Origin of the sequence: Streptomyces sp. AJS327 (assembly GCF_013450295.1) — a bacterium.
Lineage (GTDB): Bacteria > Actinomycetota > Actinomycetes > Streptomycetales > Streptomycetaceae > Streptomyces.
The window spans coordinates 305,343-361,391 of sequence record NZ_SKBR01000001.1 but is presented as its reverse complement, the minus strand read 5'-3'; the positions used below and the strand labels follow the sequence as shown (position 1 = coordinate 361,391).

Genomic DNA, 56,049 nt, shown 5'->3' with positions numbered 1-56,049 from the left:
GTTCGGCGGCTTGGCGACGTCCGGCTGCGGGAACTTCATCGCCTTCCGCTCCGCCCGGTCCAGCCAGCCCTTCTCGACCATGCCGTCCAGCACGTAGTTCCACCGCGCCACGGCACGGTCCCGGTTCTCCGGGTGCGCCCGCACGTCGTACGCGTTGGGCGAGTTCACCAGCGCCGCCAGATAGGCGCCCTCGGCGGTGGTCAGCTTGATGGCGTCCTTGCCGTAGTACGCCTGCGCGGCGGCCTGCACCCCGTAGGCGTTCCGGCCGAAGTAGCTGGTGTTCAGATAGCCCAGCAGAATGTCGTCCTTGCTCACCTCGCGATCCAGTTTGATCGCGATGAAGAACTCCTTGGCCTTCCGGGACAGCGTCTGGTCCTGGTCGAGGTAGTAGTTCTTCACGTACTGCTGGGTGATCGTCGAGCCGGACTGCTTTCCGCCACCGGTCACCGTCTTCCACGCCGCCCGCACCATCGCCTTCGGGTCGACGGCGGACTCGCTGTAGAAGTTCCGGTCCTCGGCCGCGAGCACCGCCCGCTGGGTCGACTTCGGGATCTGCCCGAGGCTCACGTTCTCCCGGTTGATCTCACCGTCCCGGGCGATGGTGGAGCCGTCCGAGTACAGGTAGACGTTGCTCTGCGCCGCCGCGGCGGCGTTCGGCGGAGGGATGCTGACCAGCAGATACCCGGCGACGAGCGCACCGGAGACCAGGAGGACGAACAGCAGCACGCCCCCCAGCACCATGCGCCAGGTGGGAACCAGTCTGCGCAGGCCGGTTCTGCGGCGGGCACCGTCCGGCGCCTCGGACCGGGATCGCTCCCCGGCCTCTCCGTCGTCCGCGGCCTCGCTCTTGGCCTCGTCACTCATATCAGCAGGGACTCCTCGTCCGCCGTCGGGCGGCCGTCTCGTACGGGCCGCCCCGTTCAACACTGTCGCATCATCCGTGCCGTCTCCCGTCGTCGAGCCACCCCCTCCTCGGTCGGTGGGCGGAGCGACCGGATGTGCCACCTCACCTCATCCGGTGAAAAACCCGTGGCCGGTCACCGGCGGCCCCGGCTAGGCTCCCCCGGTTTGTGTCCCCCGGGTTCCGGCACCGGCACCGTACGCACGTGCTATAGAGAAGACGGAGGAGGAGCACAAAAGGATGCGTCCGCTCCAGCTCTATTTCGCCGTCGCCGTCACCGGGTTCCGCCGTTACGCCACCTACCGGGTCGCCACGGTCGCCGGTGTGTTCACCAACACGGTCTTCGGGTTCGTCCTCGCGTACACCTTCATCGCGCTGTGGAGCGAACGCCCCCAGCTCGGCGGATACGACCAGGCCGAGGCGCTGACCTTCGTCTGGACGGGACAGGCGCTCCTCGCCACCGCCTCCCTGATCGGCGGCGGCTTCCAGGAGGAACTCCAGGAGCGCATCCGCTCCGGGGACGTGGTCATCGACCTCTACCGGCCCGTCGACCTCCAGCTCTGGTGGCTCGCCTCCGACCTGGGCCGCGCCCTGTTCCATCTGCTCGGACGGGGCATCGCGCCGATGGCCCTCGGGGCGCTGGCCTTCCGGCTCAGCCTGCCCGTATCCCCGCTGACCTGGCTGTTCTTCCTGGTCTCCGTGACGCTCGGAGTGATCGTCAGCTTCGCCATCCGCTACCTGCTGGCCCTCAGCGCCTTCTGGCTGCTCGACTCGAACGGGCTGACCATGCTCAGCATGCTGCTCAGCACCTTCTTCTCCGGGATGCTGCTGCCGCTCACCGTCTTCCCCGGCGTCTTCGGGGAGATCGTCCGCTGGCTGCCCTGGGCCGCGACCCTCCAGGTGCCGGCGGACGTGCTGCTCGGCCAGCGGCAGGGCGCCGGTCTCGCGGCGGCCCTCGCCTTCCAGTGCTGCTGGGCGGCGGTGCTGCTGGGCGCGGGGCGACTCCTCCAGTCGCTCGCCACCCGCCGGGTGGTGGTCCAGGGTGGCTGAGGGACGCCTCGTCCAGGGCTGGTGGGGGCTGCGTGCCTACGGTCACACCGTGGCCATGTGGGTGCGCTCCACCATGACCTACCGCGCCTCGTTCGCGCTGCTGACCTTCGGCAACCTGGCCACCACCGCGCTGGACTTCGCCGCGATCTTGATCATGTTCTCGCACGTGGACCAGCTCGGCGGGCTCGCCCTCCCCGAGGTCGCCTTCCTCTACGCCACCTCCACCACCGCCTTCGGCCTGGCCGACCTGTTCCTCGGCTCCTTCGACCGCATCGGCTCCCGCATCCGCGACGGCACCTTCGACACCCTGCTGGTGCGGCCCGTGCCGGTCCTCGCGCAGATCGCCGCCGACCGCTTCGCCCTCCGCCGTCTCGGCCGGATCACCCAGGGCGCCGTGGTGCTCGGCTGGTCGGTCACCGCCGTCGACGTGGCGTGGACCCCAGAGAACATCCTGCTCACCGTCCTGATGCCGATCAGCGGGGCGGTGATCTTCGGCTGCTTCTTCGTAGCGGGCGGCGCCTTCCAGCTGTGGGCACAGGACGCCGCCGAGGTGCAGAACGCCTTCACCTACGGCGGCACCACCCTCCTCCAGTACCCCCCGGCCGTCTTCGGCCGGGAGCTGGTACGCGGGGTGACGTTCGTGGTGCCCCTGGCCTTCGTCAACTGGCTGCCCGCCCTCCGGGTCCTCGGCCACGAGGACCCCCTCGGCCTGCCCGGCTGGGTGGACTGGGCCGCCCCCGGCGTCGCGGTCCTGTGCTGCGCGCTGACCGGGCTGCTCTGGCGCGCCGCCCTGCGCGGCTACCGCAGCACCGGCAGCTGACCCCGCGCCGCCACCCGTACGCCCGTGGTCCCGTAGACCCGTACGGGGAGGGCCCCGGAAGCGGGACGGGACGGCGGACGGACAGCCGGGCGGACGGGTGGAGGGCGGGAGCGGGCAGACGGGGGGAACGGGCGGGCGGGGAGGGGCTGTTGGGCGGGGTGCGGCACGGGCGGCGGCGCGTCGGAACGGAACGCGGCAGTCGGCACGGAACGCGGTACGGACGAGGAGAGGGAGAGGGACGGCTGTGGGGACGGACGCGAACCGGGGCGATGACCTCATCGAGGTGACGGAGCTGGAGAAGGTGTTCCCCGTCCGGCGGAGAAACGGCCTGCTCCGCCGGACCCGCACCGAGGTACGCGCCGTGGACGGCATCAGCTTCCGGGTGCCGCGCGGCGAGATGGTGGGCTACATCGGCCCGAACGGCGCCGGGAAGTCCACCACCATCAAGATGCTGACCGGCATCCTCACCCCCAGCGGCGGCCGTCTGCGCGTGGCCGGGATAGACCCCGCGCGGCAACGCACCGCGCTGGCCCGGCGGATCGGAGTGGTCTTCGGCCAACGGACCACCCTCTGGTGGGACCTGCCGCTGCGCGACTCGTACGGACTGGTGCGCCGGATCTACCGCATCCCGCCGTCCCGCTTCCGCGCCAACCTCGACCGCTGCGTCGAACTGCTGGAGCTGGCACCGCTGTTGGACACCCCCGTACGGCAGCTCTCGCTGGGTCAGCGGATGCGTGGCGATATCGCCGCCGCGCTGCTGCACGACCCCGAGGTCCTCTACCTGGACGAGCCGACCATCGGCCTGGACGTGGTCAGCAAGACCCGCGTCCGCGCCTTCCTCCGCGACCTCAACTCCGAGGCGGGGACGACCGTTCTGCTCACCACCCACGACCTGACCGACATCGAGCAGCTCTGCCGCCGGGTGATGGTGATCGACCACGGCAGACTGATGTATGACGGCCCGCTGACCGGACTGCACGAGGCGGGCGAGGGCGAACGCACCCTGATCGTCGACCTGGACCGCGAACTGCCCCCGATCCGGGGGATATCCGGCGCCCGCACGGTGCGCACCGAAGGGGCCCGGCAGTGGCTGGCCTTCCCCGCCTCGGAGAGCGCCGCGCCCCTGGTCGCCCGGGTCGCCGCCGACTACCCGCTGGTCGACCTCTCAGTACGGGAACCCGACATCGAGGACATCGTCGCCCGGATGTACACCCGCCGGGGCCTCGCCTCCACGCCCAACACCCCGGACGGGCAGGGTGGTAACGCCCCGGACGGGCAAGGCGGCAACCCCCCGGACGAACAGGGCGGTTGAGACGGCGGCGCCCGCCCCGCACCCGTCCCGCCCACGCCCGGCGGGTCAGCGTCCCCCGGGCCAGCGGGGGTTGGGCGGGGCCCGGCCCGTACCGTCGCACCGTCCGCGCCCCGCCCGGCGATACCGTCGTACGCGCCTCGCCCACACGCCACCGCCCGCCGAGGAAAGGACCGACCGACGTGTCCACCGCCCCGACGCCCCCGGGCCAGCACGCCACGGCGACCGACGGAGCCCGTATCGGCTTCGACACCGCCGGTACCGGCGAACCCCTCGTGCTGCTCGCCGGTCAGGCCAACTCCCGCCACTGGTGGGACCCCGTGCGCGCGGACTACACGGCGGCTTACACGACCATCACCCTCGACTGTCTCGGCACCGGTAGCAGTGACAGCCCACGGGACGCCGAGTGGAGCACCCGGCGCTTCGCCCGGGACGTGATCGCGGTGCTCGACGCGCTCGGCCTCGCCCGCGCCCACGTGTACGGCACCTCGATGGGCGGCCGGATCGCCCAGTGGGTCGCCGTCGACCACCCCGAACGCGTCGGGGCGCTCGTCCTGGGGTGCACCAGCGGCGGCGGGGCCGGAAGAGTCCCGACCGAACGGGACGTCCTCGCCGCGCTCGGCAAGGACACCACGGGCGAGTTCCTCACCGGCCTGATGGTCGGTGAGCGGTGGCGACGCCAACACCCGGGTCCGCTCCCGGTGTTGGGCGACAGCTCGATGAGCGACCACGCGAGGCTCGCGCACCGCCGGGCCAGCGCCCAGCACGACGCGTGGGCGGGACTGCCGCACGTCAGCGCACCGACCCTGGTGCTGCACGGCACCGACGACCGGATGACCCCACCCGCCAACGGGGAGCGGCTCGCCGCCCGCGTCCCCGGGGCGACCCTGCGCCTGCTCGACGGGGCCCGCCACGCCTACTTCCTGGAGCACCGCCGGGAGGCCACGGACGCCGTCCTGGCCTTCCTGGCCGCTCACCCGATCCCAACACCCCACTGAACCGGACCGGTTGGCGGCACCCCCGGAGCGAGGACCGACCAGCCGGGCCCACAGCGGAGTTGGCCGGACCACCGGGGCGGGAAACGGCCAGGCGGAGCTGGGCGGAGTTGGCGGGGGCTCGGACGCGAACGGGACGGTGCGCACTACAGCTTGGCGGGGGTGGAACCCTTCAACTGCTTGAGTTCCAGGGCCTCGGCCATCGCCCGGTAACCGTTGTCGCTCGGGTGCAGGTGGTCGCCCGAGTCGTAAGCGGGGCGCAGCCGCCGGGGGTTGGCCGGATCGCGCAGGGCCGCGTCGAAGTCGACGACGTGCTCGTAGACCTTGCCGGACCGGATCGCCTCGTTGACCTGCTGCCGGACCGACTCCAGACGGGGGCGGTAGCCACGGTGGCCGCCGAACGGTGTCAGCGTGGAGCCGACCACCCTCAACCCCCGTGCGCGCGCCTCGCGTTCCAGCTTGCGCAGGCCCTCGATGATGCGCTCGGGGTCGCGCTGTCGCGGGATCTTGATGATGTCGTTGAGGCCCATCTCGATGACGACCGCCTTGACGCCGGTGCGTGACAGTACGTCTCGCTCCAGCCGACTGATCCCACTGGGCCCGTTGTTCGGTGAGAACTTGCTGCCGTTGACGAGCACCCGGTTCCCGCTGATGCCTCCGTTGAGCACCGAGTACCGGGGGGCGCCGCGCTCGTTGCGCAGCCGCTCGGCGAGGAAGTCCGTCCACCGACGGTTGGCGCCGGGACTGGAGGTGATGCCGTCGGTGATGGAGTCGCCCATCACCGCGACGGCGCCCTCGGTCTCGGCGCTCCACACATCCACCCCGGTCAGGTAGCGCCAGTACGGGCTCTGCTGGGTGAACGCGGAACCGGCCGCCTCCGAGGCCCGGTCCCCCTCCGCGACGTAGCTGGTCTGCCGCGCGTAGGGGTGGTATGTCACCGGGCCGGAGGGCGTCGGGGAGTACGTGGTGACGAGCAGGTCCGCCGCGTGCGGCACGTTCAGCCGGACCGCGTCGCTGGTGACGGCCTCGCCCGCCGGAATGGTCACCGACCGCTTGTTCCCGAAGCTGAGCCGCCGCATGCTGCCGCTGGCGGCGGTGGGGTTGCTGGGGGCGGCGGCGAGCGCGAGCGTCGCGTGCGTGATGGTCAGGGGGCGGTTGCCGTAGAGGTTGGACAGTTCGATACGGGCGCCGGTACCGCCGACCGAGGTGTGTACGACGTTCCGTATCGAGGTGTCGGCGAAGCCGTCCCTGGTCTTGGGCTCGGCCGCGACGGCCGGTGCCCCCCAGGTGCCGACCCACTTGCCGGAAGAGGCGGGCGCCGCCGGGTTGCGCCCGCTGGGTGACATGGCGTCGAGCGACTCGTCCTTCCCTCCGACCCCGATGAAGATGGCCGTGGAGACCAGGACCACGATCGCCGCGAGTCCGGCGAGCAGGGCATAACCCATATTCCTGGTCATGCGCGGTGATTCCCCTCGGGCTGGCGGAGCCCGAGGCTCCGAAGTGTTCGGCGGTCTCATGATCCCATGAGTCGGTCCCCGTTTTCGCAAGGGCCCGACAATCCGGGCGGTGACGTCGCTCTCCGCACCGCCGCGTTCGGCCACGCGCCACACCGCCGACACAGGTCGGCGGCCCCCTCGCGCGGGCCGTCCGGGCCGTCCGGACAACGACGACCGGACGCCACCCCCGGGCCACCGCGTCATCGAGCGCCCACCCCCCGGCGGACCGCCAACGACCGCCGCACCACGGGTCGTCCACTCGTCATGGCCGAGTCGGCCACCACGTCATCCGCAGAGACAGACGCCAGCTACGCGTGCCACGTTCCGCTCCCCCGAACGTTGCGACAATACGGTGACCTACGGCGCCTCTGGCCCCCGCACGGCCCGCCTCCGGTCACGCCCCGCGCCCACCCGACGCCCCCACAGACGGCTGCCCGGTACCCGGAAACGCGAGGCGGCACCCGCCCGCGCGCGGGTCGCCCGGCCCGGCCCGCCCCCGTTCCCACCCGACCGCCCAACCCGGCCCGGCCCGCCTGGCCGCGCGCCTCGCACCGCCTCGCGTCCGGGCCGTCGCGGGGATCGCGCGGGAGGCCCGTCTCCGGGGATCGCGCGGGCGACGGGCGAGAATGGCTCCCCGGGCCGCACTCGACCGGGCCCGGCCCGCACGGGCGGCCCGCCGTCGGGACGGAGCGCGAACGCCCGTGACAGGACTGGAACGACGCGGAACGGCAAGCCGCCCTCGCGGGCGCGGAACGGTGGAACGGATGGAACGGGACGAGCTGGAGGTCTCCCCGCAGCGGACGACCCCGGGCACGGACGCGGCCACCGGCACGCGCCACACAGCCATCCCCGGCCCTCCCGGCGGGCCCGGCGGCCCCGACGCCCCCGGGGACTCGGGCGGCCCCCGGGGACCGGGCGGTTCGGGTCGTTCCGGAGGTTCCGGAGGCGCGGACGGTCCCGGAGGTCCGGGGGCTCCCCGGGGGCCGGGCGGCTCCGGGGGGTTCTCCCCCGCCGACGCGGAACGGCGGCGCGGCGTACGCCGGATGAAGACCATCGCGACGGGCGCGCTCGGCTTCATGGCCGTGGTCTACGTCTTCGCCACCTGGGCCGAGAACTCCGGGGCGGGGGCCTGGGCCGGGTTCGTCGCGGCAGCGGCGGAGGCCGGGATGGTGGGCGCGCTGGCGGACTGGTTCGCGGTCACCGCGCTCTTCCGGCACCCGATGGGGCTGCCGATCCCGCACACCGCGATCATCCCCACCAAGAAGGACCAACTGGGGCACAGCCTGGGGGAGTTCGTCGGCGAGAACTTCCTCTCCGACGAGGTCGTACGCCAGCGGCTGCGCGCGGTCGGCATCGGTTCCCGGGCGGGCGCCTGGCTCGCCCAGCCCGCGCACGCCGACCGGGTCACCCAGGAGCTGTCGACGGCGCTGCGCGGAGCGCTCACCGTGCTGCGCGACTCCGACGTACAGGCGGTGGTGAGCGAGGCGATCACGCGCCGGGCGCGGGCCCAGGAGGTCGCACCGGGGCTGGGCGCGCTGCTGGAACGGGTCGTCGCGGACGGCGGCCACCGGCGTCTGGTGGACCTGGTGTGCGCCCGCGCGGCGGAGTGGCTGGAGGAGCACGGCGACTCGGTGATGGGCGCGGTGACCGGCGGCGCCCCCGGCTGGACCCCCCGGTTCGTGGACCGGAAGGTCGGTGAGCGGGTCTACCGCGAACTGCTCCGCTTCGTCACCGAGATGCGGGACATGCCGGGGCACCCGGCGCGCGCCGCCGTCGACCGGTTCCTCACCGACTTCGCCCGCGACCTGCGCGAGGACCCGGCGACCCGGGCCCGTGTGGAGCGGCTGAAGAACGAGGTGCTCGCCCGGGACGAGGTGCAGGACCTGATCGCCTCGGCCTGGGGCGCCGTCCGCTCCATGCTCGTGGCGGCGGCGGAGGACGAGCAGAGCGAGTTGCGGCTGCGAGCCCGCACCGCGCTGCTCGCGCTGGGCATGCGACTGGAGCGGGACGGCCGTCTCCAGGGGAAGGTCGACGGCTGGGTGGAGGGGGCGGCCGTCCACCTCGTCACCACCTACCGGAACGAGATCACCTCGCTGATCACCGAGACCGTCGCGAGCTGGGACGCCGAGCACACCTCCAAGAAGATCGAGGCGCACATCGGCCGCGACCTCCAGTTCATCCGGATCAACGGCACGGTGGTCGGCGCGCTGGCCGGGCTCGCTATCCACACCGCCACCCACCTCCTCGGCGTCTGAACCCGGCAGGACCGATCCGCACCGGAACAGCCGGGACGAGACGGAACGGGGCGGGTCTGGGACGGGTCTGGGGCGGGACAGCGGGTCTGGGGCGGTGGGACGGGAGCGGCTCGGGTCCGTGTCCGAACCCGGAGCAGAGCGACCCCGGGGGACGGAACCGTGAACCGCACCGGGAGGAACCCGGGAACGGTGCCGGGAGGGAACCGGAGCGGGCGGACGCTCGCACCGGTCCGGGCCGGGCTTCGCCGCACGGCGGGGGCCGCAGTACGATGCCGGAACGCGCGAGTGCCGGAATTGGTAGACGGGACGGCTTTAGGTGCCGGTGTCTTCGGACGTGGGGGTTCGAGTCCCCCCTCGCGCACCGCGAATCCCCTGTCGGCCCGGGGGCTCCCCTCCTCCGGCAGCCCCCGGGTGCCGGTCAGTTCCGGCTGACCTCGTACCCGGCGTCCTCGACCGCGTCACGCACCTCGTCCGGGTCGAGTTGGCGTTCGCTGGTGACGATGACGGTTCCGCCCCGCACGTCCACCGTGACGTCGCGGACGCCGTTGATCCGCTCGATCTCGTCGGTCAGGAACCCCACGCAGTGCGCGCAGGCCATCCCGTCGACGGCATAGCGGGACGTGATCACCGCGATCCCTCCGTCCGACACCTCTGGCTCCCCTCGTCGCCCGTGTCACCCCGTTCGCCCGCGCCCGTCGGGTCGCCCGCCTCCAGCGCTTCGTCCGCGCCCCTCGGGTTGTCCGCGTACGGCGGGTTGTCCGCGTACGAGGCGGCGCGGTCGTGGCTCTCCAACTGGTCCTCCTCCGCCGGGGGTTCGTCGGGGAGGGCCCTGGTCAGCTGTACGGAGCGACGCATCAGCCCCTCGGGGGTGAACTCGGCGAACAGGTGCACCTGCGTGGCCACGTCCCGTTTGCGCATCCGGGCGTGGATGGTGAGGCGGGCGGCGATCCGCTGGCCGTCCGCCATGGCCTCGTGCACCTCGTACCGGGCCTCGACGAGGTTTCTGCGGACCGGACGGACGTGCGCGACCAGGCGCTCCCAGTCGAGCGGGACACCGTCGGACAACTGGATGATGTCCGGGGTGTAGTAGCGGCGCATCGCCTCCTCGGGCGGCTGGTCGCCGTGGACCACCTCCTCGGTGAAGGAGGCGAAGAACGCGGCGACGAAACGGTCGGGGGGTAGTGACGCGAGGGATCTCACGGGGCTCCCGTCGATCCGGCGGGGCCGTACCCCGCTACGATCATTGACACCTCTGTAAGGTATGCAGCACCAAGAAAATTGACAAGGGTGTATGAACTGATGTCGTCCGAGGTACCCGAGCGCCGCCGCCGGGCCGACGCCGAACGCAGCAGAACCGCCGTACTCGACGCGGCGATCCGGCTGTTCGCCGAGCAGCCCGACGCGGGGATGGCCGCCGTCGCGCGCACGGCGAACGTCACCCGCCAGACCGTCTACGCCCACTACCGCTCCCGCGAGGAGCTGCTGATCGCCGTCATGGACCGGCTGACCGAGGAGGCGGTCACCGCGATGGACGCGGCCGCACTCGACAGCGGCCCGGCCCCCGACGCCCTGCTACGGCTGCTGGACACCAGCTGGCGGCTGAGCGAACGGCACCCGGTCATCCACCAGGCCGCCACGCTGCCCGCCGCCCGCGAGATCGACCGGAGCCGCCACGAACCCGTCACCGACCGGCTGGTCCGGCTGATCGAACGCGGCCAGCACGCCGGGGAGTTCGACGCCTCGCAGACCCCGTCCTGGCTCGCGGCGACCGTGGTGGCGCTGGGGCACGCGGCGGGCGAGGAAGCCGCCTCCGGGCGGATGACCCACGACGCGGCGGCCGCCGCCCTGCGCGTCTCGGTCCTGCGGGTACTCGGCGCCACCGCACACCCCGGCCAACCCCCCACCACATGACACCCGTCGCACCGACCGTTACCCCGACTCGAAGCCCCCCGTCCCGCAACACCAAGCCGGTGAACCCGAGTTCACGAACCGGGTTCACGACGACGAGCCAGGCTCACGGACGGGACACGGCGACGAGCGGAGTCGCGGCCGGGCCCGCGATGGTGAAGTCGGGGTCACGGGTGGGGTGATGGAGACGCAGACGGATACGGGGAGCCAACGCCACGGACCGGAGACCCGCGACCAGGAACGGCAGGGTTCCCCAACCCACCGGACCCCCAACCCACCGGACCCCGACTCACCGGCTCCCGCAACTCTCCGGACACCGAACTCGCCGGCCCTGGAACTCAGGGATTCCAACTCCGGGTACTCCCCCGGTACTTCCGGTGCCACGGGACTCCCAGTACTTCCAGTACTTCCAGTACTTCCAGTACTCCGGGTACTCCGGGGTCAGTTGAGCAGTTCCTTGATGACGGGGGCCAGCGCCCGGAACGCCTCGCCACGGTGACTGATCGCGTTCTTCTCCTCGGCCGGCATCTCGGCGCACGTACGGGTCTCCCCGAGCGGCTGGAGGATCGGGTCGTATCCGAATCCGCCGCTGCCCGCCGGGGCGTGCCGGAGCGTGCCCGTCAGCCGCCCCTCCACCACCCGCTCGGTGCCGTCCGGCAGGGCGAGCGCGGCGGCACAGGCGAAGTGCGCGCCCCGGTGCGGCTCTTCGATGTCGCCCAGCTGGGCGAGGAGCAGTTCGAGGTTGGCCCGGTCATCGCCGTGCGTCCCCGCCCAGCGGGCGGAGAAGATGCCGGGGGCGCCGCCGAGCACGTCGACGCTGAGGCCGGAGTCATCGGCCACGGCGGGCAGTCCCGTGGCACTGGCCAGGGTGTGCGCCTTCAGCAGGGCGTTCTCCGCGAAGGTGACGCCGGTCTCCCGGACGTCCGGGATCTCCGGGTAGGCGTCCGCGCCCACCAGCTCGAAGTCGAGCCCGGCGTCGGCGAGGATCGCCCGCAGCTCGGTGACCTTGTGGGCGTTGCGGGTGGCGAGGATCAGGCGTGCGGTACTCATACGGCGATTATCCCGCCGCACGTACCGGCGGCTCACCGCCCCGTCCCGTCCCCGTCCCGGCCGGAGGCGGTCCCGGGTCACGGGAAGGGGAGAGGAACGCGGCCGCCCGCCAGGGAACTTGGGCAGAACGGCCGAGCCTGCCCGACCTCGTGCGTGGGAGCCCGCGTACGCCAGGGTCGGGCACGGAGAGGTGGCCGCCGCTCCCCGGGTGGAGGCGGCGGCCGGGAGGTGACGGCCCCGGATGACGGCCCGGACACGGCGGCCGCGAAGGAGCAGTCGGGGCGACGTCAGCCGGTCGGCTGGTCAACCCGGTCAAGCCCGATCAGCCCGGTCGAGCCCGATCAGCCGAGTCAGCCCGATCAGCCCGGTTTGCAGACGGCGGTGAGATCGTCGGCCGCGTCGCCGACCGGTCCCGCCTTCGGGGTGTCGCCCTGCTTCAGGTCCTGCCGGACGCTCTGCACGGCGGACTCCAGGCTCTCCACCGCCTTCCCGACGTCCGCGTCGTCCGTCTCGTCGGAGATCTTCTCCAGGTTGCGGTCGATACGGTCCAGCGACTCCCGCGCCTCGGTCGGGTCCTCGGTGGCGTCGGACACCGCCCGCTGGAGGTCATCGGCCGCCTCGGCCACCACCAGGGCGGTCTTTCCGCAGTCCAGCGCCTTCTCCACGGCGCTACAGGCGAGCACCAGGGGTATGGCGGACGCGGTCAGTACCACGCCGACTATCTTCGAACGGCGCACAGCACCCCTCTCGATATGGACGGGCCGCGTGGTTCGACCCACGCGGCCCGCATCTGTACAGACGAGTGAGACGCGTCCGGAGTTGCCGCTGTCCGCGATGACCTCGGCCACGCTCACCGGAAACGCATTATCGCCCGAGCGCCTCGCGCTGGGCAGCGTCGAGTTGGGCGCACCCGGTGGCCGCCAGATCGAGCAGGGTGTCGAGTTCGGAGCGGGAGAAGGGCTCGGCCTCCGCCGTCCCCTGGACCTCGACGAACCTGCCGTCGCCCGTGCAGACCACGTTCATGTCCGTGTCGGCCCGCACGTCCTCCTCGTAACGCAGGTCGAGCAGCGGCTCCCCGTCCACGATGCCGACACTGACCGCCGAGACGGTTCCGGTGAGCGGCTGGAACTTGGCCTTGACGAGCTTCTTCCGCTGGGCCCAGGCCACCGCGTCGGCCAGTGCGACGTAGGCGCCGGTGATCGCCGCCGTCCGGGTACCGCCGTCGGCCTGGAGGACGTCGCAGTCGAGCACCACGGTGTTCTCGCCGAGCGCCTTGAAGTCCACCACCGCGCGGAGCGAACGCCCGATCAGCCGGGAGATCTCGTGCGTGCGCCCGCCGATCTTGCCGCGGACGGACTCGCGGTCGCCCCGGGTGTTGGTCGACCGGGGCAGCATCGCGTACTCGGCGGTGACCCAGCCCTCCCCACTGCCCTTCCGCCACCGTGGGACGCCCTCGGTCAGGCTCGCGGTGCACAGCACCCTGGTGTCCCCGAAGGACACCAGCACCGAGCCTTCGGCGTGCTTGCTCCAGTCCCGTTCAATGCCGATGGGGCGCAGCTGGTCGGCCGTCCGACCGTCGATACGTGACATGGCACGAGCCTAGCCGGGCCAGACGGGCACTCAGCACGGACGAAGCCCCGGGCCCCGGCACCGGCCCGGCACCGGAGCCGAGACCGGAGGCCACGGCTGGGGCGCTGAACGGGGAGCCCGGAAACTGGGAGCTGGCACGGGGAGCGCGGAGCTGGCGGCTGGGGATGGGGGATGGTTTCCGGTGAGCGGCGCTCTTACGGGAGGTCGCCGCACCGGTAGGAGAGCAGCGCCCCCAGAGGAGTGCGGCGCTCTCGCATGAGTGCGTCGCACTCCGACGAGATCGGTGCTCTCAGAGAAGGTCGGCGATCTCTCCGGCGATCGGATCGGCGTCGGTTCCGATGACGACCTGCACGGCGGAACCCATCTTGACGACGCCGTGCGCCCCGGCGGCCTTCAGCGCTGCCTCGTCCACCAGTCCCGGGTTGTCGACCTCGGTCCGTAGCCGGGTGATGCAGCCCTCGACCTCAAGGATGTTCTCCAGTCCACCGAGCCCGGCGACGATCTTCTCAGCCTTGCTGGCCATCTGCTTCTCCTGGTCTCTCGGCCCGGGTCGTCGCGACGCGCGGGGAGCGCGGCGGGTCGGGTCGTTGGGGGTTTCCGGCTCCGCTCCCGCCCAGGTGGGGACGGGGCCCCGGTCGGAGGACGGACGCGGTGGCGGGCGTTTTTCACGGTAGCGCACGCCCATCCGCGCTCCCGGTATCCGGTCTCGTCCCGAGGTGCGGAGCACCGCGTGGTGGTCTACACCACGAGTATGAGCCGTTCCGAGACGTACCCGCTTCCGTGGCGGACCGACCGTGGCGAGCCGCCGGTAGCGGCGTACGCACGGGCGGGCCCGGGCCGCCGGGCGTGGGCGTCGCGAAGGTGCGGACGTCCGCCCTGAGCGGCCGTGCCCCGCCGTCCCGTCGGGGCAGCCCACCCCGTCCGGCCACCCGACCGGCGCACCGGGCACGATCGCCCCGCCCCGGCCCCACCCATCGTCGGCAGCGTCGGCGGCGTCCCACGGACAGGGCCAGGCGAGCGGGCGGCCTCGCCCGTACGGAACGGCGGGGTGTCCCGTCGCAGGCCACATACCCCCTCGTCGCACCCCCCGTCCCCTGCTCCCCCGTCCGCGCTCTCCTGTCCCCGCACCGCGGCCGTCGCACCGACCGCGTCGGGACACCGCTCTCGCCGCCACGCTGTCGCCGTCGCCACTGCACCACCACCGCCCCCATACCGCCGCCGGCGTCACAGCACCGCAGTCGGCATCGCGCCAACGTCGTGGGCACGGCGCAGCGCCGGTGCCCTCACCGCGCCGCTGTCGCCGTCACGCCGCCGTCACCGTCACACCATCTCGTCGTCCCGTCACCCCGTCACCCCGTCGTCTTCGACGTCCTCGACGTTCCCGACGTCCTCGCACCGCGACGCGCTCGGCGGAGCAGTATCCGAGGCGCGCTCGTGGAAGGCCCCCTGGAGGAAGCTGATGTCCACGCCGAGTACCCCGGACGGCGACGAGCGCGGCCGGGCCTCCCGCGCGCTGGCCGTGGCCCAGCGCATCGGCCGGAGCCTGATGCTGCCGATCGCCACCCTCCCGGCGGCGGCGCTGATGGTCCGGCTCGGCCAGGACGACATGCTGGGCCGCCCCAACTTCCCCCAGGCCATCGGCCGGATCGCCCAGTTCCTGGCGGCGGGGGGCGGGGCGCTGCTGGACAATCTGCCGCTGCTGTTCGCGGTCGGCATCGCGGTGGGCTTCGCCCGGCGGTCGGACGGTTCGACCGGGCTGGCGGCCGTGGTCGGCTACCTGGTCTTCCAGAACGTGCTGGAGGCGTTCACGGACGGCAGCGCGCCGAAGGTCGAGGCAGTGCGGGACGGCAAGGTCGTCGAGGTGGCGCCGCCGGTGGACGCCGGGGTGCTCGGCGGTGTCGTCATGGGCATCGTGGTGGCCCTGCTGTACCAGCGCTACCACCGCAAGAAGCTCCCCGACTGGCTGGGGTTCTTCGGCGGGCGCAGGCTGGTGCCGATCCTGTCCTCCTTCGCGGGGCTGCTCATCGGCGTGATCTTCGGCTACGTCTGGCCGGTGGTCGGCACCGGGCTGCACAACTTCGGTGAGTGGCTGGTCGGTTCGGGCTCGATCGGGGCGGGCATCTACGGCGTCGCGAACCGGGCCCTCATCCCCGTCGGGATGCACCACCTACTCAACTCGTTCCCGTGGTTCCAGGCGGGCGCCTGGAAGGACCAGGGCTCGACCTACCACGGGGACATCGCCCGCTTCCTGCACGGCGACCCCACCGCCGGGCAGTTCATGACCGGCTTCTTCCCGATCATGATGTTCGCGCTGCCCGCGGCCTGTCTGGCGATCTACCACTGCGCGCGGCCCGAGCGCCGCAAGGCCGTCGGTGGTCTGATGCTGTCGCTGGCGCTCACCGCGTTCGTCACCGGGGTCACCGAACCCATCGAGTTCAGCTTCATGTTCATCGCCCCGGTGCTGTACGCGATCCACGCGGTGCTGACCGGTGTCTCCCTGGCGGTGGCCTGGGCGCTGGGCGCGAAGGACGGGTTCGGATTCTCGGCGGGCGCCATCGACTTCCTGCTGAATCTCGGCATCGCCACCAAGCCCTGGCTGCTGGTGCTGCTCGGCCTCGGCTTCGCGGTGGTCTACTACGTCATCTTCCGCTTCGCGATCGTCCGGTGGAACCTGCCGACGCCGGGGCGGGAGCCCGAGGAGGAGGCGGAGGAGCAGGAGAAGCAGCAGTACCGGCCGTAAGCCCACCGGCGGGTGCGCGCCGGGGCGCGCCGCCCGCGGCGGGGGGCGTCTCACCGAGGTCGTCTCACCGAGACCCCCGGGCGGACCGCCCCCGTTCGGGGACTCGCCTCGCCGATCGCCCTCGGCCGGGTTCCCAGCAGGGGGCTCAGCCCCACGGGCTCCCGGCGCGTCCGGCGCCTCCCGGTGCGGCCCCGGTGGATACGCGAGTCGCGGCAGGCCCGCGGATCCCACGGGTCCCGGCGGCCACGACGCATCGTCGCGGACCCCCGCGGGCTCCGGCGGTTCCTCGGCGGTCGCGCTGGTGGGGCGGCGGGCTACAGCTCGTACACCGCGTCGGGACGGGCCAGTTCGACCGGGCCGTCGAAGACGGTCTTGGCGTCCCGCAGGTTGATCTGCCCGTCCGTCCACGGCGGCACGTGGGTGAGTACCAGCCGCCCGGCCCCGGCGCGCGCGGCGAGTTCGCCCGCTTCCCGGCCGTTCAGGTGCAGGTCCGGGATGTTCTCCTTGCCGTGCGTGAAGGACGCCTCGCACAGGAACAGGTCGGCGCCGGTGGCCAGCGTCTCCAGCGCCCGGCTCGGCCCGGAGTCGCCGGAGTAGACCAACGTCCGTCCGGTGGCACGGTGTTCGATCCGGAAGGCGTACGCCTCCACGGGGTGCGCCACCCGCTCGGTGCGCACGGTGAACGGGCCCAGCTCGAAGCGGTCGCGCGGGGCGAGCGTCCGGAAGTCGAACACCTCGCTCAGGGCGGTGTCGTGGGGGGTGTCGCCGTAGGCGGTCGCCAGCCGCCGCTCGGTGCCCTCCGGCCCGTACACCGGGATCTGCGGGCAACGGCCGCCGTCGTGCCGGTAGTAGCGGGCGACGAAGTACCCGCACATGTCGATGCAGTGGTCGGCGTGGAGGTGGCTGAGCGCCACCGCGTCCAGGTCGTAGAGGCCGCAGTGGCGCTGGAGGGCGCCGAGGGCGCCGTTGCCCATGTCGAGCAGGAGCCGGTAGCCGTCGGCCTCGACGAGGTAGCTGGAGCACGCCGAGTCGGGAGAGGGGAACGACCCGGAGCAGCCGACGACGATGAGCTTCATGGAGCGGAACCTCCGTTGACGGCAGCGGGAGCGGGGCGGCCCCGGTGTCTCTCTCGGCGGGACTTCCGAGCGTAAGCCGCGCGGGTCGCGCTGGCTCCTCCGTCCGGCTGTGGTGTGGGCGGAATCACCAGCGCGGGGTACCGTCGGAAGCCCGTGGATCTTGTGCGGCCGAGGGCCCCACGGCCGCCTGGCTGGTCGCGCCGGAAGGGACGGATGCCGGTATGGACACCTCCTGGTGGCTGGCGCTGGGCGCGGTCGTGGTGCTGGCCCTGGTTGCGGCGTTGGTGGACGGGGTCGGGCGGCTCAACCGTCCGTCGCGCGGCAGACGCCCACCGCCGGGGGCCCGCCCTCCGGACCCACTGCCCCGGCCGGGTGAGCTGTGGTGGGCGCGGGCCCCCGCCCGCGAGCCGGAGTCTCCTCGGGGCACGACCGAAGCGCCGGACGGTTCCGGGTCCCCCTCCGCCCGGGACACGGGCCGCGAGACGGATCGCGAGACGGGACACGAGACAGGACGCGGGACGGGACACGAGACAGGACGCGGGACGGGACGCGGGACGGGACGCGGGACGGGCCGGGCCGAGCTCGGAGAGCGGGCGCGGGAGCCCGGGGAGCGGCCCTGTCTGGTGCTCGCGGTGGGCGGCGGGGTCGTACGGGTCGCCTGGGTCAGTGCCGCGGAATCCGGCGCGGAGTCGCGAGTGGACCGCCCCGGGACGGTGCCGCTGCCGCCGGGGGCGCTCACCGGACGCCACGGGCCGTGCCCGGGCCGGGTGGAGACGGAACGGCTCGGCGAACTGCCGCTGTGGGACCTACGTCACCGCGAGGGCGAACTGCCGCCGGAGGTCTGGGAACAGGTCGAGCACCTCGCGGACTGACGGGAGAACCAGCCCCGGCCGAACCAGCCCCGACCGACGCACGGACCGGCTCGCGAGCTGGCCCACGGGCTGGCTCGGGGTCGGCCCACGACCTGGCTCGGGGGCTGACTCGTACGGTGAGACGCTCGGCTCAACTACTGGGACGGTCGCGTGGGATGAGGAGGGCGACTGGGTCGTCCGGCGTCTCCCGGAGCCCGCGTGGCGGCGCGGCGCCCCGCACCTCGGCGGCGGGATCCCCGGCGCCTGCGGATCCACGCTCGTCCGGGAGGAGGCGTCGCACCCCTGGGCGCTGAGCTGCCGCTGGGAGATCCACCCCGACCAGCACGTCGAGGTGTCCGACCTCCTCCGCTGGCTGGCCGGGCGGCTGCCGGACGATAGCGACCTCTTCGGCTGTCCGCGCTGGTACGAGGAGAGCCAGCCGGACCTGTGGCTTCGCCTGCGGGAGGAGAGGGTGACCGCCTACCAGGACGGCGAACAGGTCCCGCTGCCCTGGGAGGAGTGACCCGCCGGGGGGAAGTGGCCCGGGATGCCGGGAGGGCCCCGGAACAGCGGAGCGACCACCTCCGCGAGCGGACCCACGCCAGCCACCGGCCCGTTGCCGCGGGCCCCGGCGACGGACCCGAGCACCGGATCCGGGGGGCAACTCCGGTGGCTCACCCCGGTGTTCGTCCCCAGCGCTCCCATGGGGTGCGCCGTGCCGACGAGTTCGGCGGACGCCACAGGAGCGGCTCGCGGCGCCGGTGCCCGGCCCGGGCGACACGTCCGGGCAGAGGGCCGGGGTGCCGGACGGGACGCCCGGGAGGTCACCTGATCCCACGTCCCGGCGCCTGTCCCGGAGTTGGCTGTCCCAGCGCCAACCCGAGTTGACCGTCCGGCGTCGGTCCGGGAGTTGGCGGTCCCGGGGTTGACCGCCCCGACGTCAGCCCCGAGTTGACCGCCGCGTACCAGGACGCGGGGTCAGGCCAGGACGCGGGGTCAGGCCCAGAGTTGGCCCTGGAGCGTCTCGACGGCCGCCTCGGTGGACTCGGCGGTGTAGACGCCGGTCGACAGGTACTTCCAGCCGCCGTCCGCCACCACGAAGGCGATGTCCGCCCGTTCCTCCGCGCGCACCGCCTTGCGGGCCACGCCCAGCGCCGCGTGCAGTGCCGCGCCGGTGGAGATGCCCGCGAAGATGCCCTCCTCGGTGAGGAGTTCGCGGGTACGGCGTACCGCGTCCGCCGAGCCGACGGAGAAGCGGGAGGTGAGCACGGACTCGTCGTACAGCTCCGGGACGAAGCCCTCGTCGAGGTTCCGCAGCCCGTACACCAGGTCGTCGTAGCGCGGCTCGGCCGCGACGATCCGCACCTCGGGGCGCTGTTCGCGCAGGTAGCGGCCGACGCCCATCAGCGTGCCGGTGGTGCCGAGTCCGGCGACGAAGTGCGTCACCGAGGGCAGGTCGGCGAGGATCTCCGGGCCGGTGGTGGCGTAGTGCGCACCGGCGTTGTCGGGGTTGCCGTACTGGTAGAGCATGACCCAGTCCGGGTGCTCGGCGGCCAGCTCCTTCGCCCGCCGCACCGCCGTGTTCGAGCCACCGGCGGCCGGGGACGGGATGATCTCCGCGCCCCACATCGCGAGCAGTTGGCGCCGCTCCTCGCTGGTGTTCTCCGGCATGACGCAGACGATCCGGTAGCCCTTGAGCTTGGCCGCCATGGCCAGCGAGATCCCGGTGTTCCCGGAGGTCGGCTCCAGGATGGTGCGGCCCGGGGCGAGCCGCCCGTCCTTCTCCGCCTGCTCGATCATGTGCAGAGCGGGGCGGTCCTTGACCGATCCCGTCGGGTTCCGGTCCTCCAGCTTCGCCCAGACGCGGACGTCCGGCGTGGGCGAGAGGCGCGGGAGACACACCAGCGGGGTGTTGCCCACGGCGGCCAGGGGCGAGTCGAATCGCATCAGCGCGGTCCGCCGTACGACGCCGGGGTCCCGGCGCTGCCGCCCGCGACGGCCGGGAGGATGGTCACGTTGTCACCGTCGTCCAGCGGCGTCTCGATGCCCTTGATGAACCGGACGTCCTCGTCGTTCAGGTAGACGTTGACGAAGCGGCGCAGTTCGCCGCCGTCCATCAGCCGCTCCTTGATGCCCGGGTGCCGGGAGTCCAGGTCGTCGAAGAGTCCGGCGAGGGTGGCGCCCTCGCCCGCGACGGCCTTCTGACCGTCGGTGTAGGTGCGGAGGATGGTCGGGATGCGGACCTCGATGGCCATGGGGGCTCCTGTCGGAATGGGTGCGGAGGGGCTGCTGCGTGCGGATGCGTGCGGAGCGTTCCAGACGCGCGGCAGAGTGCCACCGGACGGACCGGTGCGCCGGACGCACGGTGACCTCCCCCGCGGGGGCGGGGTCCGGGGCCTGGACTGAGCGCTGGAGCGGACGTGCGCGCGGCGGTCAGCGGGCGGGACACATGGCGCTGGCCAGCCGGCAGAGATCGACGTGCAGACGCGCCACGAGCAGCATGCCCGGGGTCCTCTCGAATGCGCTCACGTCGTGGACAACCATGGGCTCATCGTAACGATTCCCGGTCCGGGATGCGCAGAGTCATCTCAGGCTCCGGACCGAACCGTCTCAGAATCAGTAGGAGGCCACGATCTGGACCTCTTCCTCAGTCACTTCCCCATCCACGATGCGATACGACCGGAAGGTGAAGGGGCCCTCCTCGTTCCCGCACTCGGCGGTCGACACCAGGACGTAGTGGGCGCCCGGCTCGCTCGCGAGCCCGATGTCGGTCCGCGAGGGGTACGCCTCGGTCGCGGTGTGCGAGTGGTAGATGACGACCGGCTCCTCGTCCCGGTCGTCCATGTCCCGGTAGAGCCTGAGCAGATCGGCCGAGTCGAACTCGTAGAAGGTGGGCGAGCGCGCGGCGTTCAGCATGGGGATGAACCGCTCGGGGCGGCCGGTGCCCGCCGGCCCCGCGACGACCCCGCAGGCCTCGTCGGGGTGGTCCTGCCGGGCGTGCGCCACGATCTGGTCGTGCAGCTCCTGGGTGATGGTCAGCATGGCGCTCAGGATAAGCACGGGACTTCCGGGAGGGGAGAGCCACCTCGGCGCGCGACGGCGCCCCGGGGCGGTGACCGCCCCGGGGCGCCGTGCTGGAACCCCCTCCGGGTTCCGTGAACCCCTCCGGGTCCGGGAACTCCCTTCCCGGACCCGTGGACCCTTCCCAGGTCCGTGAACCCCCTTCGGGGTCCGTGCGCCGGGCGTGGGTCAGGGAGCCTTGGCGGGCGGTGCCGTGCCCTCGCTCTCCTCCCGCGCCGCCTCGTCGCGCTCTATGTCCTCCTCGGACTCTCCGGCGTCCCGCCGCCGGACGAACTCCAGAACCTTCCGCAGCTCCCGCTTCACCACGGGCATCAGCAGATAGAGCCCGATGATGTTGAAGAGCGCCGCCGCGAAGAGCGCCGCGTCGGAGAGCGAGACCAGGGTGTCCAACGAGAGCAGCGCCCCGCTGATGACCACCACGCTGAAGACGGCCTTGTAGATGGTGGCCGAGGTGGCGGAGTTGCCGAACATGTACGTCCAGCTCTTGAGCCCGTAGTAGCTCCAGGTCAGCAGCGTGGAGAAGGCGAAGAGCAGCACCGCGACGGTCAGGAGGTACGGGAACCAGGGCAGCGCCGTGTCGAAGGCGTCCGAGGTCACCGAGATGCCGTTGCTGGTGCTGCCGTCGACCTCGCGGCCCTCGATGGCCGCGTCCCGCAGGGCCTCGTACTTCGGGCCACCCGCGATGATCACCGTCAGCGCGGTCATGGTGCAGATGACGACGGTGTCGACGAACGGTTCCAGCGAGGCGACGAGGCCCTCGGTGGCCGGGCGCTTCGTCTTCACGGCCGCGTGCGCGATCGGCGCCGAGCCGATGCCCGCCTCGTTGGACCAGGCGGCCCGCTGGAAGCCGACGATCAGCGCGCCCAGAAGGCCACCGGCGACACCCTGCGGGTTGAACGCCTCGACCACGATGGTGCGCAGCGCGCCCGGCACGTCGGTGATGTTGAAGCTGATCACCAGCAGACAGGCCACCACGTAGAGGATGGCCATGCTGGGCACCAGGCGGCTGGTGACCCGCCCGATGGCCCGCACCCCGCCGATCAGCACCAGCGCGATCAGCGCGGCGAAGATCACGCCGAACAGGATGCTGCCGCCGGAGGTGCTGAAGAAGCTGTTCTCCTCACCGGTGACCGAGGTCAGCTGCTCCAGGCTCTGGTTGACCTGGAAGAGGTTCCCGCCGAAGAAGGCGAAGAGCAGGATCATCGCGGCGCTGCACGCGGCCAGCACCTTGCCGAGGTTGGGGAGTCCGCGCTCCGCCAGGCCCCGGGTGAGGTACTGCATGGGGCCACCGGAGACGGTGCCGTCCGGATGGATGGTGCGGTACTTCACGCCGAGCGTGCACTCGGTGAACTTGGTCGCCATGCCGACGAACCCACAGGCGATCATCCAGAACGTGGCTCCCGGGCCGCCGATCGACACCGCGATGGCCACACCAGCGATGTTGCCGAGCCCGACGGTGCCGGAGACGGCCGAGGTCAGCGCCTGGAAGTGGCTGAGTTCGCCGGGTGCGTCCTTCTGGTCGTACTTGCCGCGCACCAGCCGGATCGCCGTCCGCATGTAGCGGACCTGGACGAACCCGAAGTAGGCGGTGAACAGGACACCCGCGATGACGAGCCACGCCACCATCAGGGGCAGGTTGGCCCCGGTTCCGGGGACGGTGACCTCGTAGAACACGAGGTCGTTCATGAAGGTCGCTACGGGTTCGACCACCTCGTTGATGGTCTTGTCGACTTTGTCGGTCCAGGATTCGCTTGCCATCGACAACCTTTGGCTTGGCGGTTCGGGGACGTGACTCCACGAGCGGAAACCCCGAAGTGCCACGGAGACGACCCCATTCTCGGTGTTTCTCCGCGTTATCAGTTCACCGCGGCGGAGTCTCCGATGTCCCCCGCGAAAGTCAAAGCCCCACGTGGAGAACCGGATTGGGAGTTCTTATCACGCAGAGCGAACCGCGTCACGTGAACCCTGACCCTCGTCCGCGTGACGGAAGGTACCAGCCGGGAGGTGCGCCCACATAGTGGACTGATTGTCCGCATCCCGGCTCGCAGTGACCGATTAACGGGAATCGGGCGATTACGGATCGTAGTGACACCCCGTGCGCGACGGGGCACGAGGCGGCGGCCGCGGGATCGCCACACCCCTCCACACCCGGCGGAATTCCCTCCTCCAGAATTCCCGTCCCGAATCAGCACCAACGGTGCTGATTCACCGTCAGCCGGTGGGATCCGGCATCCCACCGCAAGAGACACTTTCCTCGCTACATACGGAGGGAATGGGCTCGCGAATCCACCGGGAACGAGTTCCGCACACCGGACGGAATCCCCTCGGAGGACAGCATTTCCACCCCGTCCCGAACGCCCGTCCGTCTCCCGGGGGAACTCGCCGCGAGGTCCGCGGGGGAACTCCGGCGGGAAGAACTCCGCGCGGGTGACCCCCGGTCGCGAACGGAAGGCGAGGCGCGCGAGAGATGCGAGGCGAACGGGGCGCGGGGCAGTCCGAGTACGGGACAGGCCAGGCCGCCGTCCACCGGAGACCGCCCGCCGGACGGACCCGTGGCACGGACAACCCGTGGCACGGATGACGGGGAGCGGCGCCCGGGGACGGCCCGGCCGGGCACCGCACGGACGCGCGGCAACTCCCGGCGGACCGGAGGGAGTTCGGACACGTTCGGACACGTTCGAAGGCGGACACCCCCGGCGGCCCGGTCGTCCCCGCACCCCGGAGCCCAGCCGCGCCCAGCCGAGCCCCGGATTTCAGGAGGGGGCCCGGGAGTTCAGGGGGTCGGGCGGCCCGGGCGAGCCCGGGAGGCGTCAGGCGAGCAGGGTCTCGACCAGGGTCTCCTGGAGTCCGCCCAGCCAGAGGTAGGCCATCACCATCGGCTTGCGCGGATCGGAGTCGGGCAGCCGGTACAGCGCACCCCCGTCGTCCTCGTCGCTGACCTCCAGGCGGGTGCCGATGGCCAGCCGCAGGTCGTTCAGGGCGCCGAGCCAGCGGCGGGACTCCTCGGGGGTGAGGGTCAGCACCGCTCCGCCGTCCCCGCCGGGGGTCAGCGCGTCCAGCGAGCGCACCACGGCGAGGCCGTCGGAACGCTTCCGCTCGCGCAGGTCCAGTTCGGTGTAGCGGCGGAACTCGGCGGACAGCTCCCGGTCCTCCTTCTCCGCCTCGCCCCCCGCGGCGGCACCGGAGCCCCCGGGCCCCGCGGGGCCGCCGCCGGCCGGGCCGGGTCCGTAGGCGTTCGGGAAGAGCCGGGCGAGCACCGGATCGGAGGGCGGCTCACTCGGCCCCTCCGCGAACAGCGCGTCCAGCGGGTCCCGCGCCGCGTCCGGCTCCTCGCCGGGGCCGATCAGCTCCAGCAGCTGCACGGCGAGGCTGCGCAGGATGGAGATCTCCACCTCGTCCAGCGCGATGGCGGCTCCGCCGTCCTCCGACGGCTCGAAGTGACCCGCCATCAGCGTTCCCGCTGGAGGGTCGCCCAGAGGCCGTAGCCGTGCATCGCCTGCACGTCGCGCTCCATTTCCTCGCGGCTCCCACTGGAGACGATGGCCCGGCCCTTGTGGTGCACGTCCAGCATCAGCTTCTTCGCCTTGTCCTTCGGATAGCCGAAGTACGCCTGGAAAACATAGGTCACGTAGCTCATGAGGTTGACCGGGTCGTTGTGCACGACCGTCACCCAGGGCACGTCGGGCTCGGGGACCTCCATGGGCTGCTCGGCCGACTCGGGGCGCTCGATCTCGGTGGGGGCAACACTCACGTGTCCCATGCTGCCACCCACCTGGCCCGCCCGCCCAAACGGCTCCGGCCCGGGTCCGGTCAGCGCCGGTCCCGGCCCGGTCGACGCCCCGGCCACGACCCCGCCCGCCGTCCGGCACGGCAGCGGCCTGGCACCGGTCTGGCGCCGGTCCGGGTCGCCCACGGCCGACGGTCACCCCGAATATCGTCAGGCTGACGAAATCTGGGGTATCCTCACAGCCGTCCACGATCACCGCCCACCGGAACAACCCAGTGCGGACCCACGGCCCGACGCGGGCGAGCCAAGCAGAGCGAGGTTGAGGAACGTGAGCACAGCAGAGCCCGGGCTGCCGATGGCCGTCCCGTCGACGGCGCTCTTCACCGACCAGTACGAGCTGACGATGCTCCAGGCCGCGCTGCGCGCCGGAACCGCCGGACGGCGCTCCGTGTTCGAGACCTTCACCCGGCGACTCCCCGAGGGGCGCCGCTACGGGGTGGTCGCCGGGGTCGGCCGGGTGCTGGACGCCGTGGAGAACTTCCGCTTCGACGAGCGGATGCTGGAGTTCCTCCGCGAGCAGCACGTCGTCGACGAGCCGACCCTGGAGTGGCTCGCCGACTACCAGTTCGGCGGGGACATCCACGGCTACCCCGAGGGCGAGGTCTACTTCCCCGGCTCCCCGATCATGCGGGTGGAGGGCACCTTCGCCGAGTGCGTGGTGCTGGAGACCGTCATCCTCTCGATCCTCAACCACGACTCGGCGGTCGCCGCGGCGGCCTCCCGGATGTCGGTCGCGGCGGGTGACCGGCCGCTGATCGAGATGGGCGCCCGCCGCACCCACGAACTGGCGGCCGTGGCCGCCGCCCGCTCCGCCTACCTCGGCGGCTTCGCCTCCACCTCGGTGCTGGCCGCCGGGTACCGCTACGGCATCCCGACCGTCGGCACCAGCGCGCACGCCTTCACCCTGCTGCACGACAGCGAGCGGGACGCCTTCCGCGCCCAGGTCGACTCGCTCGGCGAGGGCACCACGCTGCTCGTCGACACCTACGACGTGGCGGAGGCGGTGCGCACGGCCGTGGAAGTGGCCGGGCCCGAACTCGGCGCCGTCCGGATCGACTCGGGCGATCTGCTGCTGCTCGCCCACCGCGTCCGGCGGCAGTTGGACGAACTCGGCGCGGAGCGCACCCGGATCGTGGTCACCAGCGATCTGGACGAGTACGCCATCGCCTCCCTGGCGGCGGCCCCGGTCGACGCGTACGGGGTGGGCACCCAACTCGTCACCGGCAGCGGTCACCCCACCTGCTCCATGGTCTACAAGCTGGTGGCACGCGCCGACTCGGAGGCGCCGGACGCCCCGCTGCGGCCGGTCGCCAAACGCGCCCTGGGCGGCAAGACCTCGGTGGCCGGGGCGAAGTGGGCCGCGCGGCGACCGGACGCCAACGGGGTCGCCGAGGCGGAGGTCGTCGGCAGCGGCGAGCTGCCGCCCGAACTCGCCCCCCACCTGCTCCAGGTGGAGCTGGTGCGCGGCGGTGAGCCGGTCAGCCGGGAGTCGTTGGCCACCGCCCGCGACCGGCACCGCACGACGCTCAACGGACTGCCGATGTCGGCCACCCAACTCTCCCGGGGCGAACCGGTACTGCCCACCGTCTACCTCTAGCCCGTCCAGCACCCGGCCAACACCCGCCCGGCGCCCGCCCGTTGGGAACCCGACGGGCCCGGGCGGGCGCCCCGGGGCGCGGGCCGTGGACGCGGCGCGTCGGCGCGGGCACGGTGGGGCGGGTGCGCGCCGAATTCCTCAGACCGGTGTTCGAGAGTGGCTGCCGCGCCGGGCCCGGAGTGTCTAGGGTGCGTCTTCGGGTGCGCGCGACACGTTCCCGGCCGCACGTACCGTCGGCACCCGCCGTGACGGTCCGTGTCCGGGGACGTACGTACGGACGTGGCGTCCCGGTCCGGTGGCGGACCGGTGACGCGGCGCACCGGCGGCGCGCGCACGGCACATCCCGGGGCGGTGAACCCGCGCTGACTCCGGGAGGTGCCCTAGGCTCGCAGTGGCTGATCGCCGTGGGCTGACCCCCTCACCAAACCGCCATTCCAGCCGAAAGGTGTGGCCATGCACCGGGCACTGATCGTCGTCGACGTGCAGAACGACTTCTGCGAGGGCGGAAGCCTCGCCGTGGGGGGCGGAGCGGACGTCGCCGCCGCCATCACCGAACTCGTCGGCAACGCCTCCGCCGGATACCGGCACGTGGTCGCCACCCGGGACATGCACGTCGACCCCGGGGACCACTTCGCGGACCAGCCGGACTTCGAGCACAGCTGGCCGCCCCACTGCCGCGCCGGGACCGAGGGGGTGGGCTTCCACCCGAACTTCGCGCCCGCCGTCGCCTCCGGCGTGCTGGACGCGGTCTTCGACAAGGGCGCCTACACCGCCGCCTACAGCGGCTTCGAGGGCACCGACGAGAACGGGACCGGGCTCGCCGACTGGCTGCGCGAGCGCTCGGTGGAGGAGGTCGACGTGGTGGGCATCGCCACCGACCACTGCGTGCGGGAGACCGCGTTGGACAGCAGCCGCTCCGGCTTCCGCACCCAGGTGCTGCTGGACCTCACCGCCGGGGTCGCGCCCGGCACCACCGAGCGGGCGCTGGAGGAGCTGCGCGCGGCCGGGGTGAAGCTCAGCGGCGAGCCCGTGGTGCGCGCCGGATGATCATCGCCGCCTGACCTGCGCCCCCGACACCCCCGGGGAGCCCCTGGCGGCCTCTCGCCGGACGCCCCGTCGTCGCGTCGCGGGCGCGTGCGGCGAGCGGACGGGGTTCCGGGATGCCGGAGCGGACGCCCGGCATCCGGGCCGACGGGCCCAGCGGCCGACGGGGCGGCCCGGGGCACGGGCGTACGGGGACGGGCGGGGGGGGGGAGAGCGGCCGCGCGACCCGGGGAGCCGGGCGCGCGGGCCGACGGGGTCACACGGTGCCGACGCGGAGGAGCGAGGCGATCGGGTGCCAGGACTCCCGGTCGTCGTCCGGCGTGGGCCGCCAGACCAGTCCGTCCGGATGGTGCAGGACCGCGGTGATCTCGTCGGCCGTGGGGGGTTCGGCGTTGCCCCGCAGGTAGATCGCCCGGAGGCCGGTGTTCCTGAGCCTGGTCAGGGCCCGGGACCGGTTCACGGCGTGTACCAGGACGCGCACGCGCGGTTCGTCGCCCACCCGGCGTGGGTCGGCGGCGCGCACGGTGTGTGGCTCGTCGGCCACCGCGGGCCAGCGGCGCGCGGTGCTTTCGGCCACGCCGCTGGTCGAGCGGCGGGCCGGGCGGTTCGCCGCGGCCGAGGAGCCGCCGCGGGGCAGCGGCAACGTCAGCGCGACGATCACGCTGCCGTCCGGCAGCGTGGTGTATCCGCCTCCAGTCATGATCAACCTCTCCCCCGTGACACGTCATTCCGGTGGACTCGTACAGGGCATCTAAGCGCGATCGACTACCTCCCGCCAGGGGGTAACGGGTGATCATGTTTTGACCTGCAACGATGCAAATAAATTGCTTTCGCACACTCCACCCGGGACGCCTAACGGCTGCGCACCCCGCACGGAGAGCGTACACAGACCGGGGAGCCGGACCGCGAGGGTTCCCTTATATCCCTCCTGAGGCATTCCTCACGCACTGACCTTTCGTCGCTTTCACCCCTCTCGCGGGGACCCGTGCCACGACCGCGACCACGGGGGGTGACCACTGCCGCCACACCCCCCGCACACCCGCACAGACCTCGGCAAATACTGCATTATCCCCCCGTTACCGCAGCCCGGTGACCCGGCACCGGCCCCCGGGGCCCGGGGGAACTGACGGCCCAACAGCACGCTCTGGAACCAGAGTTCGGGCCCCCGCGGGGCCCACACCGGGCCGTCCGCGGCCGGAACGGCCCCCCGCCCGCCCCCCGTCGGGCACGACGGCCTCCCAGCGACCACGACACTCCGGGTGACACTTCATCAGATCGCGAAAGCGAACATTTAGCGAACATCCTTCTCGTTGCCCGCCCGGGAGCGCGCGTGAGGTTGGCCGATACCGGCGCACCGGTGGCGCGCGGGCACCACCGATCCCCGTACGGGGGCGGCCCGGTGACCGGTGTCCGGCGGCCGCCCGCGCGGCACGCTCCGGCGCCACCGCCCGGATCGCCCCGGCCGTCCCCCCAAACGCCGCACCGGAAGCCGGCCCCCCACGCCACGGCGTACGCGTGCCGAACGCCACATCCACAGACGGGAGTTGGGGACGGTCCAGGTCATGTGCTCCGGTGCGCCCCTCGTGCATCGGAAGCGTGGGTGAGGTCACGCTTGGCCCGCTTCCGGCCGGGGCATCCGCAACCGTAGAGTCGTTCGACGGAGTGCCCCGCCAGCTCCGCCTGTCGCGTGGCGCCGCGTTCGACCTCCGCTCTCCCCCCGACGTTTCCGAGGACGGATTCCGCCATGCCGCGTCCGACTCCCCTCCAGGCCCTGTTCGGTTCGGCAACCGTCGTCTGTGCGGCGCTCGCTCTGCTGGCACTGACCGAAGCCCGGTCGGTACCCGCGGTCCTGGCCGTCTCCGCAGGCGCGCTCGCCCTGGGGCTGCTGGTCTCCCTCGCCATCCCCGCCCTGCTCACCGCGGGTGCCCGGAGCGGCGGACGGCTGCGCGCCGACGCCGCCCGCCGGGCCGCCGGACTCGCGGCCCGCGCACGGATGGAACAGGGGACGGCCCGCCTCCCCGAACCGTCGCTGCGCCGCTAGCGCCGCCGTACCCGCCGTGCCGGGGCCGGGCGCCCCGGCCCCACCCCGCACGTGTTCGCCCCACGCGGTGTTCCCGCCACGCCCGCCCGTCCGTCCCACACCGCCGCCACGCCCGCCCCGCCGGGCGCCGGATTCGGCGGCTCAACGACCGTACGTCTGGCGGGTGTTGGACGATCCGGATCCGCGCGGAGCACGTCGGCGGGCGGGCCGCCGCGGCGTCACGGCGTCGGCGCCAGCGGTCCGGCCGCTCACCCTTTCCGGTGGCCAGCGCCGCCGTGAGCCCGGTCCACCGCCGCGCTCACGGGGTGCCGGGTGCACGGGGGTTCCCGGGGGCGTGCCCACGGGCCGCTCCCGGGAGGCACCACGGCCCGGCGCGCACGCGGGGCGTTCCGAGGGACCGGGCTCGGGGAGGGAGGGCCGGGGTCCGCCCGCGCGGTCGACTCCGCGTAAGTGACCCCTCCGGTGCCGCCCGACGCCCGCCCCGATCCGGGCGGCGAACCGGCGGCGGACCGGCGACCGGAGCGCGGGCGGACCGGACCGGCTAGCGCGCCTCGACGACCACCGTGCGCGCCGCCTTGTCGTGCACGCACTGCTGGTAGGGCCGGTCCCAGGTGCAGTACAGGACGTTCACCAGCCAGAACAGGAAGCCCAGGCACGGAACGAGCAGCGGGACCGAGTAGAGGGCGGCGCGGAACCAGCCCGGGCCGCCCTGCGGCACCCCACCGTGCTCCAGCATCGCGACGCGGATGTGCATCGCCTTCTTGCCGACGGTCTGTCCGGACTGGGTGAGCATCAGGCCCTCGTACACCAGATAGACCACGATGTAGACGACCTGCGGCCAGTAACCACCGCCGTTGTCGCCCCGGTTGAACCCCAACGGCACCAGGGCCGTCAGCAGTCCGAGGGGGATGCCGATGATCAGCCCGTCGATGATCCGGGCCACCAGCCGCTTGCCCCGGTTGGCGAGCGGCGGCATCCCGGCGAGCGGATCGCCGCCCGGCCCGGGGCTGCCGTACGGGCTGCCGTAGGCGCCCCCCTCGTACGGGCCGCCCGGCGGCGGAGCGCCGTAGGGGTCACCCCGGCCGGGCGGTGGGACACCGTACGGATCGGAGGACCCGCCCGGCCAGGCCCCGGCGCCTCCCTCCGTCCCGCCGGGGGGCGGCTTCCGGTACGGGTCGTTCTCCGGCTGCTCGGTGGTCATGCCCCGAGTCGACCCCGGGCCCCCGGACCCCGCATCCGGCGCGGGGCGTTGGAGCGACCCCCTGGACCGATCGGGTTCCCGCCGGGGTCCCGGCCGGAACTCCCGCGCGTGGTCGCGGGCGACCGGGCCCGGCGGGCGGTCCCCGGAGCGCGGCGCCGTGGCTCAGAGGCGGAGTTCGGTGGAGTCGCCGGTGACGAAGGTGCGGGCCGCCTTGTCGTGCCAGCACTGCCGCCACGGCCGGTCGACGACGCACCAGAACACGTTGACGAGGCCGATCACGGCCAGACCGAGCGTTCCGTACACCAGCCACCGCACCAGCGCGGCGCCGAAGGCCGGGGGCTCCTGCCGCTCCAGGTCCAGCACGGTGACGCCGAGCAGCCGCTTGCCCAGGGTCCGGCCCCAGCGCGCGGTGGGCAGCACCTCGTAGAGCAGGCCGAAGACGAGCACCGCGCCGAGGACGATCGCGAGGTAGCCGCCGGTGGTGCCGTCGACCAGCCAGATCCGCTGGGTCTCCCCGGCCCGCTCCACCGCGTCGATCTTGCTCTGGATGTGGTCGCTCGCCTTCCCCACGAAGGGGAACGCGGCGGCCGCCGCGACGGCCGCCGTGACGACGGCGTCGATCAGCCGCGCGGCGAACCGGCGGCCCAGCCCGGCGGGGCGGGCCTGCCGGGCGGCGGCCGCCTGGAACGGGTCGTCGCCCGGGGGACGCCAGGGGAACGGGTCCGATCCGGAACCCCTCGGCTGGGTCGGAAGCCCGCTCAGGCCGGGCGCGTTGGGGCTGCCCGGAGCCGTGGAGTGGGAGGCGAGGTCGTGCACCTGCTGGGCCCAGGAGGCCGGTTGCTCCTGACCCGACGGGGTGCCAGGGGGGTTTCCGGGACCACCCGGCGCTCCCCCACCCGGGCCTCCCGCACCGCCGCCCGGTCCGCCCGCCCCACCGGATCCGCCCGGTCCGCCCTGTGCCGAGGCGGAGGGTTTGCCGAGCGCGGGCGGCGGGCCCGGGGGCGTACTCCGGCTCGGCGGAACCGGCGTGGGCGTGCCCGGCTGGGTGGGCCGGTCCGCCGCGGAGACCGTCGCGGGCCGCAGGACCTCCGAGCGGCGCAGCCCCACCGTGTGGTCGGGAACGGCCGGTTCGCCCACGCCCGCCGGTCGCCCGGCCTCGCGCGGGGTGGGCGCGCCCACCCCGGGGCCGTTGCCCTGGCCGCTGACGGTCTCCGACCGACGTCCGGGGTCCGCCTCCCGGGCGGCCTCCGCCAGCTCCTCGCGGCTGCGGGCGCGGATGGGGAACGTGCCGTCGTCCGGACCCGGTTCCTCGCTGGCGCCGGTGGGCACGCCCCCCGCGGGTGACCGGGAGGACTCGGCGCGCCGGTCGGCGTTCCGCCGGGGTTCCGCGCTCGCCTGCTGCTCCGCGCGCGCCTGGTGGTCGGTGCCCCACAGTCCGCGCGGGTCGCGGGGGTCGCGCTGGCCCGCCGGGCGGCCACCGTCCGCGGGGTCGGCGGAGCCGCCACCGCGGCCCGCCTCCTGGGCGCCGGAGGCGGTGGCCGGGCCGAAGCCGGACTGGCGGGAGGCGTCCGCGCGCCAGGCGGAGGCCGGTTCGGGGCGCTGCCGGGGAACCGGCAGACCGTCCTCGTCGGGGGTGACGCCGGAGGTGGGCGGGGTCTCGCCGGTGGCGTCGGCGCCGTCGGCGCCGTCGTTCAGGGGGCGGGCGTTCGCGTCCGCCGCCGCGCCGGGGCCGGAGGGGCGGCCGGTCTCACCCGTCGCGTCGGCCGGCTGGGCGATGACGCCGGGGTCGTCCAGGTCGTCGAGGAACACCGGGCCGGTCTCGTCGGTGGAGGGGGCCGTTCCGGGGCCGGGGGCCTGGGCGTCGGCGGAGGTGGGGGGCGCGGGCATGGGCTCGCCCTCCAGCGGCTCGGGGCGACTCGTGCCGGGCACCCAGGAGGATCCGCTCCAGTACCGGATGTATCCCGGGATGGAGGGGTCCGGATAGAAACCGGGGCTGGGGCTGCCGTGGGAGGAGCCAGAGGAGGGCGCGCTCATGATGTGTCCGAGTCCCGTATCTTCTCGACCGTTATATCGGGATGTGTTGCGGTGCACCGGTTCGTCGCCGGACCACCACCGTATCCGCGTCTCCGTGCGTCCAGGGGGCCCTGGCGCGGATCGCGTCCACGTACGTCGAGGTCTCCGGGGTTCGGACGGCGGCGGCTCAGCGGTCGGCTCGGCGCGGGTGCAGGGTCCACATCTACCAGAAGCCGGGGAGGACTTGCCGCTCCACGACGGACCGGCGCGGGGTCCCACCGGAACTTCCACGGAAAGAACGGAAAAAGAATCGCGAAACCGTGTAAGGAACCCGGCACGGCGCCCTCTTGCCAGGTGAGCCCCGCGCGCACGGCACGGGAACTGACCGAAGGGCCACGACCATGGACATCACGGTGGAACGCGAACTCGAACTGCGGCTGATGCTCTCGTCCGGGCGCGGTGTCTCCGTACCGGCTCGGCTCTCCTACCGCACGGACGACCCGTACGCCGTGCACATCGCCTTCCACATCGGCACCAGCACGCCCGTCCACTGGACGTTCGCGCGGGAGTTGCTGCTGGAGGGCGTCTTCCGGCCGACCGGCGAGGGGGACGTGCGGGTGTGGCCCGCCACGGTGGACGGGCGCCCGCTGATCTGCGTCGTCCTCTCCTCACCCGACGGGGAGGCGCTGCTGGAGGCGCCCGCCCCGGCCGTCTCCGCCTGGCTGGAGCGGACGCTCCGGCTGGTCGAACCCGGCACCGAGCGCGAGGAGTTGCGCATGGAGGAGGGGCTGCGGGAGCTGCTCGCCGAGGGCGTGGGGGAGGCGCCGGGCCCGGTGACCGGGACGGTGGACCACGCGGACGCCGCCGAGCGGACCGACGACGACCCGGCCGTCTGAACCATCCCTTCTCCCCTGCCCGCCACGCCGTCCCGTGTCAACGCCCCTCCCCCGCACGACTCCCTCCGTCCGCGCCGGTGCGGACCGGCTCGTCCAGCTGCCGCTGCTCGCCCCGCCGTTCCGGGCACCGCCACGGACGGCGGCGGCAGCGGCGGAACCGGCGCCGGAAGGCGCCGGGCACGGAGGGGTGCCGGAGCCAGTACGGGTGGTCCGGTGCGGGTGGGAGGACGGGCACGGGCGCGAACTCAGGTGTGACGTTGAATTTTTGAACAACTAGCCCCGCACGAAGGGAAATTCGGCCATCATTTTCGCCATGTCCCCGGACGACCGACCGTTCCCCTGTACAGCGGACGAGGAGACCTGCCAGCGCGCGGGCCACCACCTGCGGATGCTCGCGGAACGACTCGACCCACCCTCGTTCGAGCTGCTGTTGAAGGTCATGAGCGGAATCAACAGGGCCTTCGCGCACCGCGACCAGCCCATCGACCTCGATCTCACCCCCGAGGAACGCGCCCTGTACACCCCACGGTTGCAGGAGGAGCTACTCACCCTGCTGGAGCTGTCCCGGCTGCCGCGCTCCCGTGTCCGCACCGAACCGCTCCCCGACACCCCGAACGCCCCTCCCCCTTCCGGGGGTCCGCCGTCTCTTCCCGGGCACGGAGGGGAGCGGGCGAGCTGAGCCGCGCCCGGACGGTGGACGGCACCGGGGCGGGCGGAGAAACCAGGGCGCGGGGAACGCGCCCGGCGCCCCGGTCCGCCAGTACGCGAGTCGGGCGGCCGTCACACCGACGCCAACGCTCCCTGGTGACAGGGGCGTTCAGGACTCGGTGCCGGTCTCCCGCCGCCCGCCGAAGAGCAGCGCGGCCACCGCGCCGAGCGCCATCAGCCCGACCGCGACGAACAGCGCGCTGTCCGCGCCCTCCGCCAGCGCCGCCGCCCGGTCCCCGCCGGGCGCCGAGGTGGCGACGACGACGGTGAGCGAGAGCCCCATCGACGAACCGATGTACCGCGCGGTGTTGTTGGCGCCCGAGCCCATGGCCACCCGCTCCTTCGGCACGCTCTCCACGGCCAGCCGGGGCAGGGCCGAGTTCAGCAGTCCGCTGCCCACTCCCGCGACGGCGAACCCGGACAGCAGCCGGACCCAGGCGTCTCCAGCCACGGCGCCGAGCATGGTGAGCGCGCCGAGCGCGGACACCACGAATCCCAGGGCGAGTTGGTGGTGTGGGGCGAACCGGGCTGGCAGCCGCCGGGTCTGGAGCGCGACCAGCAGCGCGGTACCCGACCAGACGAAGAACGGCCAGGCGGTGGTGAGTTCGGACAGTCCCAGGGACTGCTGGAGCAGCGCGGGGAGGTAGCTGAACAGCCCGATCACCCCGAGGCCGGTGAACAGCGCCCCGCTGGTGGCCACCACGAAGCCGGGGCGGCGCAGCAGCGCGAGGTCGAGCAGCGGCGCCGCCACCCGGCGCTCGGCGTGGACGAATCCGGCCGCCAGCGCCAGGGACGCCGCGAACAGTCCGCCGACCGTCGGGCGCAGCCAGCCGTCCCGGCCCACCGTCAGCGCGGCGAGCAGCGCGGTGAGGGAGAGGCCGAGCAGCGCGGCGCCGAGCAGGTCCGGACGGCCGGGGCGCGGGCTGCGGGACTCGGGGAGGGAGCGGGACGCCGCCGCCGCGAGCGCCAACGCGCCCAGCGCGAACAGCAGATGGGCCAGGCGCCAGTCGAGGCGGGTGAGCGCGGCGGCCACCACCGGGCCGACCGCGATGCCCCCGCTGAGCGCCGCCCCCCAGATCCCGGTGGCCCGTATCCGGGCGGGACCCGCCGGGAAGGTGTGGGCGAGCAGGCCGAGGCTGCTGGCGATGACGGCGGCACCGGCGGCGCCGTGCGCGATCCGCGCGAGGGTGAAGCCGAGCGTGCCGGTGGCGAGCGCGGCGAGCAGCGCGGTGACCGCGAGGCCGAACAGCCCGGCGGTGAAGGCCCGTCGGCGGCCGAAGTCGTCCGCGAGGCTCCCCGCGACCAGCAACAGTGCCGCCAGGCCGAGCGGCATGCCGTTGATCAGCCACGCCTGTCCGGAGACGCCGGTGCCGAAGGAGGCGGTCATGCCGGGCAGGGTGAGCATCGGAGCGGTGTAACTCATCAGGGTGAGGAAGGTCGCGAGGCTGACGACGGTCAGCACCCGGCGGCCGCCTGCCTCCGGGGCTCCGGACCTCGCCGGACCCGGAGGCCCCGGTGCCGCCCTCTCCCGGCGCGAACCCTCCGGGGCGGGCGCCTCGGAGCGGGGGGCGACGACGGCGCGCGAGGCCGCCGGGAGGGTGCTGCGCGCCGGGACCACGTCCTCCGGCTCCACGGTAGTAGCCACCGACGACCTCCTGGGTTCTGTGACTGAACCAGCGATCTGGACCGTACTGTAGCACCACAAGTTCATTGAATGAACCGTGAGTTGGTAGGCTGGGCCCATGGCGCTCAAGAAGGACTACGCGACACAGGACTGCGCGCTGGCCCGCGCCCTGGAACTCGTGGGCGAGCGCTGGACGATGCTGATCGTCCGGGACGCCTTCTACGGCGTCCGGCGCTACAGCGACTTCCTCGCCCATCTGGACATCCCGCGCGCCGTGCTCTCCGCCCGGCTCACCACGCTCACCACGGCCGGAGTGCTGGCCACACACCGCTACAGCACCTCGCCACCCCGGGACGAGTACCTGCTCACCCCGCGCGGGCAGGAGCTGTGGCCCGCCCTCTACGCGCTGCTGACCTGGGGCGAGATCCACGCCTCCCGGCCCGCGCCCCGCCGCCGCCTCTTCCTCCACCGCGACTGCCCCGGCCCCGCACCGGCCCGCCCCGCCCACGACCCCCCGGAACCCGCCGGCGACCGGGAACCCGGCGCCCCGGCGCCAGGCAGACCGGAAGACTGCCCCAACTCCCCAGACAGTGCCGGGACTTCGGACGGAGAGGGGGCGCCGCTCACCGCACACGGGGGCTGCGCCCGCTGCGGCGCCGCCCTGGTGCCGCCCCGGGAGGTGGAGATCCGGCCCGGCCCCGGCGCCGGTGACCCGCACTCCGAGGGCCGGACGGACCCGGTCACCCGCGCCCTCCGGCGCCCGCACCGGCTGCTGGACCCCCTGGAGATCGGCGGCTGAGCCCGGCTGCGGACCAGCCGCCACCGCCACCCGGCCCCGCCACCACCCCCGTCAGCCCGTCAGCCCGTCAGCCCCAAGGACGGTGCTGTCGACGGGAGTTGCCCCGACGGACCGAGGTGGAGTGGATGGGAACGGGGATTCTGGGGGGGGACGGGACGGGAGGGCGTGGACGGCCGCACGGGCCCGGGTGCTCCGGCCCGGACCCGGCCGTGACCGGACCCGACCGTAAGGGCCCGGCCACGGCTCGCGGCTCGCGGCTCAGAAGAGCTTGCCGGGGTTGAGCAGGCCCAGGGGGTCGAAGACCTCCTTGATCTGGCGCTGGGTCTCCAGCCCCACCGGCCCGAGTTCGCGGGCCAGCCACTCCTTCTTCAGGACGCCGACCCCGTGCTCCCCGGTGATGGTGCCGCCCAACTCCAGGCCCAGCGCCATGATCTCGTCGAAGGAGACGCGGGCGCGGCGCGACTCGTCCTCGTCCGAGGCGTCGAAGCAGACGGTGGGGTGGGTGTTGCCGTCCCCGGCGTGGGCGCAGACACCGATGGTGAGCTGGTGCTTCTCCGCGATGGCGGCCGTCCCGTCCAGCATCGCGCCCAACTGGCTGCGGGGGACGCAGACATCGTCGATCATCGTGACGCCCTTGACCCGCTCCAGCGCCACCAGTGCGGTGCGCCGCGCGCTGAGCAGGAGTTCCGACTCGGCGGCGCTCTCGGCGGGCACCACGCCGGACGCCCCGGCCGCCGCGCAGAGTTCACCCACGGCCGCCAGTTCCGGCCCCGGGTCGGGGGCGTCGAAGGCCGCCAGCAGCAGCGCCTCGGTGGTCTCCGGAAGACCCATCCTGGTCAGGGAGTTGACCGCGCGGAGCGTGGTGCGGTCCATCAGTTCCAGCAGCGCCGGAGCGTGCCCCGCCTCCATGATCCGGCAGACCGCGTCACAGGCCGCCTCGGCCGAGGGGAACTCGGCGGCGAGGGCGAGCTGTTCGGGCGGTTTGGGCCGTAGCGCCAGCGTCGCCCGGACGACGACGCCGAGGGTTCCCTCGGAGCCGACGAACAGCCGGGTCAGGTCGTATCCGGCGACGCCCTTCGCGGTGCGGCGGCCGGTGGACAGCAGACGGCCGTCGGCGAGCACCACGTCCAGGCCGAGGACGTACTCGGCGGTGACCCCGTACTTGACGCAGCACAGTCCGCCGGAGGCGGTGCCGATGTTCCCGCCGATGGTGCACTCCTCCCAGCTGGAGGGATCCGGCGGGTAGTAGAGACCCCGCTCGGCGACCTCGCGGGACAACACCGCGTTCACCACGCCGGGTTCGACCACGGCGATCCGGTCGACGGGGTTGATCTCCAGGATGCGGTCCATCCGCAGGAGGGAGAGGACGACGCAGCCCTCACCCGCGTTGGCCGCGCCGGACAGGCCCGTGCGGGCGCCCTGCGGCACCACGGGGACCCGCAGCCGGGTGGCGGTGCGCAGGACGTGCTGGACCTGTTCCACGGTGCGCGGCAGCACCACGGCGGCGGGGGTTCCGGCGGCGCAGAAACTGGCCATGTCGTGTGCGTAGGAGGCGGTGACGTCGGGGTCGGTCAGTACCGCGTCGTGCGGCAGACCAGCGCACAGGCTTTCGATCAACTCACCCATGGGCCCACCCTGACACCGGAGTGGCGCGATGTCTCCGGTGCGTACCGCACCAGTTCGTGAGACTCCGCCCGGCTCGCGGCGGCTCGCGGCGGCGCCCGGCCGTCGGCGGGGCGGCCTGGCGCGGAACGCCGTCCGGCCCCCGCCGGGTGGCTGGCGGAGGCCGGACTCGGCGCCGTGGCACCGCGGTTGGGGCCGAACTCGGCGCCGCGACGGGGGTCGTTCAGGGGCGGCGACCGGCGGGCTAGAGGTTGCCGCGGCGGTCCTGCTCGCGCTCGATGGCTTCGAAGAGCGCCTTGAAGTTGCCCTTCCCGAAGCCGAGCGAGCCGTGGCGCTCGATCATCTCGAAGAAGACGGTCGGCCGGTCCTGCACCGGCTTGGTGAAGATCTGCAACAGGTAGCCGTCCTCGTCCCGGTCGGCGAGGATCTTCAGCTCGCGGAGTTCGTCGATCGGAACGCGGGTCTCACCGACCCACTCGCCCAGCGTCTCGTAGTACGAGTCCGGTACGTCGAGGAACTGCACGCCCGCGGCGCGCATCGCCCGCACCGTGGCCACGATGTCGTTGGTGGCGAGCGCGATGTGCTGGACACCGGGGCCGCCGTAGAACTCCAGGTACTCGTCGATCTGCGACTTCTTCTTCGCGATGGCGGGCTCGTTGATCGGGAACTTCACCTTGCGGGTGCCGTCCGAGACCACCTTCGACATCAGCGCGGAGTACTCGGTGGCGATGTCGTCGCCCACGAACTCCTTCATGTTGGTGAAGCCGAGAACCTTGTTGTAGAAGGCGACCCACTCGTCCATGCGGCCCAGTTCGACGTTGCCGACGCAGTGGTCGATCGCCTGGAAGAACCGGCGTCCGGGGCCCTCGACGAGCGGGGCGGCCGGGACGTAACCGGGCAGGTAGACGCCCTCGTAGCCGGAGCGCTCGACCAGGGTGTGCCGGGTGTCGCCGTAGGTGGCGATGGCCGCGAGCACCACGCTCCCGTGCTCGTCCTTCTCCTCGTACGGGGCCTCCAGGCCCTGGGCGCCGTGCTCCACCGCGTAGGCGTAGGCGGCGCGCACGTCCGGCACCTCGATGGCGAGGTCGACGACGCCGTCGCCGTGCTCGGCGACGTGCGCGGCGAGGAACCGGCCGCGGTCGGTGGTGGGCTTGATGACGGACGTGAGGACGAAGCGGGCGGAGCCCGACTCCAGGACGTAACTGGCGGTCTCCCGGGCGCCGTTCTCCGGCCCGCTGTAGGCGACCAGGCGCATGCCGAACGCCGTCGAGTAGTAGTGCGCGGCCTGTTTGGCGTTGCCTACGGCGAAGACGACCGCGTCCATCCCCTTCACCGGGAAGGGATCGGCCTGCCGGGCGGTGTCGGGAGCTGCGGAGGTTGTCTCAGTCATGTTCGCAGGTTCCCGTCGTTCCACAGAATGAGCAATACTTTGCACATTCACTGTGCATAATGTCTAGCGGTGATCCGGGATCGTCGGGCTATCTGTACAAGCTGCTTAACGCGGGTTCACGGAGGGACGAGATGGGTATCGATCGGCTCGACGGACGGCTGCTCGAACTCCTGGCCGAGGAGCCGAGGATCGGGGTGCTGGAGGCGTCCCGGCGGCTCGGCGTGGCCCGGGGCACCGTCCAGGCGCGCCTCGACCGGCTCCAGGCCACCGGAGTCATCCGCGGCTTCGGGCCCGAGGTCGACCCGGCGGCGCTCGGCTACCCCGTCACCGCCTTCGCCACCCTGGAGATCACCCAGGGCCAGGGGGCGGACGTCCGGGCGCACCTGGCCGCCATCCCCGAGGTGCTGGAGCTGCACACCACCACCGGCCAGGGCGACATGCTCTGCCGTCTGGTCGCCCGGTCCAACGCGGACCTCCAGCGGGTGATCGACCTCGTGCTGGGTTTCGCGGGGATCGTGCGGGCCTCCACCGCGCTGGTGATGGAGAACCCGGTGCCGCTCCGGATCGTGCCGCTGGTCCGGCAGGCGTCCGGCGGCCCGGCGGCCGAGCCGCCGAAGCGACGGAACGGCTGACGTCCCCGGCGGCCCGCACGGCCGCCCGGACATCCGGTCGCACCGGGCAGCCGGATCTCCGGGACCGGCCAACTGCCGTGGCCGGGCGGGGCGTTCGGTCAGCAGCGGGGGACGGAACCGCCCTCGCGCAGGGCCTTCAGCGCGTCCAGCGCGCCGTCCAGCGTGGTCACCGGGATCAGCCGCAGACCGTCGGGCCGTTCGGCCTGGGCGTCCTCGCACTCCCGCTTCGGCACCAGGAAGACGCTCGCCCCGTCGGCGCGCGCCGCCTGCGTCTTGAGCGGCACGCCACCGACCGGGCCCACCTTCCCCGAGGCGTCGATGGTGCCGGTGCCCGCGATGGTGCGGCCGCCCGTGAGGTGGCCGCCGCGGCCGTCACCGTCGATCTTGTCGATCACCCCGAGCGCGAAGAGCAGGCCCGCGCTGGGTCCCCCGACGTCGTCCAGGCGCAGGGAGACGTCCACGTCGCCGGGGCTGAGGCGCAGTTGGCGCAGCGCCGCGCGGACGGCGTCCTTCTGCGAGGTGCGCATCTCCTTCTCGTTGTGCCGCTCGATCTCGTCCGGGTCGTCACCCACGGGGTAGACGGCCTCCCGGGGCATCACCGCGCGGTCGGTGGCGAACCAGCCGCTCACCACGTCGCCCAGCCGCACCGTCTCCTGCGGGGTGGTCACGCCGATCGTGGTCATCAGCAGTTCGCCGTCGTCCCCGCGGTCGCGCTTCGCCTCGTCGCCCTTCGGTCTCTCCACCGTGATCACCGGTTTCCCGCCGCTCTCGCCCAGCACGTCCTCGGTGATGCCGGGCTCGGCCAGCGCGAACGGGAGCGGCGCGAGGGCGCCGACGGCGAGCAGCCCCGCCACGGGTACGGCGCAGAGCGCGAGGGTTCGCGTCCGCGCGTCGCCGAAACGGAGACGGGAGCTGAGGCGGCTGCGGCTGGGAGACGTCACCCGTGCAATCTAAACGATCGGGAACGGACACCCGAGTTCACCTCAGAGCATCCGCCGCCTCCTGCGCCGCCCGCACCACGCGCTCGCCCACCTGATGGGGTACGGAATCAGCCAGCATCACGACACCCACGCTGCCCTCCACCCCGCTGACGCCGAGCACCGGGGCCGCGGCGCCGCTCGCGCCCGCCTCCAACTCGCCGTGCGTCAGGACGAATCCGGGTCCCCGCTCGTCGTCCGGCAGCCGCCCGGCCAGGATGGCCCGGCCCGCGGCTCCCCGGTCCAGCGGGTGCCGGAAGCCGGTCCGGTAGGCCACGTGGTAGTCCGTCCAGCTGGGCTCCACCACCGCGACCGCCAGCGCCTCGGATCCGTCGACCAGCGTGAGGTGGGCGGTGGCGCCGACGTCCTCGGCGAGGGAGCGCAGCGCGGGCAGCGCCGCCTCGCGCACCAGCGGGTGCACCTGCCGGCCGAGCCGCAGCACGCCGAGTCCGACCCGCGCCCGGCCGCCGAGGTCCCGCCGGACCAGAGCGTGCTGTTCGAGCGTGGCCAGCAGCCGGTAGACGACGGTGCGGTTGACGCCGAGCTTGGTGGACAGCTCCGTCACGGTGAGGCCGTGGTCGGTGTCGGCGAGCAGTTTCAGGACCCGCAGGCCCCGGTCGAGCGTCTGAGAGGTCTCCGCTGTCACGACGCCCCCCTCCCTGGTGAGTGGCGGCCGACGCGGGGTGTGCGCCTGGGGCCGCACAGCTCGGGAAGCCGCCGGTCGCGGTGCCATGGGCACATACGGTGGGCGTCCCCCGGCTGAACGCCACCGACCGCGCTCCGCGGCATCCATGCCACGGGGCGTATGTGACCGGAAACTTAGCGATCGGCACCGCTGACCGGAAGGGTCTGTCCAGAATCCGGTCAGCAAGTGACAGGTTTCCGTGGACCGCCCCTCGACGAGCGGACCGAGATCCGCACCTCCGCGCGGTCCCGGACGCACACCTCCTCCGGGAACCCCTTCCCGCACCCCGCCGGACACCCCGCGAAGCCGGGGGCGGAGGAATCGGGCGAGGGAGGGCGGGGAGCGACACGGGGGCGCGTCAGCGCATGCGGGTGGCCCACTCCTGGACCTTGGCGATGCGCTGCTCGATCTGCCCCGCCGACGCCTCCGCGCTGGGCGGGCCGCCACACACCCGGCGCAGCTCGTTGTGGATCACGCCGTGCGGTTTGCCGCTCTGGTGCACATAGGCGCTGACCAGGGTGTTGAGCTGCTTCCGCCGCTCCAGCAGCTCCTTGTGGGTCACCACCGGACGCCGTTCCGCCGGAAGCTCCAGCAGGTCCGCCTCGTCGTCCGGCTTCTTCCTGCTGTGCGCGATCTGCCGGGCCTGCCGCTTGCGGAGCAGCATCTGTACCTGGTCCGGCTCCAGCAGGCCCGGAATGCCCAGGTAGTCCTGTTCCTCCTCGCTTCCCGGGTGCGCCTGCATCCCGAAGTCGGCGCCGTCGTAGGTCACCCGGTCGAAGACCGCGTCGGACTCCAGCGCCTCGAAGGACAGCTGGTCGTCCTCGCCGTCCGGCTCGTTCTGCTCCCGCTCCGCCTCCTTGAGGAGGTCGGCCTCCTCGGCGTACGGGTCCTCCGACTCCTTCCGGGGCCGGTCGAGCACGTGGTCCCGCTCGACCTCCATCTCGTTGGCGAAGGAGAGCAGCGTGGGGATGGTCGGCAGGAAGACCGAGGCGGTCTCCCCGCGCCGCCGGGAGCGGACGAAGCGGCCCACCGCCTGCGCGAAGAACAGCGGGGTCGAGACGGTGGTGGCGTAGACGCCCACCGAGAGGCGCGGCACGTCCACGCCCTCGGAGACCATGCGGACGGCGACCATCCAGCGGTCCGTGGAGTGCCGGAAGTCCTCGATGCGCTGCGAGGCCCCGGTGTCGTCGGAGAGCACGACCGTCGGCCCCTCGCCGGTGACCTGGCGGATCAGCTTCGCGTAGGCCCGGGCGGAGTCCTGGTCGCTCGCGATGACCAGCCCGCCCGCGTCCGGGACGGCCTTGCGGACCTCGCTCAGCCGCTGGTCGGCGGCGCGCAGCACGGCGGGCATCCACTCCCCGCGCGCGTCGAGCGCGGTGCGCCACGCCTGGGACACCGCGTCCTTGGTCATCGGCTCACCGAGCCGGGCCTCGATCTCGTCGCCCGCCTTGGTCCGCCAGCGCATGTTGCCGCTGTACGACAGGAAGATGACCGGCCGCACCACCCCGTCCCCGAGGCCCGCGCCGTAGCCGTAGGTGTAGTCCGCCACCGAACGCCGCAGCCCCTCGGCGTCCTCCGCGTACTCGACGAAGGGGATGGGGTTGGTGTCCGAGCGGAACGGGGTGCCCGTCAACGCCAGCCGCCGGGTGGCCGGTTCGAACGCCTCCTGGCACGCCTCGCCCCAGGACCTGCTGTCGCCCGCGTGGTGGATCTCGTCCAGGATCACCAGCGTCTTGCGCTGCTCGACCCGGTTGCGGTGCAGCATCGGCCGCACCCCGATACCCGCGTAGGTCACGGCGACCCCGTGGTACTCCCGGTTCAGCGGACCGGCGCTGTACTCCGGGTCGAGCCGGATGCCGATCCGCGCCCCCGCCTCGGCCCACTGCTTCTTCAGGTGCTCGGTGGGCGCCACCACGGTGACCTGCTGGATCACGTGGTGGTGCAGCAGCCAGGAGGCGAGCGTCAACGCGAAGGTGGTCTTCCCCGCGCCGGGGGTGGCGACGGCGAGGAAGTCCCGGGGCTGCCGCTCCAGGTAGTGGTCCATCGCCGCCTGCTGCCAGGCCCGCAGCTTGCCCGCCGTGCCCCAGGGCGCGCGGCCCGGGAAGGCGGGCGACAGGTGGTGGCTGGTGGTCGTCGGGTTGCTAGTCACGGTCTCCGGGGGCCGCTTGCGGGGTGCCGGTCGGGTGCCGGAGCGGCACCGGCACGACGCGCCAGCCTACCCGGCCCGCCCGGCGGTCCGAGGGGCGGCCGGGAGCACCTGCGCCCCCTCGCCCCCGCCTCGCCCCCGCCCGCGCGGGACCCTCCCCGGGAGGCCGGATGGGCGGGGCCGGGTCAGGTGGTGAGCAGTACGCCGCCGTAGGAGACCCCAGCGATGACGATCCAGGAGCAGAGCCCGAGCAGCGCGAGACGTCCCCCGGTACGGGCCAGCGAGGGCAGGTGCACCGCGCTGCCCAGCCCGAACAGGGCGGCGGCGAGCAGCAGTTCCTGACCGGTCGAGGCGAGGTCCAGCCCGGCCTGGGGCAGCAGCCCCGTGCTGCGCAGCCCGACCATCGCCACGAAGCCGAGCACGAACAGCGGCACCAGCGGCGGCCGCCGGACCCCGGCGTCCCCGTCGGCCTCCCCCGCTCCGCCCGGCTGGTGCGCGCGCCGGTCCGCCCGGCGCCGCCGGACGGACACCACGACCGCGGCCACCAGTGGCGCGAGCATCAGCACCCGCATCAGCTTGACGAGGACGGCGTCGCCGAGCGCGTCCGGTCCGGCCGTCTGCGCCGTGGCCACCACCTGGCCGACGTCGTGCACCCCGGCGCCCACCCAGCGGCCGAACTGCCCGTCGTCCAGGCCCAACGGCTGCTGGAGCAGCGGCAGTACGGCGATGGCGAGGGTGCCGCAGAGCGTCACCAGCGCCACCGAGGCGGCCACGTCCCGCTCCTCGCTCCGCTTGGCCTCGCTGACCGCGCCGATCGCGGACGCCCCACAGATCGAGTACCCGGTGGCGACGAGCAGCGGCTGGTCCCCGGGGAGCTTGAGGCGGCGGCCCAGCCAGAGGGTGCCCCCGAAGGTCGCGGCCACCACGGCGGCCACCATGACGACGGTCGCCCAGCCGAGGCCCAGCACGTCACCGAGCCCGAGCTTCAGCCCGAGCAGGACGATCCCGAGCCGCATCAGCCGCTTCCCGGCGAGCGAGAGCCCGGGCCGTCCCACGCCGCGCACCAGTGCGCGGGCACCGGGCAGATGGGCGGCGAGGATGCCGAGCAGCACCGCCGCCGTCAGCATCGGAACGCCGGGGACCAGCAGGTGCGTCCCCCAGGCCAGCCCGACGCCGAGCAGCGCCAGGCCCAGCCCGGGCAGCGGACCGGAGGGGCGCGCTCCCCGCGCTCCCCGCGTCCCGCCGTCCGCGTCCCCCGCTCCGGGCGCCGCCTTGTCACCGGGGCGACCGGGCGGCGGCACGGAGGCGGTGGCGCCGCCCGGCTGACCGTCCAGGAGCGCCATCAGCGATCGGCGGGCAGGTCGTAGACGCGCCGGACGCTGCTCCCGAGGCGGGAGATGTCGGCGCCGTAGATGTGCAGGGAGATCGCCTTCTCGGTACAGGCGTTCCACACCCGGTGGATGTCGCCGGGCGGGGCGAAGCCGCACACCGCGCCGGTGGGGTTGCGCACGTCCTCGGTGGCTATCAGCCGGGCGGCGCCCCCCGCCTCCTCGGCGGGCAGCAGCCGGTAGCGCCGCTCGTGCTCCTCGCCCTGGTGGACGCCGGTGACGCACCAGGACACGTGGTCGTGGATCGAGGTGTGCTGGCCCGGCAGCCAGACGAGCCCGACGAGGGAGAAGCTGCCGTCCCGCTCGGCGTGCAGCAGGTGCTGCCGGTAGCGGTCCGGGTCTCCGGCGCGCTGCTCCTCGGTCAGCAGGCCGGGATCGCCGAGGTACGGCGCCAGGCGCTCACCGACCAGGTAGGCGGTGACGTCCGGGGGCAGCCCCCGGTCCACCACCTCGCGCACGTCCGCCACGAGCGCGTCCATCCGCTGGGTGCGCTGAGCCTCGGGGGCGGCTCCGGGGGCGGCTCCGGTCCGGGAGGCGCCGGTGGTCTGCTCAGTCGTCGCGGCCATACGTCCAGGCTGCGGGCGTCGACCTATCACGTCCAACGCGGATTTCTTCCGTATCCCCCAAGTTCCGCTTATGGACGCGCACTCCAGCACGCCCCCGCCGATCCCCCCGGACGCCCGGAGCGCGCGCGGACGGAGAGCGCGGGACGGGCGGGCGCGAGGCAGGGGGTGCGCGGGCGCGTGCGGGGAGGGGGCCGGTCGGCGAGGCTCGCCCGGTCGACCGGGCTTCCGAGGTCAGCAGCCCTGACGGTGCGCGGCGACGGTCTTCAGCTCGTCCAGCACCAGCGCGGTGGCGGGGATCTCCAGGTGCTCGGCCAGCACGTAGGCGGAGACCTGCCGCCGCGAGGCCGGATCCAGCGGACGCCCCGCGATCTTCCGGTGGGCCAGGAAGGACAGCACCAGCCCGGGCATCATCGCTATGCCCAGCCCCTCGGCGACCAGGCTCTGCACCACCAGGTTGTCGTCCGTGGTGAAGGCGATGTCCGGGGCGAAGCCCAACTCGGCGCACTCGTGCAGGAAGTTCGCGCGGCAGCGCAGACAGCCCGCGATCCAGCGTTCCTCGGCCAGCTCGGCCAGCCGCACCGCCCGCCGCCCGGCCAGCGGATGCCCGGTCGGCAACAGCACCATCAACTGGTCCTCCAGCAGCGGGACCTCCACCAGCCCGTCCGGCACCTGCTCCCGCAGCCCCGGATAGGTGAAGGCGAGCGTGATGTCGCACTCCCCCCGTTCCAGCCGGCCCAGCGACTCCGGCGGCTCCTCCTCCTGGAGCTCCACCCGCACCCCCGGGTGCTCCGCCGCCAGCCGCGCCAGGGCCTCCGGCACCAGGGTCGCGCCCGCGCTGGGAAAGGCACACACCCGCACCCGCCCGGAGCGGAGCCGGGTGATGGCGGACATGTGCTCCTCGGCGGTGGAGATGGCGCCCAGGATCACGCCCGCGTGCCGGGCCAGCGCCTCCCCGGCCTCGGTCAGCCGCATCCGGCGCCCCACCCGGATGAACAGCGGGGTGCCCACGGACCGCTCCAGCGCCCGCATCTGCTGGGTGATCGCGGGCTGGGTGTACCCGAGGGCACGCGCCGCGGCCGAGTACGAGCCGACCCGGACGACCTCGTGGAAGGTACGGATGTGCCGCGAGTCGAACATGAGGGCACCATAAGCGCTTTTTGGGGAACCGCACACATGCCCGCAGCCGCCCTTTTCGGTCAGCCCCACCCCGCTTTCGGCCAGCCACCCGAGACCGCCCGGACGCACGGGGGCGACGGCCGGAGCCCCCGGCGGACCGGACCCGGATCAGGGGCGGCCGGACCGGAGGCGGCCCGGGCCCGGATCAGGCCGGGATCAGGCCCTCCCGATCGGTTCCCGCAGTGCCCGCAACCCCTCCGCGATCACCTTCACCTCGTCCACCCGCCCACCGGCGACGGAGACGACCAGGTCGTAGGCGGCGTCCTGGCGGACGCCCACCATCTCCACGCCGTTGATATCGAGGAACACGACGGTGCACATCCAGGCCATCCGCTTGTTGCCGTCCACCAGGGGATGGTTGGCCGCGATCGACTGGAGCAGGGCCGCCGCCTTCTCGAACACGTCCGGATACGCCGGCACGCCGAACATCTGTGCACGCGGGCGGTGCATCGCGGATTCCAGCAGTCCGAGGTCGCGCACCGCCACTTCCCGGCCCTGACAGGCGAGCTCGGCGAGGTCCAGGCCCTCCTGGACCGTCAGGAACTTCATCCGGCTACTCCCCCAGCCTCCGCAGCAGCTCCGCGTGCTCCGCCGCGTACTTGGCCCCCAACGTACGGACGGTCGCCCGGTCCGTCTCCTCCACCAGGTAGCGCTCCACCGCCTGCACCACTATCGCGTGCATGCTCCGCCCCTCCTCCTCCGCCCGCTGCTGGAGCGCGGTCCGTACGTCCTCCGGGAGTCGCAGATTCATAGCCATGCCTCCCACGGTACCTCGACTGGTACCACTCTGGTACCGGAATCAGGGGCGGCCGGATCGGAGGCGGCCCGCCACGACCACGCCCGCCGCCGCGACGCTCGCGGAGATCAGGTACACCGCGAGGAACGCGCCGGGCCGCGCACCCCCCGCCGAGCGGGCCGCGTCGGCGGCGTCGTGCCCCACCCCGCCCGCGGCACCGCCGCCGAGCGCGCCGAAGGCGGCGCCGGTGGCGGCCAGGAGCAGCACGTTGGAGAGGCTGTCGGAGGTCTGGAGCGCGGCCGAGTTCCGCCCCGTCTCCTCGGGGGCGGACAGCCGCAGCAGCAGCACGCTCAGCGAGGAGATCACCAGGCCCATTCCGAAGCAGGCGGTGGCCATGGCCAGCAGCAGCGTCCAGACCGGCACCCAGTCCAGCAGCACGCTCGGCGCGACCGCGACGCCGCCGGTCACCAGCGTCATGCCGATCCGTACCAGCCGTTCGCGGTGCGGTTCCATCGCGCTCCGGGACTGGGTGAAGGACCCGATGGCCCAGGTGATCCCGCCCGCCGCCAGCGCCAGTCCCGCCGTGGTCACCGACATCCCCCGCTGGGTGACGAGCATCAGCGGGACGAAGCTCTCCGCGACGATGAAGGAACCGGCGGCCATCCCGCGCAGCAGCACCACGGCGGGCATCCCGCGCGCCGCCCGGTAGGTGCCGCGCGGCAGCAGCCGCAGCACCGCCGGGACGAGCAGCGCGGCGCCGAGCACGGCGAGCGGCAGCGCGCTCACCCGCGGCCCCTGTCCCGCGTACTGCAACAGCGCGGCCCCGGCGGCGACGGCCAGCGCGAGCCGGATGCGGCGCAGGTCGAAGGGGCCGGGCGCGGCACCGTCCGGTGGGCCGGAGGCGACGCGGCGCAGCGGCGGCAGCATCATCGCGAGCGGCAGCGCCACCAGCAGCGGGATACCGAGGAACACCCAGCGCCAGCCGACGTGTTCGGTGACGGTGCCGGAGATCAGCGGGCCCACGATGGACGGCACCACCCAGGAGGCGGCGAAGGCCGCCATGACGGTGGCCCGGAGCCGTTCCGGGTAGGCGCGGCTGACGCTGACGTAGAGCGCGACGATGACCAGTCCGCCGCCGACGCCCTGCACGGCCCGGCCGAGGATGAAGGTCCACATGCTGGTGGCGGTGCCGGAGAGCAGCAGGCCGACCCCGAAGGAGCCGATGCCGGTGGCGAGCGGGGCCAGCGGTCCGGCCCGGTCACACCACTGCCCGGAGGCGACCATGCCGACCAGCGCCGTGGTGAAGTAGGCGGAGAAGGCGTACGCGTAGAGCGAGACGCCGTTCAGCTCGGAGGCGGCGGCGGGCATCGCGGTGCCGACCGCCATGGCCTCGAAGGCGATCAGCAGCACGACGGAGACGATGCCGAGGGTCAGCGCCCGGTAGCGGCGGCTCAGCACCCCGTCCGCCGGACCCTCCGGTTTCCCCGGGTCCTGGAGGGTCCGCGCGGCCCGCGCGGTCCCGGGCGGCTGGGGGTTCGTCCGGCCCCCGGACCCGCCGCTGGAGCCGGGGCCGGGGCCGGAACCGGGGTGGGGAGCACCGCCGAGTGCGGGGGTTCCCGGTTCGGCCGGTGCGCCGCCGGGGGTGTCTCCCCGGGTCGGCGGGGGGACGGCGTCCGGGGTGGCCAGCTCCGGAACGGGGGCCGCGGGTGTGCGGGGGTGGGCGGCGCCGTCGGCGTCGGGGGGCATGCCTCCCACGGAGCGGCGTTCGCCGTCCTGACCCGGGTCCCGTGCCTCGTCGAATGGCGTCATGCGCCCAACGGTAAGGGCCACGTTCCGGTTACGCCCCTGTCTTTTGGACCGGTCCGCGGCTCAGCCCCGAGAACTAGGCCCGGGCCCGGGCCCGTTCGCCCACCGGCCGCCCCGAGGGCGTGTGCCACCGGGCCCGGGTGCGCGGGGGCGGGGACACGCGCGTGCCCGGGTTCACGGGTGCGGGGGCTCGCGGGTGCCGCCGTCCGGAGAGCCCCGTCGCCCCGTCCCCGGCCCGGGGGCACCGGGGTGCCGGGGTGCCGGGGTCGGAGAACGGGGCGACGGGGCCGGGTGGCGCGGGTGGTCAGTTGCTCATCGCCCGGGCCCAGTCGAGTTCGACCGACGCCGCACCGTCGTCCCACCTCACGTTGACGCTGTCCCTGGCGGTCTCCGTCACGGTGCCGCTGACCACGTCCTTGCTGCCACCGGCGCTGCCGGTCTTGCTGCACTGGAGCCTCAGCTTGACCTGCTTGCTCCCCCGGTCGTCGCCGGTGCCGGTGCAGGTGCCCCGGTCCGAGGAGTCCAGGTAGGAGATGCTGCGCTGGCCGGTGCTGAGCTTGTTGCCGATGCCCATCGTCCGGACCTTGCCGCCCTCGGTGGTCTGCCAGATGCCCTTCAGGCCCTCGCCGGTCGGGCGCTCCTTGTCGTCGTCGAAGTCGGCGCCGGGAGGGCTGGGGGTGGGCCGGTTGTCGCCGCCGGGCACCTCGGTCGGGATATCGGTGGGGGTGGGCGGCGGACTCGGAGTCTTCGGCTCGTCGGGGCCGTCCGGTTCCTTGGACTCCTCGACGGTGGCGTCGGCCTTCGGCTCGTCACCGCCGTCGTCATCGTCGTCGTTGAGCAGGAAGATGCCGCCGCCGACGAGGAGGGCCACGGCCACCACCCCGCCGACTATCGCGGCGATCTTGCCGCCCGAGGGGCCGTTCGACGGCGGCGGGAACCCGCCGTACGGCGGGCCTCCGGGCGGACCTCCGTAGGGCGGCTGCCCGGGCGGCGGGGCGCCGTAGGGCGGCTGGCCACCGTCCGGGGTGCCGAAGCCCGGCTGTCCGCCGGGGGGCGGGGCACCGTACGGTCCGCCGGGGGGCGGTGGCGGCGGCTGCTGCGGAGGGCCGAACCCTCCCTGCGGCGGCTGGCCGGGCGGCTGCGTCATGGGGACACCTCTTCCCACGGTCCCGCGAGGGGGCGGCGGGGTGCCGTCCCGGCGGTGCTCCGTCATCGTTCCTGGGTGCGGTCGTCACCGCGCGACTGGCCGCGCTTCTCCCGCCCGCGCCCACGCTTCCCTACCCCGAGGACCCCGCGCAAGGCCGATGCCCCATACCGCTACAGCGCCGTTACGTCACGTTCCCCACGGCGGCCTGCGGGCGGATCGGCAGCCGGTTGACGGGGCGGCCGGTGGCGGACCGCACCGCCGAGGCGACGGCGGCGGGCGCGACAACCACCGGCACGGCGGAGACCGACTTCGCGCCGAACGGCGCGACCACGTCCCGCTCCTCGACCAGCTTGACGATCCGCACGTCCGGCGCGTCCAGCGCCGTCGGGAGGGCGTACGCCGTCAGGTCGGGGTGGCGCACCACGCCCTTGGCGACCCGCAGGTGCTCGGTGAGCGCGGCGCCGACGCCCTGTACCACCCCGGCCTCGATCCGCGCGCGGAGCTGGCGCGGGTTCAGCGCGCGGCCCACGTCCTGCGCCACGGCCATCTCCACCACCCGGACGCTGCCGAGTTCGATGTCGACGTCGACGACGGCGCGGACCGCGGCGAAGGCCAGGCCCACGAAGGCGTCCCCCTGGCCGGTCTCGTCCAGCGGCTCCGTGGGGTGCGGGCGGCACTGCGCGGTGGCCCACAGCTCCTTGCCCTCCAGGGCCTCGGCGACGCTGGTGGACAGCACCCCGTCGTACGAGGTGATCTTGCCGTCGGAGATGGACAGCAGCTCGGCGGACATCCCGAACTTCGCGGCCAGCGGCTGGAGAAGCTGGGTGCGGACCATCCGGGCGGCGCGCTCCACCGCGCCACCGGAGACCCAGGTGTGCCGCCCGCGCGCCCCGGGACCGGCCGGCGGCTGGTCGGTGTCGACCGAGGCGACGTGCACCTCCTCGACGCCCAGCGTCTCCTGGACGATCTGCCGGGCGAGGGTGGTGAACCCCTGTCCGGCCTCGACGGCAGCGCAGAGCACCGTCGCCACCGGTCCGGTGACCTTGACCGTGGCGGTGGACACCTCGTCCGCGCCCTCGGCGCCCAGCATGTGCACCATGCCCAGCGCGTACCCGACGCCGCGGCGCACGGCGCCCGGCTCGCCCGCGCCACCCGGCCCGCCCGGCAGCAGCCAGCTCTCGGCCGGTCCGTCCTTCGGCAGCGGGGGCAGCGGCGCCTCCCGTACGGCGCGCAGCAGTTCGCCGACCGGCGCGGGGCAGGTCACCGTCTGCCCGGTGGGCAGCAGATCGCCGGTGGCCATGACGTTCCGGGTGCGCAACTCGACTGGGTCCAGGCCGAGTTTGGCGGCCAGCTTGTCCATCTGGCCCTCGTACGCGGCGCACACCTGGAGGGCGCCCTCGCCCCGCAGGTGCCCGGCGGGCGGGTTGTTGGTGCGCACCACCCAGCCGTCGACGACCGCGTGCGGCAGCACGTAGGGACCGGCGGCGAAGGAGACGGCCGCGGCCAGCGCGTCGGCCGAGGTGTCCGCGTACGCCCCGCCGTCCAGCAGGATCTGCGCCTCCACCTTGACCAGCTTCCCCTGGCCGTCGGCGTGGTGGCGGTAGCGCAGCAGCGCGGGGTGCCGGTGCGCGTGGCCGAGGAAGGACTCCTCACGGGAGACGGCGATCTTGACCGGGCAGCCGGTGCGCATCGCCAGTAGCCCCAACGGCACCTGGAGGCCCGCGTCCTCGCGGTCGCCCACGGCGCCGGGGACACCGGTCACCACCACCTTGACCTGCTCGGGCGGCAGCCCGAAGCAGGCCGCGGCCAGGTCCCGGTCGGTGTGCGGATCGGTCGAGGCGGTGTACAGCTCGACGCCGCCGTCCGGCCGGGGCACGGCGAGCGCCGCCTCCGCGCCGATCGGCGCCGGGTCCTGGCGGCCCACCCGGTACAGGCCCTCGACGACGACCTCGCCGACCGCCTCCGGATCGCCGTAGCGCAGCGGGATGTGCCGCACCAGGTTGCCGTCCGGGTGCAGCGGCTCGGCCTCGAAGGACAGCTCGGGGTCGGTGACGGCGGTCAGCGGCTCGTACTCGACGACGATGGCGGCGGCGGCGAGCCGCGCGGTGTCCGGGTGTTCGGCGGCGACGGCGGCCACCGGCTCACCGAAGTACCGCACCACGTCCCGGGCGAAGACCGGCTGGTCGGCGACGCGGCGGCCGTGCGAGGAGTCCCCCGGGACGTCCTCGTGGGTGACGACGGCGCGCACTCCCGGCATCGCGGCGGCCTGCGAGGTGTCGATCGCGGTGATCCGCGCGTGCGGGTGCGGGGAGCGCAGGATCGCCGCCCAGAGCAGGCCCTCGGCCCAGAGGTCCGCCGCGTACGGGAAGACGCCCTCCGCCTTGGCGGGGGCGTCCTCCGGGGTGACGGAGACGCCGAGGCCCCGCGCATCGGCCTCGCGCGCGCGGTCGGACGGCCCGGCGGGCCCGCCGGGTGGGGGAACCGAGGTGGACGTGGGGGCTCCGAAGCCCTCGGCCGCGGTGTCGGTCATGCCGCCGCCCTTCCGTGACGCGTGCGGTACGGGACGTGCGGGGAACGCGTCCGGGTCATGCGCGGCCTCCCTGGTGCGGGAGGTGCGCGGGGCCGGACGCCGGGGTGTCCTCCGGGCCGCGCTCCGCCAACTCGGCCGCACGCGCGGCGCGTTCGGCGGCGACCGTGCGGACGGCCTCCAGCACGCCCCGGTAGCCGGAGCAGCGGCAGAGGTTGCCGCTGATCGCCTGCCGGGTCTCCAGCTCGGTCGGGGCGTGGTTGCCCTCCAGCAGGTCGTGCACCGTCATCGCCAGTCCGGGCACGCAGAAGCCGCACTGCACCGCGCCGCACTCGGCGAGGGCCCGCTGGACGTCGGACGGGTCGCCGTCGGCGGCCAGCCCCTCGACGGTGCGCACCTCGCTGCCCGCGGCCGTCGCCGCCGGGACCAGGCAGGCCGCCACCAGCCGCCCGTCGACCTGCACGGAGCAGGCGCCGCACTCGCCCTGCGCGCAGCCGTCCTTGGCCCCGGCGAGACCCAGCCGCTCCCGCAGGACGTAGAGCAGGGACTCCCCGATCCAGGCGCGGGTCACCGGGCGGTCCACGCCGTTCACCCGGAGCACGTAGGAGGTGTGCGGGTGTTCGCCGTCGGTCTCCCCGGCCGGGCTCCCGGCGCCCTCCGGCACCTCGGCCGGGTCGGTGGGGTCGGCTGCCTCACCCGGCTCGGCGGGCCCGGCGCTCTCAGAGGTCCCGGCACCCTCGCCGGACCCGGTGGGCGCGGCGGCCGGTCCGGTGTCCGTCGCGGGCGGCTCCGCTCCGGAGAGACCGGGCAGACCGGAGAGACCGGGAGGGCCCGCGTGCGGGACGCCGACGGGGTCCGGGCCGAGCGGTTCGGGGACACCGGTCGCGGCCGGGCCGGGGACGCCGGGCCGCCGGTTCGCGGGCTGCTCGCCCTGAGCGCCGTGCTCCGCGCGCTGCCGGGCCTCGTGCGAACCGGCGAGCGCGGCGGCGGCACCCTGCCCCATCGCGGCCGCCGGTGAGACGCCGCCGCTGACCGGCGGGGCCTGCTCGGCGGCGGGGCCGGGCCCGGCCTCCGCGGGCGCGAACGGCATCGTCCACTGGCCGGTCGCCGAGGGGTCCGTGGTGGCCGAGGGCACCAGCGGGGCCCCGGCCGACGGGTCGATCGGCGGCGGGGTGTAGTTGCCCTGGCCGGTGCCGGGCGCGGCCAGCGGGCTGGCGGGCGCACGGCCCGGAATCGGCCCCTCCGGCGGCAGTTGGACGAAGGCGGTGGCCTCCGGGTCGTACTCGCCGGGCCCCCAGCTCTCCCGGGCCCAGCCCGCGGCGGGCGCTGCCCCCGTGGGGGGCGCCGTCCCGGGGTGCGGCTGCTCGTGGGGCTCGTAGCTCTCGTACGGCTCGGGGGCTTCGTAGCTCTCGTACGGCTCGTATGTCTCGTACGGCGGGTGGGGTGGGGCGTAGCCGTCCCCGGGGGCGGGGTACGGCGGCTGGCCGGGCTGACCCGGGTGAACCGGCTGGCCCGGTCCGCCGGGGGGCCCGGGCTGGCCGGGCACGGCGGGGTAGGCCTCGGGGGCGCCGTAGGCGTCGGGCGCCTCGTACGTCTCGGGCGGGTGCTGGGGGTCGTACGGACCGTGCGGCGGGTACGCGTCCTGGGGTCCGCGTCCGCTCTCGTTGCTCATGCGAGCGCCCTTCCGAGTCCGCGGCGGGCCAGGGTGGCCACCGTACGACGCACATGCAGCGCGGCGGGCGGGAGTTGGGGAGTCTCCCCGCCGCCCTCCGCCGGGGCCGGGTCCGGGATGCAGGCCATCGCGACGTAGTCACCGAAGGCCGCCAGCGCCTCCGGGGCCAGCGAGCGCCGCCCGTCCCAGTCGATCAGCGAGGCGATCCACTGCTCCGCCTCCAGCGGGCGCAGCGGCATCGGCGCGACCGCGCCCACCGCGCACCGCACCCCGCGCCGCGCCGGGTCGAGGACCACCGCGACCGAGGCGAGGGCGCGGCCGGGGCCGGTGCGCCCGGTCGCCTTGAGGAAGGTCTGCGGGGCGTGCAGCAGCGGAACCCGGACGTAGGCGACGAGTTCGGCGGGGCGCAGCATCTCCATCCCGGCGAGCAGGTGGCTCACCGGGACCTCGCGCTCGGCGCCCTCCGGCCCGACGATGACCAGCGCGGCCTCCAGCGCGGCGAGCACGGGAAGGGTGTCACCGGTCGGGGAGGCGCTGACGACGTTGCCGCCGAGGGTGCCCGCGTTCCGCACCTGGGGCGGCCCGGCGGCGCGGGCGCTCAGCGCGAGCGCGGGGATGAGCGCCGCGAAGTCGGCGCTGCCGGTGCGGGCGAGGGTGAGTCCGGCGCCGAGGAGGGCGTGTCCGTCCTGGTACTCCCAGCCGCGGATCTGGCTGATCCTGCCCAACCCGACGAGCGCGGCGGGGCG

52 protein-coding genes and 1 tRNA gene (2 of these 53 running past the window's edge) are annotated in these 56,049 nt (G+C 73.6%); 17 read left to right on the top strand and 36 right to left on the bottom strand.

Annotated elements, in window-relative coordinates; genetic code table 11:
* Positions 1-864: the start of a transglycosylase domain-containing protein gene (locus E0L36_RS01350; protein ID WP_180927011.1), read on the bottom strand. It extends 1,464 nt beyond the left edge of the window; the window shows 864 of its 2,328 coding nt (coding positions 1-864); it begins with the start codon at positions 862-864; its stop codon lies off the left edge, out of view.
* A gap of 277 nt (positions 865-1,141) precedes the next feature.
* Here E0L36_RS01350 and E0L36_RS01345 point away from each other — a divergent pair, with 277 nt between their 5' ends.
* From E0L36_RS01345 to E0L36_RS01330, 4 genes are all read left to right on the top strand, one after another.
* Complete coding sequence (locus tag E0L36_RS01345; RefSeq protein WP_180927010.1) at positions 1,142-1,951, top strand: ABC-2 family transporter protein; 810 nt, start codon at positions 1,142-1,144, stop codon at positions 1,949-1,951.
* A 55-nt stretch (positions 1,952-2,006) separates the two neighbouring features.
* Positions 2,007-2,771: an ABC transporter permease gene (locus tag E0L36_RS01340; protein ID WP_180928519.1), complete on the top strand. Its 765-nt coding sequence runs from the start codon at positions 2,007-2,009 to the stop codon at positions 2,769-2,771.
* A gap of 244 nt (positions 2,772-3,015) precedes the next feature.
* Complete coding sequence (locus tag E0L36_RS01335; protein WP_180927009.1) at positions 3,016-4,083, top strand: ATP-binding cassette domain-containing protein; 1,068 nt, start codon at positions 3,016-3,018, stop codon at positions 4,081-4,083.
* Between the two features lie 179 nt (positions 4,084-4,262).
* Positions 4,263-5,078, top strand: coding sequence for an alpha/beta fold hydrolase (locus E0L36_RS01330; RefSeq protein ID WP_180927008.1), 816 nt, complete (start codon positions 4,263-4,265; stop codon positions 5,076-5,078).
* Positions 5,079-5,221: 143 nt separating this feature from the next.
* On the opposite strand, the gene E0L36_RS01325 is transcribed toward E0L36_RS01330, so the two are convergent.
* Positions 5,222-6,532 carry an SGNH/GDSL hydrolase family protein gene (locus tag E0L36_RS01325; protein WP_258015856.1) on the bottom strand — a complete coding sequence of 437 codons (1,311 nt, stop codon included), beginning with the start codon at positions 6,530-6,532 and terminating at the stop codon, positions 5,222-5,224.
* 665 nt (positions 6,533-7,197) lie between these two features.
* Here E0L36_RS01325 and E0L36_RS01320 point away from each other — a divergent pair.
* A complete protein-coding gene (locus tag E0L36_RS01320) occupies positions 7,198-8,826 on the top strand; it encodes a DUF445 domain-containing protein (RefSeq protein WP_374705472.1) in 1,629 nt (542 codons plus the stop codon).
* A 279-nt stretch (positions 8,827-9,105) separates the two neighbouring features.
* Positions 9,106-9,187 (top strand) — tRNA-Leu (locus E0L36_RS01315).
* A gap of 57 nt (positions 9,188-9,244) precedes the next feature.
* Here E0L36_RS01315 and E0L36_RS01310 read toward each other — a convergent pair.
* Both E0L36_RS01310 and E0L36_RS01305 read right to left on the bottom strand, forming a co-directional pair.
* Positions 9,245-9,475, bottom strand: coding sequence for a heavy-metal-associated domain-containing protein (locus E0L36_RS01310; protein WP_219636066.1), 231 nt, complete (start codon positions 9,473-9,475; stop codon positions 9,245-9,247).
* A complete protein-coding gene (locus E0L36_RS01305) occupies positions 9,451-10,026 on the bottom strand; it encodes a nuclear transport factor 2 family protein (RefSeq protein WP_219636065.1) in 576 nt (191 codons plus the stop codon). The genes E0L36_RS01310 and E0L36_RS01305 overlap by 25 nt, the downstream gene beginning before the upstream one ends.
* A 99-nt stretch (positions 10,027-10,125) precedes the next feature.
* Here E0L36_RS01305 and E0L36_RS01300 point away from each other — a divergent pair, with 99 nt between their 5' ends.
* A complete protein-coding gene (locus E0L36_RS01300; protein WP_180927006.1) occupies positions 10,126-10,737 on the top strand; it encodes a TetR/AcrR family transcriptional regulator in 612 nt (203 codons plus the stop codon).
* A 438-nt stretch (positions 10,738-11,175) separates the two neighbouring features.
* On the opposite strand, the gene rdgB is transcribed toward E0L36_RS01300, so the two are convergent.
* The 5 genes from rdgB to E0L36_RS27295 form a co-directional block, all read right to left on the bottom strand.
* Entirely contained in the window at positions 11,176-11,784 is a 609-nt protein-coding gene (gene rdgB / locus E0L36_RS01295) for an RdgB/HAM1 family non-canonical purine NTP pyrophosphatase (RefSeq protein ID WP_180927005.1), read from the bottom strand.
* Positions 11,785-12,143: 359 nt separating this feature from the next.
* Positions 12,144-12,521 (bottom strand): hypothetical protein, encoded by a 378-nt coding sequence (locus tag E0L36_RS01290; protein WP_180927004.1) that lies wholly within the window; start codon positions 12,519-12,521, stop codon positions 12,144-12,146.
* Between the two features lie 127 nt (positions 12,522-12,648).
* Positions 12,649-13,374: a ribonuclease PH gene (gene rph, locus E0L36_RS01285; RefSeq protein WP_180927003.1), complete on the bottom strand. Its 726-nt coding sequence runs from the start codon at positions 13,372-13,374 to the stop codon at positions 12,649-12,651.
* A gap of 289 nt (positions 13,375-13,663) precedes the next feature.
* Entirely contained in the window at positions 13,664-13,897 is a 234-nt protein-coding gene (locus tag E0L36_RS01280; protein WP_180927002.1) for a glucose PTS transporter subunit EIIB, read from the bottom strand.
* An 818-nt stretch (positions 13,898-14,715) separates the two neighbouring features.
* Positions 14,716-14,841 (bottom strand): hypothetical protein, encoded by a 126-nt coding sequence (locus E0L36_RS27295; RefSeq protein ID WP_258015855.1) that lies wholly within the window; start codon positions 14,839-14,841, stop codon positions 14,716-14,718.
* Between E0L36_RS27295 and E0L36_RS01275 the strand changes: the two genes are divergently transcribed.
* Positions 14,834-16,114 carry a PTS transporter subunit EIIC gene (locus tag E0L36_RS01275; protein WP_180927001.1) on the top strand — a complete coding sequence of 427 codons (1,281 nt, stop codon included), beginning with the start codon at positions 14,834-14,836 and terminating at the stop codon, positions 16,112-16,114. The genes E0L36_RS27295 and E0L36_RS01275 overlap by 8 nt on opposite strands.
* Before the next feature lie 314 nt (positions 16,115-16,428).
* Here the strand turns inward: E0L36_RS01275 and E0L36_RS01270 are convergent, their stop codons facing one another.
* Positions 16,429-17,190, bottom strand: coding sequence for an MBL fold metallo-hydrolase (locus E0L36_RS01270; RefSeq protein ID WP_180927000.1), 762 nt, complete (start codon positions 17,188-17,190; stop codon positions 16,429-16,431).
* 221 nt (positions 17,191-17,411) lie between these two features.
* Between E0L36_RS01270 and E0L36_RS28425 the strand changes: the two genes are divergently transcribed.
* Both E0L36_RS28425 and E0L36_RS01260 read left to right on the top strand, forming a co-directional pair.
* Positions 17,412-18,062, top strand: a complete 651-nt coding sequence (locus E0L36_RS28425; RefSeq protein WP_374705471.1) for a hypothetical protein — start codon at positions 17,412-17,414, stop codon at positions 18,060-18,062.
* Between the two features lie 331 nt (positions 18,063-18,393).
* The gene (locus tag E0L36_RS01260) at positions 18,394-18,564 is read left to right on the top strand and encodes a hypothetical protein (protein WP_180926999.1); all 171 of its coding nucleotides are present in this window, start codon (positions 18,394-18,396) and stop codon (positions 18,562-18,564) included.
* Positions 18,565-19,037: 473 nt separating this feature from the next.
* Here the strand turns inward: E0L36_RS01260 and E0L36_RS01255 are convergent, their stop codons facing one another.
* The 7 genes from E0L36_RS01255 to clpS form a co-directional block, all read right to left on the bottom strand.
* Entirely contained in the window at positions 19,038-19,988 is a 951-nt protein-coding gene (locus tag E0L36_RS01255; protein WP_180926998.1) for a PLP-dependent cysteine synthase family protein, read from the bottom strand.
* A complete protein-coding gene (locus E0L36_RS01250; RefSeq protein WP_180926997.1) occupies positions 19,988-20,296 on the bottom strand; it encodes a MoaD/ThiS family protein in 309 nt (102 codons plus the stop codon). The genes E0L36_RS01255 and E0L36_RS01250 overlap by 1 nt, the downstream gene beginning before the upstream one ends.
* 178 nt (positions 20,297-20,474) lie before the next feature.
* On the bottom strand, positions 20,475-20,585 hold the full coding sequence (locus E0L36_RS28420) for a putative leader peptide (RefSeq protein WP_374705470.1): 111 nt from the start codon (positions 20,583-20,585) through the stop codon (positions 20,475-20,477).
* A gap of 72 nt (positions 20,586-20,657) precedes the next feature.
* A complete protein-coding gene (locus tag E0L36_RS01245) occupies positions 20,658-21,083 on the bottom strand; it encodes a Mov34/MPN/PAD-1 family protein (RefSeq protein ID WP_180926996.1) in 426 nt (141 codons plus the stop codon).
* 207 nt (positions 21,084-21,290) lie between these two features.
* Entirely contained in the window at positions 21,291-22,880 is a 1,590-nt protein-coding gene (locus tag E0L36_RS01240; protein WP_180926995.1) for a sodium:alanine symporter family protein, read from the bottom strand.
* Positions 22,881-23,932: 1,052 nt separating this feature from the next.
* The gene (locus tag E0L36_RS01235; protein ID WP_180926994.1) at positions 23,933-24,571 is read right to left on the bottom strand and encodes a DUF2017 domain-containing protein; all 639 of its coding nucleotides are present in this window, start codon (positions 24,569-24,571) and stop codon (positions 23,933-23,935) included.
* On the bottom strand, positions 24,571-24,882 hold the full coding sequence (clpS, locus tag E0L36_RS01230) for an ATP-dependent Clp protease adapter ClpS (RefSeq protein WP_180926993.1): 312 nt from the start codon (positions 24,880-24,882) through the stop codon (positions 24,571-24,573). The genes E0L36_RS01235 and clpS overlap by 1 nt, the downstream gene beginning before the upstream one ends.
* 295 nt (positions 24,883-25,177) lie before the next feature.
* On the opposite strand from clpS, the gene E0L36_RS01225 reads away from it, so the two are divergent.
* Both E0L36_RS01225 and E0L36_RS01220 read left to right on the top strand, forming a co-directional pair.
* Positions 25,178-26,506 (top strand): nicotinate phosphoribosyltransferase, encoded by a 1,329-nt coding sequence (locus E0L36_RS01225; RefSeq protein ID WP_180926992.1) that lies wholly within the window; start codon positions 25,178-25,180, stop codon positions 26,504-26,506.
* Positions 26,507-26,959: 453 nt separating this feature from the next.
* Positions 26,960-27,553, top strand: a complete 594-nt coding sequence (locus E0L36_RS01220) for a nicotinamidase (RefSeq protein ID WP_180926991.1) — start codon at positions 26,960-26,962, stop codon at positions 27,551-27,553.
* 253 nt (positions 27,554-27,806) lie between these two features.
* Here the strand turns inward: E0L36_RS01220 and E0L36_RS01215 are convergent, their stop codons facing one another.
* Complete coding sequence (locus tag E0L36_RS01215) at positions 27,807-28,073, bottom strand: hypothetical protein (RefSeq protein ID WP_308416691.1); 267 nt, start codon at positions 28,071-28,073, stop codon at positions 27,807-27,809.
* A gap of 1,221 nt (positions 28,074-29,294) precedes the next feature.
* Here E0L36_RS01215 and E0L36_RS01210 point away from each other — a divergent pair.
* Positions 29,295-29,591 carry a hypothetical protein gene (locus E0L36_RS01210; protein ID WP_180926990.1) on the top strand — a complete coding sequence of 99 codons (297 nt, stop codon included), beginning with the start codon at positions 29,295-29,297 and terminating at the stop codon, positions 29,589-29,591.
* 541 nt (positions 29,592-30,132) lie between these two features.
* Here E0L36_RS01210 and E0L36_RS01205 read toward each other — a convergent pair.
* Both E0L36_RS01205 and E0L36_RS01200 read right to left on the bottom strand, forming a co-directional pair.
* Entirely contained in the window at positions 30,133-30,792 is a 660-nt protein-coding gene (locus E0L36_RS01205) for an RDD family protein (protein ID WP_180926989.1), read from the bottom strand.
* Positions 30,793-30,954: 162 nt separating this feature from the next.
* Complete coding sequence (locus E0L36_RS01200; RefSeq protein ID WP_180926988.1) at positions 30,955-32,826, bottom strand: RDD family protein; 1,872 nt, start codon at positions 32,824-32,826, stop codon at positions 30,955-30,957.
* Positions 32,827-33,206: 380 nt separating this feature from the next.
* Here E0L36_RS01200 and E0L36_RS01195 point away from each other — a divergent pair, with 380 nt between their 5' ends.
* Both E0L36_RS01195 and E0L36_RS01190 read left to right on the top strand, forming a co-directional pair.
* Positions 33,207-33,701: an SsgA family sporulation/cell division regulator gene (locus E0L36_RS01195; protein WP_180926987.1), complete on the top strand. Its 495-nt coding sequence runs from the start codon at positions 33,207-33,209 to the stop codon at positions 33,699-33,701.
* 313 nt (positions 33,702-34,014) lie between these two features.
* The gene (locus tag E0L36_RS01190; protein ID WP_180926986.1) at positions 34,015-34,380 is read left to right on the top strand and encodes a hypothetical protein; all 366 of its coding nucleotides are present in this window, start codon (positions 34,015-34,017) and stop codon (positions 34,378-34,380) included.
* A 138-nt stretch (positions 34,381-34,518) separates the two neighbouring features.
* Here E0L36_RS01190 and E0L36_RS01185 read toward each other — a convergent pair whose 3' ends face one another.
* Positions 34,519-36,054, bottom strand: a complete 1,536-nt coding sequence (locus tag E0L36_RS01185; RefSeq protein WP_308416588.1) for an MFS transporter — start codon at positions 36,052-36,054, stop codon at positions 34,519-34,521.
* 97 nt (positions 36,055-36,151) lie between these two features.
* On the opposite strand from E0L36_RS01185, the gene E0L36_RS27290 reads away from it, so the two are divergent.
* Positions 36,152-36,832, top strand: coding sequence for a helix-turn-helix domain-containing protein (locus E0L36_RS27290; protein WP_258015854.1), 681 nt, complete (start codon positions 36,152-36,154; stop codon positions 36,830-36,832).
* A gap of 258 nt (positions 36,833-37,090) precedes the next feature.
* Here E0L36_RS27290 and E0L36_RS01175 read toward each other — a convergent pair whose 3' ends face one another.
* Together E0L36_RS01175 and hppD are read right to left on the bottom strand one after the other, a co-directional pair.
* Positions 37,091-38,458, bottom strand: a complete 1,368-nt coding sequence (locus E0L36_RS01175) for an FAD-binding oxidoreductase (protein WP_180926984.1) — start codon at positions 38,456-38,458, stop codon at positions 37,091-37,093.
* Between the two features lie 241 nt (positions 38,459-38,699).
* Positions 38,700-39,845 carry a 4-hydroxyphenylpyruvate dioxygenase gene (hppD, locus tag E0L36_RS01170; RefSeq protein WP_180926983.1) on the bottom strand — a complete coding sequence of 382 codons (1,146 nt, stop codon included), beginning with the start codon at positions 39,843-39,845 and terminating at the stop codon, positions 38,700-38,702.
* 131 nt (positions 39,846-39,976) lie between these two features.
* Here hppD and E0L36_RS01165 point away from each other — a divergent pair, with 131 nt between their 5' ends.
* Positions 39,977-40,477 (top strand): Lrp/AsnC family transcriptional regulator, encoded by a 501-nt coding sequence (locus tag E0L36_RS01165; RefSeq protein WP_180926982.1) that lies wholly within the window; start codon positions 39,977-39,979, stop codon positions 40,475-40,477.
* 98 nt (positions 40,478-40,575) lie between these two features.
* Here E0L36_RS01165 and E0L36_RS01160 read toward each other — a convergent pair whose 3' ends face one another.
* The 13 genes from E0L36_RS01160 to E0L36_RS01100 all read right to left on the bottom strand — a co-directional run.
* Complete coding sequence (locus E0L36_RS01160) at positions 40,576-41,418, bottom strand: S16 family serine protease (RefSeq protein ID WP_180926981.1); 843 nt, start codon at positions 41,416-41,418, stop codon at positions 40,576-40,578.
* 37 nt (positions 41,419-41,455) lie between these two features.
* Positions 41,456-42,100 (bottom strand): IclR family transcriptional regulator, encoded by a 645-nt coding sequence (locus E0L36_RS01155; protein WP_180926980.1) that lies wholly within the window; start codon positions 42,098-42,100, stop codon positions 41,456-41,458.
* A gap of 397 nt (positions 42,101-42,497) precedes the next feature.
* Positions 42,498-44,288, bottom strand: coding sequence for a DEAD/DEAH box helicase (locus E0L36_RS01150; RefSeq protein WP_180926979.1), 1,791 nt, complete (start codon positions 44,286-44,288; stop codon positions 42,498-42,500).
* 182 nt (positions 44,289-44,470) lie between these two features.
* Entirely contained in the window at positions 44,471-45,628 is a 1,158-nt protein-coding gene (locus E0L36_RS01145) for a YeiH family protein (protein WP_180926978.1), read from the bottom strand.
* Positions 45,628-46,239 (bottom strand): cysteine dioxygenase family protein, encoded by a 612-nt coding sequence (locus E0L36_RS01140; RefSeq protein ID WP_180926977.1) that lies wholly within the window; start codon positions 46,237-46,239, stop codon positions 45,628-45,630. The genes E0L36_RS01145 and E0L36_RS01140 overlap by 1 nt, the downstream gene beginning before the upstream one ends.
* Before the next feature lie 231 nt (positions 46,240-46,470).
* The gene (locus E0L36_RS01135; protein WP_180926976.1) at positions 46,471-47,376 is read right to left on the bottom strand and encodes a LysR family transcriptional regulator; all 906 of its coding nucleotides are present in this window, start codon (positions 47,374-47,376) and stop codon (positions 46,471-46,473) included.
* 195 nt (positions 47,377-47,571) lie between these two features.
* Positions 47,572-47,964, bottom strand: coding sequence for a type II toxin-antitoxin system death-on-curing family toxin (locus E0L36_RS01130; protein WP_180926975.1), 393 nt, complete (start codon positions 47,962-47,964; stop codon positions 47,572-47,574).
* Positions 47,965-47,968: 4 nt separating this feature from the next.
* Positions 47,969-48,166, bottom strand: a complete 198-nt coding sequence (locus E0L36_RS01125) for an Arc family DNA-binding protein (protein WP_180928515.1) — start codon at positions 48,164-48,166, stop codon at positions 47,969-47,971.
* A 48-nt stretch (positions 48,167-48,214) separates the two neighbouring features.
* Entirely contained in the window at positions 48,215-49,960 is a 1,746-nt protein-coding gene (locus tag E0L36_RS01120; RefSeq protein ID WP_258015853.1) for an MFS transporter, read from the bottom strand.
* Between the two features lie 301 nt (positions 49,961-50,261).
* Positions 50,262-51,104: a transmembrane domain-containing protein gene (locus E0L36_RS01115; RefSeq protein ID WP_180926974.1), complete on the bottom strand. Its 843-nt coding sequence runs from the start codon at positions 51,102-51,104 to the stop codon at positions 50,262-50,264.
* A 181-nt stretch (positions 51,105-51,285) separates the two neighbouring features.
* Positions 51,286-53,634: a xanthine dehydrogenase family protein molybdopterin-binding subunit gene (locus E0L36_RS01110; protein ID WP_180926973.1), complete on the bottom strand. Its 2,349-nt coding sequence runs from the start codon at positions 53,632-53,634 to the stop codon at positions 51,286-51,288.
* A gap of 55 nt (positions 53,635-53,689) precedes the next feature.
* Positions 53,690-55,303 (bottom strand): 2Fe-2S iron-sulfur cluster-binding protein, encoded by a 1,614-nt coding sequence (locus E0L36_RS01105; protein WP_258015852.1) that lies wholly within the window; start codon positions 55,301-55,303, stop codon positions 53,690-53,692.
* A protein-coding gene (locus E0L36_RS01100; RefSeq protein ID WP_180928512.1) for a xanthine dehydrogenase family protein subunit M crosses the window boundary here: on the bottom strand, positions 55,300-56,049 show its 3' portion. It continues 111 nt past the right edge of the window; the window shows 750 of its 861 coding nt (coding positions 112-861); its start codon lies off the right edge, out of view; the stop codon is at positions 55,300-55,302. The genes E0L36_RS01105 and E0L36_RS01100 overlap by 4 nt, the downstream gene beginning before the upstream one ends.

Coding starts and splice junctions, on each gene's coding strand:
- E0L36_RS01250 (WP_180926997.1), bottom strand. CDS start 20,296: ATGGCCATCGAGGTCCGCATCCCGACCATCCTCCGCACCTACACCGAC.
- rph (WP_180927003.1), bottom strand. CDS start 13,374: ATGTCACGTATCGACGGTCGGACGGCCGACCAGCTGCGCCCCATCGGC.
- E0L36_RS01165 (WP_180926982.1), top strand. CDS start 39,977: ATGGGTATCGATCGGCTCGACGGACGGCTGCTCGAACTCCTGGCCGAG.
- E0L36_RS01340 (WP_180928519.1), top strand. CDS start 2,007: ATGTGGGTGCGCTCCACCATGACCTACCGCGCCTCGTTCGCGCTGCTG.
- E0L36_RS01325 (WP_258015856.1), bottom strand. CDS start 6,532: ATGACCAGGAATATGGGTTATGCCCTGCTCGCCGGACTCGCGGCGATC.
- E0L36_RS01110 (WP_180926973.1), bottom strand. CDS start 53,634: ATGACCGACACCGCGGCCGAGGGCTTCGGAGCCCCCACGTCCACCTCG.
- E0L36_RS01200 (WP_180926988.1), bottom strand. CDS start 32,826: ATGAGCGCGCCCTCCTCTGGCTCCTCCCACGGCAGCCCCAGCCCCGGT.
- E0L36_RS01105 (WP_258015852.1), bottom strand. CDS start 55,303: ATGAGCAACGAGAGCGGACGCGGACCCCAGGACGCGTACCCGCCGCAC.
- E0L36_RS01245 (WP_180926996.1), bottom strand. CDS start 21,083: ATGCTGACCATCACCCAGGAGCTGCACGACCAGATCGTGGCGCACGCC.
- E0L36_RS01320 (WP_374705472.1), top strand. CDS start 7,198: ATGGCTCCCCGGGCCGCACTCGACCGGGCCCGGCCCGCACGGGCGGCC.
- E0L36_RS01255 (WP_180926998.1), bottom strand. CDS start 19,988: ATGCGATTCGACTCGCCCCTGGCCGCCGTGGGCAACACCCCGCTGGTG.
- E0L36_RS01120 (WP_258015853.1), bottom strand. CDS start 49,960: ATGACGCCATTCGACGAGGCACGGGACCCGGGTCAGGACGGCGAACGC.
- E0L36_RS01210 (WP_180926990.1), top strand. CDS start 29,295: ATGCCGCGTCCGACTCCCCTCCAGGCCCTGTTCGGTTCGGCAACCGTC.
- E0L36_RS01345 (WP_180927010.1), top strand. CDS start 1,142: ATGCGTCCGCTCCAGCTCTATTTCGCCGTCGCCGTCACCGGGTTCCGC.
- E0L36_RS01140 (WP_180926977.1), bottom strand. CDS start 46,239: ATGGCCGCGACGACTGAGCAGACCACCGGCGCCTCCCGGACCGGAGCC.
- E0L36_RS28425 (WP_374705471.1), top strand. CDS start 17,412: ATGGACACCTCCTGGTGGCTGGCGCTGGGCGCGGTCGTGGTGCTGGCC.
- hppD (WP_180926983.1), bottom strand. CDS start 39,845: ATGACTGAGACAACCTCCGCAGCTCCCGACACCGCCCGGCAGGCCGAT.
- E0L36_RS01175 (WP_180926984.1), bottom strand. CDS start 38,458: ATGGGTGAGTTGATCGAAAGCCTGTGCGCTGGTCTGCCGCACGACGCG.
- E0L36_RS01205 (WP_180926989.1), bottom strand. CDS start 30,792: ATGACCACCGAGCAGCCGGAGAACGACCCGTACCGGAAGCCGCCCCCC.
- E0L36_RS01135 (WP_180926976.1), bottom strand. CDS start 47,376: ATGTTCGACTCGCGGCACATCCGTACCTTCCACGAGGTCGTCCGGGTC.
- E0L36_RS01235 (WP_180926994.1), bottom strand. CDS start 24,571: ATGGCGGGTCACTTCGAGCCGTCGGAGGACGGCGGAGCCGCCATCGCG.
- E0L36_RS01125 (WP_180928515.1), bottom strand. CDS start 48,166: ATGAATCTGCGACTCCCGGAGGACGTACGGACCGCGCTCCAGCAGCGG.
- E0L36_RS01145 (WP_180926978.1), bottom strand. CDS start 45,628: ATGGCGCTCCTGGACGGTCAGCCGGGCGGCGCCACCGCCTCCGTGCCG.
- E0L36_RS01275 (WP_180927001.1), top strand. CDS start 14,834: ATGTCCACGCCGAGTACCCCGGACGGCGACGAGCGCGGCCGGGCCTCC.
- E0L36_RS01195 (WP_180926987.1), top strand. CDS start 33,207: ATGGACATCACGGTGGAACGCGAACTCGAACTGCGGCTGATGCTCTCG.
- rdgB (WP_180927005.1), bottom strand. CDS start 11,784: ATGAGTACCGCACGCCTGATCCTCGCCACCCGCAACGCCCACAAGGTC.
- E0L36_RS01190 (WP_180926986.1), top strand. CDS start 34,015: ATGTCCCCGGACGACCGACCGTTCCCCTGTACAGCGGACGAGGAGACC.
- E0L36_RS01130 (WP_180926975.1), bottom strand. CDS start 47,964: ATGAAGTTCCTGACGGTCCAGGAGGGCCTGGACCTCGCCGAGCTCGCC.
- E0L36_RS01280 (WP_180927002.1), bottom strand. CDS start 13,897: ATGGCCAGCAAGGCTGAGAAGATCGTCGCCGGGCTCGGTGGACTGGAG.
- E0L36_RS01220 (WP_180926991.1), top strand. CDS start 26,960: ATGCACCGGGCACTGATCGTCGTCGACGTGCAGAACGACTTCTGCGAG.
- E0L36_RS01270 (WP_180927000.1), bottom strand. CDS start 17,190: ATGAAGCTCATCGTCGTCGGCTGCTCCGGGTCGTTCCCCTCTCCCGAC.
- clpS (WP_180926993.1), bottom strand. CDS start 24,882: ATGGGACACGTGAGTGTTGCCCCCACCGAGATCGAGCGCCCCGAGTCG.
- E0L36_RS28420 (WP_374705470.1), bottom strand. CDS start 20,585: ATGGTTGTCCACGACGTGAGCGCATTCGAGAGGACCCCGGGCATGCTG.
- E0L36_RS01240 (WP_180926995.1), bottom strand. CDS start 22,880: ATGGCAAGCGAATCCTGGACCGACAAAGTCGACAAGACCATCAACGAG.
- E0L36_RS01115 (WP_180926974.1), bottom strand. CDS start 51,104: ATGACGCAGCCGCCCGGCCAGCCGCCGCAGGGAGGGTTCGGCCCTCCG.
- E0L36_RS27290 (WP_258015854.1), top strand. CDS start 36,152: ATGGCGCTCAAGAAGGACTACGCGACACAGGACTGCGCGCTGGCCCGC.
- E0L36_RS01300 (WP_180927006.1), top strand. CDS start 10,126: ATGTCGTCCGAGGTACCCGAGCGCCGCCGCCGGGCCGACGCCGAACGC.